This window comes from Verrucomicrobiia bacterium (genome assembly GCA_036405135.1).
Taxonomy (GTDB): domain Bacteria; phylum Verrucomicrobiota; class Verrucomicrobiia; order Limisphaerales; family JAEYXS01; genus JAEYXS01.
Window position 1 is genome coordinate 1 of sequence record DASWYF010000007.1, and the last position, 50,144, is coordinate 50,144.

The 50,144-nt window shown below is 54.2% G+C and carries 42 protein-coding genes; 26 read left to right on the forward strand and 16 right to left on the reverse strand.

All coding sequences use genetic code 11. From position 1 onward, the window contains the following. The first annotated feature begins 537 nt into the window (after window positions 1–537). From VGH19_02665 to VGH19_02685, 5 genes are all read left to right on the forward strand, one after another. Window positions 538–1,443, forward strand: a complete 906-nt coding sequence (locus tag VGH19_02665; GenBank protein HEY1170250.1) for a sugar phosphate isomerase/epimerase family protein — start codon at window positions 538–540, stop codon at window positions 1,441–1,443. A gap of 93 nt (window positions 1,444–1,536) precedes the next feature. Beyond that, window positions 1,537–1,731 carry a DUF2934 domain-containing protein gene (locus tag VGH19_02670; GenBank protein ID HEY1170251.1) on the forward strand — a complete coding sequence of 65 codons (195 nt, stop codon included), beginning with the start codon at window positions 1,537–1,539 and terminating at the stop codon, window positions 1,729–1,731. A gap of 163 nt (window positions 1,732–1,894) precedes the next feature. Beyond that, on the forward strand, window positions 1,895–2,878 hold the full coding sequence (locus VGH19_02675) for an alpha/beta hydrolase (protein ID HEY1170252.1): 984 nt from the start codon (window positions 1,895–1,897) through the stop codon (window positions 2,876–2,878). A 12-nt stretch (window positions 2,879–2,890) separates the two neighbouring features. Next, window positions 2,891–4,186, forward strand: a complete 1,296-nt coding sequence (locus tag VGH19_02680) for an NAD(P)/FAD-dependent oxidoreductase (protein HEY1170253.1) — start codon at window positions 2,891–2,893, stop codon at window positions 4,184–4,186. A gap of 495 nt (window positions 4,187–4,681) precedes the next feature. After that, on the forward strand, window positions 4,682–5,824 hold the full coding sequence (locus VGH19_02685; GenBank protein HEY1170254.1) for a mechanosensitive ion channel domain-containing protein: 1,143 nt from the start codon (window positions 4,682–4,684) through the stop codon (window positions 5,822–5,824). Here VGH19_02685 and treY read toward each other — a convergent pair. The 4 genes from treY to VGH19_02705 are packed head-to-tail and all read right to left on the reverse strand — an operon-like array spanning window position 5,821 to window position 13,949. Continuing rightward, the gene (gene treY / locus VGH19_02690; GenBank protein HEY1170255.1) at window positions 5,821–8,610 is read right to left on the reverse strand and encodes a malto-oligosyltrehalose synthase; all 2,790 of its coding nucleotides are present in this window, start codon (window positions 8,608–8,610) and stop codon (window positions 5,821–5,823) included. The two genes, VGH19_02685 and treY, sit on opposite strands and share 4 nt — an antisense overlap. Then, on the reverse strand, window positions 8,607–10,466 hold the full coding sequence (treZ, locus tag VGH19_02695) for a malto-oligosyltrehalose trehalohydrolase (protein ID HEY1170256.1): 1,860 nt from the start codon (window positions 10,464–10,466) through the stop codon (window positions 8,607–8,609). Before treZ ends, treY begins: the two co-directional genes overlap by 4 nt. Next, window positions 10,463–12,706 (reverse strand): glycogen debranching protein GlgX, encoded by a 2,244-nt coding sequence (gene glgX, locus VGH19_02700; GenBank protein HEY1170257.1) that lies wholly within the window; start codon window positions 12,704–12,706, stop codon window positions 10,463–10,465. The genes treZ and glgX overlap by 4 nt, the downstream gene beginning before the upstream one ends. After that, window positions 12,684–13,949, reverse strand: a complete 1,266-nt coding sequence (locus VGH19_02705; GenBank protein HEY1170258.1) for a trehalase family glycosidase — start codon at window positions 13,947–13,949, stop codon at window positions 12,684–12,686. Before VGH19_02705 ends, glgX begins: the two co-directional genes overlap by 23 nt. Window positions 13,950–14,133: 184 nt before the next feature. On the opposite strand from VGH19_02705, the gene VGH19_02710 reads away from it, so the two are divergent. From VGH19_02710 to VGH19_02745, 8 genes are all read left to right on the forward strand, one after another. Beyond that, complete coding sequence (locus VGH19_02710) at window positions 14,134–14,949, forward strand: peptidylprolyl isomerase (protein ID HEY1170259.1); 816 nt, start codon at window positions 14,134–14,136, stop codon at window positions 14,947–14,949. Between the two features lie 71 nt (window positions 14,950–15,020). Next, window positions 15,021–15,950 (forward strand): ACP S-malonyltransferase, encoded by a 930-nt coding sequence (gene fabD / locus VGH19_02715; GenBank protein ID HEY1170260.1) that lies wholly within the window; start codon window positions 15,021–15,023, stop codon window positions 15,948–15,950. A gap of 127 nt (window positions 15,951–16,077) precedes the next feature. Further along, a complete protein-coding gene (locus VGH19_02720) occupies window positions 16,078–16,998 on the forward strand; it encodes a hypothetical protein (protein HEY1170261.1) in 921 nt (306 codons plus the stop codon). 116 nt (window positions 16,999–17,114) lie between these two features. Beyond that, window positions 17,115–17,858, forward strand: a complete 744-nt coding sequence (gene fabG, locus VGH19_02725) for a 3-oxoacyl-[acyl-carrier-protein] reductase (protein HEY1170262.1) — start codon at window positions 17,115–17,117, stop codon at window positions 17,856–17,858. Between the two features lie 149 nt (window positions 17,859–18,007). Continuing rightward, window positions 18,008–18,253, forward strand: coding sequence for an acyl carrier protein (acpP, locus tag VGH19_02730; GenBank protein ID HEY1170263.1), 246 nt, complete (start codon window positions 18,008–18,010; stop codon window positions 18,251–18,253). Between the two features lie 63 nt (window positions 18,254–18,316). Further along, on the forward strand, window positions 18,317–19,576 hold the full coding sequence (gene fabF / locus VGH19_02735) for a beta-ketoacyl-ACP synthase II (protein ID HEY1170264.1): 1,260 nt from the start codon (window positions 18,317–18,319) through the stop codon (window positions 19,574–19,576). Between the two features lie 1,513 nt (window positions 19,577–21,089). Continuing rightward, window positions 21,090–21,836: an HNH endonuclease signature motif containing protein gene (locus VGH19_02740; protein ID HEY1170265.1), complete on the forward strand. Its 747-nt coding sequence runs from the start codon at window positions 21,090–21,092 to the stop codon at window positions 21,834–21,836. A 62-nt stretch (window positions 21,837–21,898) separates the two neighbouring features. Next, entirely contained in the window at window positions 21,899–22,579 is a 681-nt protein-coding gene (locus VGH19_02745; protein HEY1170266.1) for a hypothetical protein, read from the forward strand. A gap of 34 nt (window positions 22,580–22,613) precedes the next feature. Here VGH19_02745 and VGH19_02750 read toward each other — a convergent pair whose 3' ends face one another. After that, a complete protein-coding gene (locus tag VGH19_02750) occupies window positions 22,614–23,015 on the reverse strand; it encodes a TRCF domain-containing protein (GenBank protein HEY1170267.1) in 402 nt (133 codons plus the stop codon). 246 nt (window positions 23,016–23,261) lie between these two features. After that, on the reverse strand, window positions 23,262–25,856 hold the full coding sequence (locus VGH19_02755; protein HEY1170268.1) for a tetratricopeptide repeat protein: 2,595 nt from the start codon (window positions 25,854–25,856) through the stop codon (window positions 23,262–23,264). Between the two features lie 444 nt (window positions 25,857–26,300). On the opposite strand from VGH19_02755, the gene VGH19_02760 reads away from it, so the two are divergent. Further along, window positions 26,301–26,753 (forward strand): cell wall hydrolase, encoded by a 453-nt coding sequence (locus VGH19_02760; protein HEY1170269.1) that lies wholly within the window; start codon window positions 26,301–26,303, stop codon window positions 26,751–26,753. An 80-nt stretch (window positions 26,754–26,833) separates the two neighbouring features. Here VGH19_02760 and VGH19_02765 read toward each other — a convergent pair whose 3' ends face one another. Continuing rightward, a complete protein-coding gene (locus VGH19_02765; protein ID HEY1170270.1) occupies window positions 26,834–27,526 on the reverse strand; it encodes an iron-containing redox enzyme family protein in 693 nt (230 codons plus the stop codon). A gap of 5 nt (window positions 27,527–27,531) precedes the next feature. Here VGH19_02765 and VGH19_02770 point away from each other — a divergent pair, with 5 nt between their 5' ends. Beyond that, window positions 27,532–29,943, forward strand: coding sequence for a YfhO family protein (locus tag VGH19_02770; GenBank protein ID HEY1170271.1), 2,412 nt, complete (start codon window positions 27,532–27,534; stop codon window positions 29,941–29,943). Between the two features lie 6 nt (window positions 29,944–29,949). Here the strand turns inward: VGH19_02770 and VGH19_02775 are convergent, their stop codons facing one another. The 3 genes from VGH19_02775 to VGH19_02785 form a co-directional block, all read right to left on the reverse strand. Beyond that, window positions 29,950–31,161 (reverse strand): beta-ketoacyl-[acyl-carrier-protein] synthase family protein, encoded by a 1,212-nt coding sequence (locus VGH19_02775; protein HEY1170272.1) that lies wholly within the window; start codon window positions 31,159–31,161, stop codon window positions 29,950–29,952. A gap of 8 nt (window positions 31,162–31,169) precedes the next feature. Then, the gene (locus tag VGH19_02780; GenBank protein HEY1170273.1) at window positions 31,170–31,814 is read right to left on the reverse strand and encodes a hypothetical protein; all 645 of its coding nucleotides are present in this window, start codon (window positions 31,812–31,814) and stop codon (window positions 31,170–31,172) included. Between the two features lie 327 nt (window positions 31,815–32,141). After that, window positions 32,142–32,540 (reverse strand): hypothetical protein, encoded by a 399-nt coding sequence (locus VGH19_02785; GenBank protein HEY1170274.1) that lies wholly within the window; start codon window positions 32,538–32,540, stop codon window positions 32,142–32,144. A 133-nt stretch (window positions 32,541–32,673) separates the two neighbouring features. On the opposite strand from VGH19_02785, the gene VGH19_02790 reads away from it, so the two are divergent. Further along, window positions 32,674–33,138, forward strand: a complete 465-nt coding sequence (locus tag VGH19_02790) for a TspO/MBR family protein (protein HEY1170275.1) — start codon at window positions 32,674–32,676, stop codon at window positions 33,136–33,138. 48 nt (window positions 33,139–33,186) lie between these two features. Here VGH19_02790 and trpB read toward each other — a convergent pair whose 3' ends face one another. After that, on the reverse strand, window positions 33,187–34,389 hold the full coding sequence (gene trpB / locus VGH19_02795) for a tryptophan synthase subunit beta (protein HEY1170276.1): 1,203 nt from the start codon (window positions 34,387–34,389) through the stop codon (window positions 33,187–33,189). 104 nt (window positions 34,390–34,493) lie between these two features. Between trpB and VGH19_02800 the strand changes: the two genes are divergently transcribed. The 7 genes from VGH19_02800 (at window position 34,494) to VGH19_02830 (ending at window position 42,105) form a co-directional block, all read left to right on the forward strand. Next, entirely contained in the window at window positions 34,494–34,802 is a 309-nt protein-coding gene (locus VGH19_02800; protein HEY1170277.1) for a hypothetical protein, read from the forward strand. Window positions 34,803–34,856: 54 nt separating this feature from the next. Continuing rightward, window positions 34,857–35,114, forward strand: coding sequence for a hypothetical protein (locus VGH19_02805; protein ID HEY1170278.1), 258 nt, complete (start codon window positions 34,857–34,859; stop codon window positions 35,112–35,114). A gap of 80 nt (window positions 35,115–35,194) precedes the next feature. Then, the gene (locus tag VGH19_02810; protein ID HEY1170279.1) at window positions 35,195–35,521 is read left to right on the forward strand and encodes an FmdB family zinc ribbon protein; all 327 of its coding nucleotides are present in this window, start codon (window positions 35,195–35,197) and stop codon (window positions 35,519–35,521) included. Next, the gene (locus tag VGH19_02815) at window positions 35,518–36,984 is read left to right on the forward strand and encodes a hypothetical protein (protein ID HEY1170280.1); all 1,467 of its coding nucleotides are present in this window, start codon (window positions 35,518–35,520) and stop codon (window positions 36,982–36,984) included. Before VGH19_02810 ends, VGH19_02815 begins: the two co-directional genes overlap by 4 nt. 41 nt (window positions 36,985–37,025) lie before the next feature. Beyond that, the gene (locus VGH19_02820; protein HEY1170281.1) at window positions 37,026–38,255 is read left to right on the forward strand and encodes a KamA family radical SAM protein; all 1,230 of its coding nucleotides are present in this window, start codon (window positions 37,026–37,028) and stop codon (window positions 38,253–38,255) included. Between the two features lie 159 nt (window positions 38,256–38,414). Next, the gene (locus tag VGH19_02825; GenBank protein HEY1170282.1) at window positions 38,415–40,046 is read left to right on the forward strand and encodes a serine hydrolase; all 1,632 of its coding nucleotides are present in this window, start codon (window positions 38,415–38,417) and stop codon (window positions 40,044–40,046) included. 88 nt (window positions 40,047–40,134) lie between these two features. Next, a complete protein-coding gene (locus VGH19_02830) occupies window positions 40,135–42,105 on the forward strand; it encodes an AAA family ATPase (protein ID HEY1170283.1) in 1,971 nt (656 codons plus the stop codon). Window positions 42,106–42,487: 382 nt separating this feature from the next. Here the strand turns inward: VGH19_02830 and VGH19_02835 are convergent, their stop codons facing one another. Next, the gene (locus VGH19_02835) at window positions 42,488–42,934 is read right to left on the reverse strand and encodes a tellurite resistance TerB family protein (protein HEY1170284.1); all 447 of its coding nucleotides are present in this window, start codon (window positions 42,932–42,934) and stop codon (window positions 42,488–42,490) included. A gap of 196 nt (window positions 42,935–43,130) precedes the next feature. Here VGH19_02835 and VGH19_02840 point away from each other — a divergent pair, with 196 nt between their 5' ends. Genes VGH19_02840 through VGH19_02850 form a run of 3 tightly spaced genes read left to right on the forward strand, consistent with a single transcriptional unit; the run spans window position 43,131 to window position 46,367 of the window. Continuing rightward, on the forward strand, window positions 43,131–44,417 hold the full coding sequence (locus VGH19_02840) for a glutamate-5-semialdehyde dehydrogenase (protein ID HEY1170285.1): 1,287 nt from the start codon (window positions 43,131–43,133) through the stop codon (window positions 44,415–44,417). Window positions 44,418–44,421: 4 nt separating this feature from the next. Further along, window positions 44,422–45,747: a hypothetical protein gene (locus VGH19_02845; GenBank protein ID HEY1170286.1), complete on the forward strand. Its 1,326-nt coding sequence runs from the start codon at window positions 44,422–44,424 to the stop codon at window positions 45,745–45,747. Then, entirely contained in the window at window positions 45,744–46,367 is a 624-nt protein-coding gene (locus VGH19_02850) for a MarC family protein (protein HEY1170287.1), read from the forward strand. The genes VGH19_02845 and VGH19_02850 overlap by 4 nt, the downstream gene beginning before the upstream one ends. 4 nt (window positions 46,368–46,371) lie before the next feature. Here VGH19_02850 and VGH19_02855 read toward each other — a convergent pair whose 3' ends face one another. The 4 genes from VGH19_02855 to ilvN all read right to left on the reverse strand — a co-directional run bounded on the left by VGH19_02855 (window position 46,372) and on the right by ilvN (window position 49,387). Beyond that, entirely contained in the window at window positions 46,372–47,154 is a 783-nt protein-coding gene (locus VGH19_02855; GenBank protein ID HEY1170288.1) for a hypothetical protein, read from the reverse strand. A gap of 45 nt (window positions 47,155–47,199) precedes the next feature. Beyond that, window positions 47,200–47,754 (reverse strand): hypothetical protein, encoded by a 555-nt coding sequence (locus VGH19_02860; protein HEY1170289.1) that lies wholly within the window; start codon window positions 47,752–47,754, stop codon window positions 47,200–47,202. A 97-nt stretch (window positions 47,755–47,851) separates the two neighbouring features. Next, window positions 47,852–48,874, reverse strand: coding sequence for a ketol-acid reductoisomerase (gene ilvC, locus VGH19_02865; GenBank protein ID HEY1170290.1), 1,023 nt, complete (start codon window positions 48,872–48,874; stop codon window positions 47,852–47,854). A gap of 39 nt (window positions 48,875–48,913) precedes the next feature. Then, on the reverse strand, window positions 48,914–49,387 hold the full coding sequence (gene ilvN, locus VGH19_02870) for an acetolactate synthase small subunit (GenBank protein HEY1170291.1): 474 nt from the start codon (window positions 49,385–49,387) through the stop codon (window positions 48,914–48,916). Window positions 49,388–50,144: the final 757 nt, after the last annotated feature.

The following is a 50,144-nucleotide window of genomic DNA, read 5'->3' on the forward strand; positions in this document are numbered from 1 at the left end:
GCGGGCTAAACTCACGAACTCAAGTCGTACACTCATCAGGTCTTTCACAGGCCATGGCATAATTACGACACACTCCCATACCTCTCCCATGTGTCCACCATGTCCCCGCACACCTGTCCACCTTGTACCCAGTCCATACAGGGAGAAGGCCGGGATGAGGGGAACGAGACCACTCCCAAGCAAATGCAGCTACCATTATCAATGCTGCCACCCAAGCATTTCGCAAAACCCCATCATTCAAATTGAAATGCAAACCACCTTTTCCTAAATACACGTTCACAACACACCTTCACGAACCCCTTGATAATCAACGCCTGCACCTCAACGCCTCCACCATCACATCACTGGCACGCTTGTAGCTCATTATAAAATCAGCAAGGTAAGACGGTAGGAAGATGGATCTGAGAGAATGTTGAGTCAGGTCCGGAAACGGACGATGAGCAATGACCGAAGACCAGCCTCACACCGACTCTTACCTTGCACTTTCAATTTCCCCATGAACCGCACCGCAATAGTGCAGCACTCTATCTTCAATCCGTGAAACTTCCTTTCGGCATCAGCCAATTCACCACGTCACCGCTTACCTTCGAAGAAGATCTAGATCTTTATCAGGACTGCGGCATTGATTACATAGAAGTGTGCGAAGACAAAATGGATGAGATAGATCCGCAGCCTCAGATCATGGCACTGCTGGAATCCGGTCTCTCCGTGGAAAGCATCCAACCTCGTCTCCACTCTGTCTTCCCTTTGCAGACACAACCCGAACCCTACGACAGCCTCACCCGTGTCGAGGCCTTTCGCGAAACGATCGAGACCTTCGCACCCCATTTTCCCGGCGTCACCTTCATCACCGTCACCGGCCAGGCACCGGGTGGTAATTTCAAGGAAGCCTACGCCGAAGCAGGCCGCTTCTATCGCGAGCTCGGCATCATCGCCGAAGCCAATGGGGTGAGCATTGCACTCGAGCCTTTGAATCCAATCTCCATGAATGTGGACTCGTTCATCTGCTCGCTCGCACACGCACGACGCCTCATTGACGCCGCCGCCAGCCCTGCCTTCGGCCTATGCATTGATACATGGCATTTGTGGGAAGATGAGTCCATCGCCTACCATCTGCGCGAGATCGCCCCAAAAATATTCGCCGTTCATCTCAGTGACTGGCGCACACCGCGTTCTCCACGCGATCGCAAATTGCCCGGTGACGGCATCATCCCGCTCCAAACTTTCCTCCGCACCATTCATGACAGCGGCTACGATGGTATCTATACATTGGAACTCTTCTCCGACCTCACTTTCACAGACTCTCTCTGGAGACAACCTCGACAAACTATAGACATGGGTCGCGCAAAATTCGCACAACTCTGGTCTGAACTCACCGGTTGGACAGAATCGCAAAAATCGGATGCGGCTTCGTTGAATGGTCGCATTTCAGTGCTAGCTTGAGCGCTTGAACAACGTCAATGCGGACCCTTTTGTCCGTCATAGTGGAAATAGTTTTTCACCATGCATGACGCCAAATAAAAAACGCTACAGACCATGAGAAACCGCACGAAGAAAGCCCCGGCAGCACAACAAAGCGAGATCAGCCCTATCGGCAATGCGCAAAAGATTCAACAGCGCGCCTATGAGCTTTTCCTGCAACGTGGCCAGCAACCCGGCAATGAACTGGAAGATTGGTTGCAGGCTGAACGCGAAGTCTGCGCTCCTGAGCATCACCACGAGACTGCCTGATTCTTCGTCTGATCCATTTGCAAACTGCCCTTCGGGGTGGCCTTGCTTTGCAAGTTGCCACTCTGTATAGGGCAGTTTGGCTTTATTTCCACTACTTTTCACTGAACTTCACCCCGAACTCGCCCGCTCCTTCCCGGGCACAAATCATGTTCTTTAGGAAGGCATGCATAAGCTCGCTTTTCTATTTGTACTGATCGCCGCCATGCAAATCGGTCGTGCGGCCGATCTCCGCCTTGAGGACGTCCCTTATCCTTTCCCCGTTAAGACGTACAAGCTTTCCACCCAGCAGCAGGATCTGGAAATGAGTTACATGGACGTGGCTCCCTCCGGTCAAAGCCGCGGCACCATCCTGCTGTTGCATGGAAAGAATTTTAACGGTGCGTATTGGGAAGAAACAGCGAACGCGCTTTCCGCCCAAGGCTACCGCGTCATCATTCCAGACCAGATCGGTTTCGGTAAATCCTCCAAACCGAACCGCTACCAATACAGCTTCCATCAACTGGCGCAAAATACGCACTCGCTCCTGACGAATCTCAACGTCTCGGAAGTGCATATTCTCGGCCACTCCATGGGCGGAATGCTCGCCATCCGCATGGCGCTGCTGTATCCGGAAAGCACCAAGAGCCTAACGCTCGTAAACCCTATCGGCCTCGAAGATTGGCAAATGAAAGGTGTGCCCTATCAAACTCCTGACCAATGGTATCAGCAGGAATTCAAGCAAACCGCCGAGAAAATCCGCACGTATCAGAAAGAAAATTACTACCATGGCGAATGGAATCCTCACTACGAACGCTGGGTGGAACAAGCCGCCGCAACTCTGCGCAGCCCCAACTACTCCACTATCGCGTGGAACCAGGCTCTCGCTTACGAGATGATCTACACCCAACCGGTCTGTCACGAATTCAGCCGCATCAAAGTTCCCACTCTACTGATCATCGGCCAGAAAGACCGCACCGCCATTGGCGCAAACCTCGCTTCTGCCGATGTGCGTCAAACCTTGGGCGACTATCCTAAACTGGGACGCGCAACGGCCCTCAAGATCCCAAATTCCACGCTCGCAGAACTCGAAGGCATCGGTCACGTCCCGCACATCGAGAACTTTGGCCGGTTCATCGAACCGCTGAAAACTTTTCTCGCGAGCAAATAACCAACTACTTTTATGCGACACGGGAAATCAGTCATCGTCATCGGTGGAGGCATCTCCGGCCTTGCCGCTGCCCACGAGCTTCTTCAAGACGGCTGCCGCGTCACCGTGCTGGAAGCGAAGAACCGCTTGGGCGGCCGCATCCACACCTTGCACGACACCTCCTGCCCCATCGAACTCGGTGCCGAATTCGTTCATGGCCGTAGCGAGCCATTTTTGAGCTTTCTGAAAGAAGCTCATATCCCCATCGAACAAGGCCCTGAAGATAATCACGTCCTGACGAACGGTCAGTTGATCGATGTCGATCTCTGGGGAAAAACGGCCTCTGCATTGGAAAAGGTGAACATCTGGGACAGTGATCAATCCTGTTCCGAATTCCTTCATCAACAGAATCTCCTGATGACTGAGCGCCGACAGATCATCGAGATGCTGCAAGGCTTTCACGCCGCTCCCATTCAGGCATTAAGCGCCCATGCGATCCGTCGCTCAGATTACAGTTCCTCCCAAATGGATGGCAACCGCCAGTCCCGCTTGAGCAATGGCTATAGTGAGATAATCACTCATTTGGAGAAAAGCATGCGATCGATGCACGGCCATATCCTCTTGAACTCGCCCGTTAAGCGTATCGTCTGGCAGCCCGGCTCCGTTGAGATTTTCATGTCCCACGATGATGGGGAGGAAGTGCATCGTGCAGATTCAGCCGTGATCACGCTTCCACTCGGTGTATTAAAGCATGGCGATATCGAGTTTCATCCTGCCCTACATGAGAAACACGAAGCTATCCACGGGCTTGGCTTTGGCACCGTTACTAAAGTCATCCTGCTCTTCACCGAACGCTGGTGGAAGCCCGATGACATCGGACTAGTTCACTCCTATGAGGAACGGTTGCCTACCTGGTGGAGCGATTCACGCGGCCCGCTCCTGACCGGTTGGGCAGGTGGTCCCAAAGGCGAGGAGCTGGCTGGCATCCCCTTGCCTGTTCTGGAAACCATCGCGCTCGAATCGCTCAGCCACATCTTCGGTGAAAACAAATCGTCACTGAAAAAACTGCTGCGCCAGACCTTCTCACACGATTGGATCAATGATCGGCATGTCATGGGAGCCTACAGTTATGTTCCCATCAATGGTCTGGATTTGCCCAAGCTCCTTGCTGCTCCCCTTAAGGAAACCCTCTTCTTCGCCGGTGAAGCCGCCATCCACGACGCGCAGACCGGCATGACCTTTAACGCTTATCAGAGCGGCGTCCGTGCCGCTCATGAAGTGATGGCTGCCGAGCATCATTCCAACCTCAAGATGGCACATCATTTTTGAGTCTTATTGGCAAAGCTTATGCTGAAACGAAGACCCGTGAAAACGTGTGCCCTTTTTTTCCGTGCATGCCAGCTCAGGTGTTACAGTCTGCTGGCACTCTTTTTCTATTCGTTCACCGGCTTCTCAGCTGCCCCTGCAGCAAACCCTGAACAGCAGATCATCGAAGAAACAAATCTGGCCACTAGCAGTGCAAATCAGATCGACCGCTTGAATGATGCTTTGGCTCCACTGCTTGGTCCTTGGATAAAAAATGAGGTCATAGCAGGCCTGAGCTGGGGTCAGGTGGTGTTAAGCATCATTGTACTTATTCTAGTAGTGGCTTTGGAACGCATGCTTAACTGGGCTTTGCATCGGTTCGCCAAGCGATGTGAAAACTGTCCACCCGATCCCGAGGAAAAGAAAAAATTATCCGCCGGTTCCAGCTTTGCCCGGTCGGCACTGGAAGCGTCAATTCCGCCTGTTTCCGCATTAGTTTGGGTGTGGGGCCTTTGTGCCATGTTATGGGTTCTGTTGATCCGTGAAGATGCCGCCACAAATCCATCACTCACTTTGATGCTCATCTTTTCCCTGCGCAAAGCGGCGACCTTTCTCATCCTGTTCTGGCTGGTTTACCGGCTCATCAAAACTGCAGAGATCGTTCTACTTGCTTGGGCCAGCTCCAATGAACGCAAATGGGATGACGTCCTTGCCGCTGTGATAATCCGGGCAATGCGCCTTATCATTCCTCTGCTGGCCATCACCTTGATCGTGCCGATGCTGAACATCCCACCGGAATATCATCAGTTCTTCAAGCAAGGTGCCGCCTTGCTCCTCATCGCGGCCATCGGCTTCATCCTGTTCCAATTGGCGGACACCGCGGAAAAAGCTGTGCTGACCCAATATCGCATCGACATGAAAGACAATCTCGCGATGCGCAAGGTGCAGACTCAGGTACAAGTGTTAAAGCGCGTGGTCGTCATCCTCATCTTGGTGTTCACTATGGCGTCCATGCTCATGGTTTTCGATTCCGTCCGTCAGCTGGGCACTAGCCTGCTCGCATCGGCGGGAGTTGTCGGCATCGTGATCGGTTTTGCCGCGCAACGCAGCATCGCTTCGCTTCTCGCGGGAATCCAGATCGCCTTCACCCAGCCCATCCGTATCGATGACCAAGTGAACATCGAAAACGAAGTCGGCAAGATCGAGGAGATCACCCTTACCTACGTGGTCGTGAATCTGTGGGATTCACGCCGCCTCATCGTTCCCATCAATTACTTCATCGAAAAACCCTTCCAAAACTGGACCCGTACCGGGGCTGACATGCTGGGCACTGTCCTTCTGCAGGTGGACTACACTTTGCCCATCGCACCGGTGAGGGAGGAATTCTATCGCATCTTGGAGAACTCGCCTCATTGGGACAGGCGCGTGAAGGCACTGCAAGTGACCGACTCCAAAGAATCGAACATGGAGATCCGCTGTCTGGCCAGTGCCGGCAGCTCCGGATCCGCTTTCGACCTGCGCTGTGAAGTCCGTGAGAGACTGATCGATTTCCTTCAGAAAAATTATCCACAATGCCTGCCACGCTTACGCATCGATATGATCAACGGTGGCATTGTCGAGAAGACGGACGACGCACCTGCACCCGCTAAAAAGATGTCCTAGGCATCAGCGTATAAGACAGCAAAAGGCAGCGTGTGAAAAACCTCTGCGAGCCCAATTTTTCCGCCTTTCAACTCACTTCCCGTCAAAAGATCACGAAAGCCAGCGCTTCCCAATCCAGCGAGATCTACTGAGGTATTCTCCCATTCTTTGCCTGTGGGCGGATAACCTATCGGCATCCCCACTCGTGTGGTCAAAACCACCAGCTTCTTTTCTCCATATACGCGGGTGAAACTGAGACAGGAATCGGCAAACTTCCCCTCACACCTCATTGGCTGATAGTCCCCTTTATCAAACAATTCTTGATGTTCCCGGCGAAATCGCAAGACCGTCTTGGTCAAAAACATCTTGATGCCGCCTGTCCGCCAGTTCGCAAACAGTTCAGCCGCTCCTTGCCCGTTGATCTCCGCCATCATCCTCTGTCTCAGGTTATAGTCGATCTGCCGCCGATTGTCGGGATCCACCAGGATGAACTGCCACAATTCATTCCCTTGATAAAAATCCGGCACACCGGGAACCGTCATTTTGAGCAAAAGCTGGCTCAAAGAATTCACCGCACCCCACTCGGCAATTCTGGAGGAGAACTCCGAAAACAGCTTTGTGAATACCGGGTTCTTGCCTATCACCAATGCTTCGATGAAATCCATGGTCGCTTGCTCCCACGCTTCATTTCGCTTGTCCCACCGGGTATTCACCTTTGCCTCGTTCAATGCCTTCGTCATGTATGCATTCAACCGCTCGCAATATTCTTTCCTGCTTTCCGCCGTAAAATTCTCCAATGGCCAGGTGCCCAGCAGCATTTGATAGAAGAGGTATTCTTCATTGGCATCGGGAGCCAGGTGCCCCGCGATCTCTTGTTTACAGGAGCGATTCAACTTGGATGCTTCCGACAAGAAACGCTCCCATTCTTCAGGCAATTCTGAGATCACTGCCAGCCGGGCCCGTACGTCCTCACTGACTTTCGTATCGTGAGTGGATGTCGTCACCATGGTATACGGCCAAGAGCGCAATCTTTCTCCGTTCAACCGGTGAAACTCAGCCACCGAAAGACCAAAGTTGTCCGGCTTGCCACCCACTTCATTCAAAGCATTCAACCGGTTGAACACGTAGAAAACCGTATCTTCAAACCCCTTGGCCATCACAGCTCCGGTCGTTTGTTGAAAGCGGCGTGCAAACAACCTTTCCTGTTCCGTCGGTGAACCGCCTAAAGCCGCATCTCCCAACAATACTTGCTGCAAAAACTCCCATGCCATGGGTTCGAGTTCCGGATTGGCTGAACGTGCTGTCTTGATCGCCTCCGTGATGATTTTCCGGTCCTCATTTGTGACGGTCTGGCCAGGCACGCAATAGGTCCGATATACTTTCATCGCGGCCATGGTTTCCCGCACAGCCGCTTGCAAGTCCTCATAGAGAATATCCCTCGCGACAGGGCGCTGTTCCGCGCACTTTTGCAGCAAACGGCTTAATCCGCTGATCTCCTTGCTCATCGCCAGCCCCATCACCAGCTTCTTCGCATCACGAACACCTTCGGCAAAGGGCTGCACACGACCGGTGAATCCGCGATAAATCCGGTCGATCTGCGTCTCATTTTCTTTCTGCACCAAGACTCCCGTCACTTCACGGGCGAACTCATAACCGCTCGTCCCCGCCACGGGCCAGGTAGATCGAAGAGGTTCATCCACCATCGTAATTTTTTCCACTAGCACGTAAAAAGGCCGGCCATCACTGGCTTCGGTCACACCTTTGGCTTGGGCAATCGCCGCCTGCAACCGGCGCAGATATTCCTCGGGGCTGGCCAAGCCATCTACATGATCCAGACGCAAACCGGTCACTTGCCCTTCGCCGATAAGTTTCAGCAGCAAACGGTGTGTCGCCGCAAAAACTTCTGGCAACTCCATGCGCAAGGCAGCCAAGGAATCGACATCGAAGAATCTCCGGTAATTCGCCGTGCGCGTCCCTGAATGCCAATACACCAGCCGATATGACTGTTGTTCCAGCAATTCATGCAAACGTTCCAGACCGCCTTTATCATCATTGGCTCCGAAGCTTGCAGCATGGTGTATAAGAAAGGCGTTGTAACACTCATCTTCCGCCAATTCAGCCAGTCTACGCTTGGCCTCACTGATCCGTGCCGGCTTGATGATCTCCCCTTCCCAAGGCAGCAAATTCAATATCCCTTCCATGCGCCGACGGCATCTAGATTCCAGCACGGGCAATGTTGATTCGAGGATCAGCCGGTGGCTACTCAGGGAAACGGGTAATCGCAAATCACCGATTGCGATTTGAAAACGCCCGGCCTCATAGACCAGATTGATATCGCCCCGCTCAAGACATTTGCCGTAATGATCACCCAAGATGGGCAACAGCAGACGGTCTTTCACCGGGAGATGCGGAGCTTTCCAATCGATATCGAAATACGTGGCGTAGGGAGATTGGGCGCCATTCTCCAAAACATCCGCCCACCAATGGTTATACTGCGGAATGGCTCCCATGTGGTTCGGCACAAAATCAACGAGCAGCCCCATCCCTTTCGCCTGTGTCTTTGTGACGAAATCATTCCAGTCTTTTTCTGAGCCCAAGACTGGATTCAACACCGTGAAATCACAGACATCGTAGCCATGATTGCTATCGGGCGGAGCCGCAAACAGCGGCGAACAATAACAGTCCGTGATGCCCAGTTCATGAAGATAGTCCACCAGTACGGCGGCTTGCTGAAAGGTATAGCCCGCATTGAACTGCAACCGGTACGTAGCAGAGGGCACACGAAGAATGGAGCCAGATGATTTCATGCTTCAGAAGCGAGCAGCAACGAAATGGGACGGTCGAAGGAGAACCGACGGTTCGAAACATCAAAATGCTCTCCATTCTTTCCGCCAAAGCCCTCTTCTTCAGATGACATCATCACCGACCAGCCTTTTCCCCACGGCACGCATAGCGGCCAATCGGCATAGGTAAGAACCTCGCTCCACAAGCACGTCACGAGGAGGCGCGACCCACCTTTGTCATCAGCATATTGGAGAAACAGGATGTTATTCTCCGACCAGACACGCCAATGTTCACGGTCCCTGAGCGCGAGAATGGGATCCTCCCGACGAAGGCGAAAGCATTGTTTATAAAGCAGTAAAACGGTTTCCTGGGCGGGCCCAATCAGTTCTTCCCAATTTAATTTGCTGACCTTGAAGCTCTGTTCCATTTCAGGGTCAGGCATGTTCTCGATCACTGTCTCCGGCCATTCTGCTCCAAATTGCTTGAACTCCCGGCAACGTCCTATGCTGACACCTTCGCCAAACTTTCCGCCGTGATTTGAAAAGAAAACAAAGGGACTGCTGGCCGACCATTCCTGCCCCATGAAAAGCATCGGCGTGTAAGGGCTCAAGAGAAACAGCATGGAAGCTGCACGATAAGCCTCGGGCGATATGAGATGATTGAGACGCTCTCCCAAAGGACGATTCCCTGCTTGGTCGTGATTGGAGATGCAATACACGAATTGCGATGGATGCAGGTCATTACATTCTGTTCCACGCGTTCGCCCCCAATAGGGAAAGCTCTGACCGCGATAAAGCCAACCATGGTTCAGCGTTTTGACAAGTTCATCCACCGTGCCCTCATAACTCTTGAAATGCGCGATGTGTTCGGGCTTCAGACACATCTTCATGACGTGATGAAAATCATCCGCCCACATGGCATTCATGCCGAATCCACCGTCAACCGCCTTGCGCAAGCGGGATGCATCATTCGAGTTATCTTCCGCGATCACGATGCCGCTGCGTGCGTGAACCGCTTGCGTGATTTCCTCCAGAATGTGAACGGAAGATTTGTCATGGATCGCATGCACGGCATCCAGCCGGAATCCGTCCACGCGAAATTCTTCCATCCAATAGATGATGTTTTGCAGGAAGTATTCGCGCACCGGATCGGAATGCTCACCGTCAAAGTTCAGGCATTTCCCCCACTCATTCCCTTTTTCTTCGTGAAAATAATGTGCGCAGGATGCTTCCAACAGATTCGGTTCACCGCAGACGTGATTGTAAACAACGTCCAGAATCACCACCAAACCCTTGCCGTGTGCCGCATCGATCAAACGGCGGAAATCATCCGGTGTGCCGTAACAATCTGCCGGTGCATACGGCAAAACAGTATCGTATCCCCAATTCCGAGCGCCGGGAAATGCGTTGACCGGCATGATCTCAATGGCGTTCACACCCAACTCTTTCAAGTAATCCAACCGCTCCATTGCTGAGAGAAATGTTCCTTCTGGCGTAAAGGTGCCAAGGTGGAGTTCGTAGATGACAAGGTCTTCCATTTTAGGCGAACGCCAATGCGGATTGCGCCACTGAAATGAGCGGCTATCCACCACTTGGGAAGGTCCTCGCACCCCTTCCGGTTGATAGCGCGATGCAACATCCGGCAAGTCAGTTTTATCATCCAGCTTGAACAGGTAGAGATCACCTGCCCGCCCTTGAGCATCTTCCACGGAGAACCAACCATCGTGATCTTTATGCAATTCGAGAATGCGGCGTTCGGCGGAATCAGCCGCAGTGACCGTCACGGAGACACTGTGGACCTCGGGACTCCAGAAATGATACCGGACTCCGGTATCAGTGATCTCCGGGCCATGACGCCATAGCTGAGTGACCACATTCATTTGCCCGCCTCCTGTTTGGGCGCCTCTACATCCTTGGTTTGTTTCTCCACCTTCTCGGCATCCAACACCAAGCGTTCAGCGAAGGATTCGCGTTCCATGCCTTCGGACGGTTTCACCCGCAGCAGACAGAGCGAGCGCGCCTCCATCTTGATCTTCCCCTCTGGTTCCGTTGGTTTCTCGAGGAAACCTTCTTCCATCGAGGTATCGATCAACAGTTCCCAGCCGGTCTTGATACCAGCGGGCAGCGTGAACTCCACCGAGTCGTGATAGGCATTCAGGCAGAGCAGGAAGAAATCGTCCTGCACGGGATTGCCGTAAGCATCCAGACAATAGCCGCTCAGGAACATGCCCAGACAGTGCACCCAATCGCCGTTCCACTCATCATCCGTCATGCGACGTCCGCGCGTGCTCAGCCATTTCACATCACGCACATTGGTTCCGCGCAATGGACGGCCGCGGAAGAACGACAATCGACGGAAGACCGGATGTTCTTTGCGGAACTGGATCAATTGCTGGACGAACTTCGTGAGTTTTTCCGCATCTTCATCGCGGTTCCAGTTCATCCAGTTTATCTCATTGTCCTGGCAATAAGCGTTATTATTTCCCTGTTGGCTGCGTCCGTATTCGTCCCCCGCAGTGAGCATGGGAACTCCTTGGGAAAGAAACATCGTAGCCAGCAAATTACGACGCTGGCGACGGCGTAAACGGTTGATCTCAGGATCATCCGTTGGCCCTTCAGCACCGCAGTTCCACGCATTGTTATTCTTATCACCGTCGCGATTCTCTTCGCCGTTGGCATCATTGTGCGTCTCCTGATAACTCACGAGATCGCTCAGCGTGAAGCCATCGTGCGACGTGATGAAATTGATACTGGCCGATGGTGTCTTGCCGGTCGCTTCATAGATATCCGCACTGCCAGCGAGACGGCTGGCAAGTTCACTGATGCAACCCGGATCACTCTTCCAGTAACGTCGGATGGTATCGCGGTATTTACCATTCCATTCCGACCAAAGCACCGGGAACTTGCCCACTTGATATCCGTCATGGCCGATATCCCAAGGCTCGGCGATGAGCTTCACCTGAGAAATCGTGGGGTCTTGATGAATGACATCGAAGAACGATGCCAAGCGGTTCATGGAAGAAAGTTCACGCGCGAGTGAGGCAGCCAGATCGAAACGAAAACCATCCACATGCATCTCCGTGATCCAGTAGCGCAAGCTGTCCATCACCAGTTGCAACGCGTTCGGCAGATACACGGCGAGAGTGTTTCCCGTGCCCGTGTAATCCATGTAATAACGCGGATCCTCCGGACTCATCCGGTAATAGTAGGAGTTATCAATGCCCTTGAAGCAGAACGTCGGACCAAGATTATTTCCCTCAGGCGTGTGATTATAGACCACGTCCAGAATCACCTCGAGACCCGCAGCATGCAGATTCTTCACCATCGTCTTGAACTCCGCCACTTGCTGCCCAATGAATCCGCTGCTGGAATAGCGGGAGTCTGGAGCCAGGAATCCGATACTGTTGTAACCCCAATAATCAGTCAGTCCCTTCTCATGCAGATGCCGTCCGCCGATATGATGATGCACAGGCAGTAACTCGACCGCGGTAACTCCAAGTTTTTTGAAATACTCGACTGCTTCCGGACATCCCAACCCTGCATATGTTCCGCGCAGCCGCTCAGGAATGGCGGGCCATAGCTTCGAGAAACCTTTCACATGCGTCTCGTAGATGATGGTCGTATCCATCGGCGTGCGGAGCAGCTTGTCCCCCTCCCAATCAAAGCTTGGATCGATCACCACGCACTTGGGCATGAACGGCGCACTGTTCCGTTCATCCTTCACCAAGTCGGTATCGGGTCCGCCCACCGAATAACCAAAAAGCTCATCACTCCACATCACATCCCCAGCTATCGCTTTAGCGTAGGGATCTAACAGCAACTTGGATGGATTAAACCGATGCCCATTGGAAGGTTCGTAAGGCCCGTGGACGCGATAGCCATAGCATTGGCCTGCCGCGAGGTCGGGCACAAACACATGCCAGATCTGGTTCGTTCTTCCGGGCAATTCGATCACACGGCTCTCCGTGGGACTGTCCGGTTGATCGAACAGGCACAATTCCACTTTGGTGGCATTGGCGGAAAAGAGGGCGAAATTCACGCCTCCTTCCATCAGCGTGGCACCCAAAGGATATGGAATCCCAAGAGTGATGTTCTTCTCAATGAGTTCTCGGTGGCGCATAGGAGTTTTCCGGCCAGAGATGGCCTGTTTTCAGAAAGTGAACCAGACGGGCAAAGACGGCGTTCGTCCAGCCAAAGCCAGCCTGGTCCGGATAGCGGTCAGGGATGGCACGCGTGCCATCCACCACATTGTATTTCTCGAAGTTGACGTGATTCTCCTCGAAGACACGGTTCACCAAGTTCACCCATTTCTCGGAGATGCGCAGGGCTTCCTTGTGGTAACCGTATTTCTCCAATCCACTGATGACGATCCACTGCAATGGTGCCCAACCATTCGGCCACGCCCATTGCTTGGAGAAATCCGTAACCGGTGTTTTCACCTCTTCCGTCGTAATGATGCCATGGTCTGTTTCGAAGAATGGCAGATGCACCGAGACGATGCGTTGTGCTTGTTCAGGGGTCGCCAAGCGCGACCAGAGCGGAAAGAAACCGGCGACCGTCCGCATATTGCTGCGGCGACCACGGCGCATGTCGTAGTCGTAATAAAACCCCGCGTCTTCATCCCAAAGAATCTCGTTTACCGTAGCGCGCCGCTCCTCAGCTATGGCCGTCCACTTTTGCTCTTCGTAATCTTCCTTGAGCAGATGCGCAATGCGTACGAAATCCGTTTCGTATTGATAGAGCAGAGCGTTGAGATCAATGGGCACGAAGTCCAAGCAACGGTCTTCAAAACGCGGTGTCATGTCCCAGCCAGATTCCGCCTCAGCCGCCGTGTGCCAGATGTTCAGGTCGTAGTAACGCGAAAGGCCCCGATAGACTTCGCGGTCATCCGGAAATTTCTTTCCCCGCCACACTTCAGTGTATTCTTTCTTGGCCACCTCTTCCTGGATCTTCAACCAGCCATTCAAAGTATCTTCCGGCACACCCAAACGGCGTTTCGCCAGATAGCTCTTCCAGATCATAGAGGTGAGAAACGGCGGCTGCGAACGGCTCAGGTGGTAATAGCGGCTGGCGTTCGGAATGCGCCCAAAACGCTTCATCAGATAGAGAACATTCTCAGTGATGTCCGTGATGAGTTCATCATGTTCACTCCCTTCGAGACCAAGGATCATGAAGTAGCTGTCCCAATAGTACAGCTCCTTGAACATATCGTGATTGGTGCAGAGATACCGCCTTGGTAGTCCTATCAAGGTTCCCTCATCGGCGATCTGGTGACGGATGATGCGGGACCAATAATTCTTGATGTAGTCCAAACATGGACCGTACTTCCGCACATCAATCTTCCCATCGGCCGTGTCAGCCATAGCGAGAAGAATTTAGCTAGAAGCATACCACCGAAAGGCAGCATATCTCCTTGAATTCCGTGGTGCTGACATGCGCCAAAACCATCTTTTCTTGCAAAGTGCGAAAGAGCTTTTCCAACGCATTGCACTTTTCTGATTCAGCGTTTGACTTGTGTGTGCGTGTAGCCCTTATTTCTAGGCCTTTATGTTTTGGAAAACCGCCCTGCTTTTTCTGGCGGCCTTGCTGCCGTTCTCGCCTGCCCTGCATGCAGGTACGTTTGTACAATTTCGCACAACCGTCGGAGATATCGAATTGGAGCTCTATGACCAGGACAAGCCAGTTACTGTGACGAATTTTTTATACTACGTCACCAAAGGTTATACGAATGACATGTTCATCCATCGCTGGGTGCCCGGTTTTGTCATACAAGGAGGCTTGACCTATGTGGCTAACCGGCAGACTTCGCCGATCATCAACTTCATCAGCACAAAACCAGCGATCACCAACGAATACAGCGTGGGACGAACTTTCAGCAATACGAACGGCACCATCGCGATGGCCAGAAGTTCGCAGGTCAACTCTGCGACTTCCCAATGGTTCATCAATTTGAACAACAATTCTTTTCTAGATGCTGACAATGGCGGATTCACAGTTTTTGGCCGTGTCATCCGGGGTTACGACGTATTGGAAAAATTTTCAACTACTACAACTGTCATGTGGAGAGCATCCACAGGGTCAGACCCCTTGAAGGAGATTCCAGTAATTTCTTCTACGCCAACTCTAAACCATCTCGTCTTTGTGGACATCACCCTGCTCAATGTCCGTATCAGCGATACCGGCTCTGGCAGGCTCATCCAGTGGCGCAGCGTGAAGGACAAGGTCAATCTGGTGGAATACACCACGGTGTTCCCGCCCGTCTGGCAACCACTGGCGACTCCTTTCGGCACCGGTAGCGATATGTCGAAAATAGATACCTCAGGAGACACCAAACGCTTTTACCGAGTGCGGGTGGACTATTGAGCACTCAAAAAATCCGCGCTTCCCCTGACCGCCCCCTTGGTGTTTAGATTTCTACGATTCGATATTCGACTATGAGCAAGACTGCATTGTTGTTTGCGGGCCAAGGTGCCCAAGCCGTCGGCATGGGTAAAGACCTCGCCGAACAGTTTCCCACCGCCAAGGCTTTGTTTGAAAAGGCCAATTCGGTGCTGGGCTATGACCTCGCCACCATCTGCTTCAACGGACCTGAAGCGGAATTGACCAAGACGGAAAACGCCCAGCCCGGCATCTATCTCGTGAGCTGGGTTGCCTTGCAGTTGCTCAAAGAAAAGGTTCCCTCGCTGAAGTTTGATGCGACAGCCGGTTTGTCCCTGGGTGAATTCACCGCTCTCGCTGCTGCAGGTGTGATGAGCTTTGAGGATGGCTTGAAAGTCGTCCAGCAACGCGGCCGCTTCATGCAGGAAGCCTGCGAAGCCACCCAAGGCGGCATGGCGGCGATCATCGGCTTGGATGAAGGTCCGACCCGTGAAGCCTGTCAGGAATCGGGTGTCGTACTCGCCAATCTGAACTGCCCCGGCCAGCTCGTCATCTCCGGTCCGGCAGATAAGATCAATCAAGCCTGCGAAGCCGCGAAGGCCAAGGGTGCCAAGCGCGCCATTCCTCTAACTGTAGCCGGAGCTTATCACTCCCCACTCATGGCCAGCGCGCAGCCCAAGCTGAAGGATGCACTCGCGCAAGTTCCCATCAACCGTCCCGCTGTCCCGGTCATCGGCAATGTCCGTGCCTTGCCTCATGGCGAACCGGCGGAGATCCATCAACTGCTCGTGGATCAGGTGACTTCCTCCGTGCGTTGGGAAGAATCCATCCGTTATCTGCTCGCGCAAGGTTACACCCGCTTCATCGAACTCGGACCCGGCACCGCTCTGACCGGTTTCATGAAGCGTATCGACAAAACAGCGCAGGTGTTGAACGTGGCTGATGCTGCGAGTCTGGAAACAACGGCAAAGTCATTGAACGCGTAAGCATTCTTAAACTCATTATCTGGCTGAGGCGTGGAACGAAAGTTTCACGCCTCTTTCTTTTTGTGGCGCGTGCCCGTCACAATTGACTTGGAAAAATCCTCCCCTGCAGGAACAGTGATTCAGTTCCATGAATCCAAAGAGCCATAGTCTGTTCAGACGCCTGCTCGGCTCTTTGCTTCTTTCATTGATGGTGTTCGTCAGCAACTCCCTCTCCGCTTACGAACTCGAATACGCTCAGACTGGTTATCAAGTGACCAGCGGAATGGATTATGCGATCAATTACGAACTCAAGAAATTGATCGCCAGCCATGAAAAAGCCTTTGGACGGCCCGCTCCGCCCAGTTTCAAGATCACGTACAAGGTTTTCCCCACTTACGAGATGTATCGGGCTTACTCGGCCAAAAACGGCAAGAACGTGGTGCCGCAATTGCTCGGCTACACCCAGTCACAGAGCAGCTACAACCCGGACACCGGCATCATAGCCAAGGCAGATGTGGAAGTTGTGACATGGCGACAGGCCCAACCTGCTGTGCTCACCTCTACCATCCTGCATGAAAGCGCCCATGCAGTGATGCACGCCTTTCTCCTGCAAGTGCCGCTGTGGATGAATGAAGGCAGCGCAGACTGGTTCGGACAACCGGCTTGGGCGAATGGCACACATCAACAATTGGATCGCGCCCGCCGCTGGCAAACTCTTGGTATGATGCTGGAGGAGCATCGCCTGCCTCCTTTACGGCCTTATCTCATTTCTAAAAGCTACGATGATTGGTCCAAGATGTTCGCCGGGAATATCGGCATGGGTTATGTAGTCGGTTACTCCATCTTCGATTTCTTCATGTCGCACCCGAATGCGCAACAGATGCTCACCCAGCTCCTTCGCTCGGAAGCGGTGGAGAAAGCGGAAAATTCAGAGATCGCTTTTGCCCAAGCCATCGACAAGAGCTGGCCAGGAGGGTTGACCGGTTTTGAAAAAAGCTGGCATCAGTGGATACGTCGTAAATCCGATGCCGAACGTCTCGCCATGCAGTCAAAGATGAAGCAAAAATGAACAGAAAGTTTGCTCGGGGCTTCCTACGTAAGTCTCTGCCGTCATTAAGTTAAGCTATTAAACCATTCGCTTCCTGTTGACAAACCCACCCCTTTCCCGGCCAAACTGTCCGCCTCATGAGTCAATTGACCAATCACGTTGCTGTCGTCACGGGTGCCGGTCGCGGCATCGGACGCGCCATCGCCTTGAAGTTCGCTGCTGAAGGCGCGGACGTCGTGTGCGTTTCCCGCACGCAGGAGAATTCCGAGAAGGTCGCCGCGGAAGTCCGCGCGCTCGGTCGTAAGGCTTGGGCCATGGCACTGGACGTATCCGACTCCGCCGCTGTCGGCACGGCTGCTGAACAGATTCTCAAAGACGCTGGCAAGGTGGACATCCTCGTGAACAACGCCGGTGTCACTCGTGATGGTTTGCTCATGCGCATGAGCGAGGCGGATTGGGACACGGTCATCGATACTAATCTCAAGGGGGCCTTCACAGTCACCAAGGCCTTCACCCGCTCTTTCATCAAGCAACGCTCCGGTCGCATCATCAACGTCGCCTCCGTCATAGGCCTCATCGGCAATGCCGGTCAGAGCAACTACGCGGCGAGCAAGGCGGGCCTCATCGGCTTCACGAAATCTTGCGCGCGGGAACTTGCATCTCGCGGCATCACAGTGAATGCTCTCGCTCCGGGCTTCATCGAGACGGACATGACCGCCGTCTTGAAGGAAGAACAGAAGGCTGGAATTTTGACGCAAGTTCCGCTTGGCATGCTCGGTTCTACCGAGGATATTGCGGCGGCGGCGCTTTACCTCGCCAGCCCCGGTGCCCGTTACGTCACCGGTCAGGTGCTCGCCGTCGACGGTGGCATGGTGATGTAATTTGCGATTACAAAAAAGAACGCTGGACCAGAACGCAAAAGTGGTTGAAATAGAGGCGGCTGGACGCCGGTAGAATTTAAAGATTCGGGGCTTGACGCTCTGCAAACCAACGCTTAGACACAAACCAACAATTAACTTAAGAAGAAATCATGGCTGCCGAAAAATCGATTGAAGAAAAGATTCGCGACATCATCGTTGAACAGCTCGGTGTGAATGCAGATCAGGTCACGCCCGAAGCCAAGTTCATCGAAGACCTCGGCGCGGACTCGCTCGACACCGTCGAACTCGTCATGGCGCTGGAAGAAGAATTCGGCCAGGAAATCCCTGACGACGAAGCCGAGAAGCTCCAGAGCGTCGGCGACGTGATCAAGTACATCGAGGAAACCCGCAAGTAATTCCTCCGTAGATTTTGGGGCAGCCGGAAGCTTATCTTCGCGCGCTGCCCCTCTTTTTTTATTATGGCTGCTAACTGGCAAGAACGTCGGGTCGTCGTGACGGGCATCGGGGTAGTCACTCCGCTGGGTCACGAAATCGAAACCTTCTGGCAAAACATCATCGCCGGCCAATGCGGCATTGATAAGATCACCCAGTTCGATACGACCGGCTACGACTGCCAGATCGCCGCCGAGGTGAAGAACTTCGATCCCGTCCCCGCCTTCCCCTCGCCCAAAGAAATCCGCCGCGCGGACCGTTTTGTGCAACTCGGCGTTTACGCCGGTTGGCGCGCCTTGCAGGATTCCGGGCTGGACCTCGATAAGTGCAACCGCGATGAAGTCGGCGCCATGATCGGCTCCGGCATCGGCGGTCTCTCCACCACGGAAGAGCAGCACAAAGTTTTGCTGAACCGAGGCCCGAGTCGCATCTCGCCCTTCATGATCCCCATGCTCATCCTGAACATGGCCTCCGGCCTGTTCTCGATGTATTACAAACTGCGCGGACCGAATGTCGCCACCTGCTCCGCTTGCGCGACCTCCACGCACGCCCTCGGTGAAGCCTGGCGCACCATCAAGATGGGCGATGCCAGCGTGATCTTCGCCGGTGGTGCGGAAGCGACCGTCGTGCCCCTCGGCATCGGCGGCTTCTGCGCGATGCGCGCCCTCAGCACTCGTAACGACGATCCGAAGACCGCCTCGCGTCCCTTCGATAAAGACCGCGACGGCTTCGTCATGGGTGAAGGCGGTGCCGTCCTCGTGCTCGAAGAACTCGAACACGCCAAGGCTCGCGGTGCCCGTATCTATTGCGAGATCGTCGGCTACGGCAACACGGCGGACGCCAACCACATGACCGCCCCCTCGCCCGAAGGCGAAGGTGCCGCGCGCTGCATGAAGATGGCCCTGCGCTCCGCTGGCCTGAACACCACTGATATTTCCTACATCAACGCCCACGGCACCTCGACACCGCAAGGCGACGTCTGCGAAACCCAAGCCATCAAGAGCACCTTCGGCGAACACGCCTACAAGCTCGCCGTCAGCTCCACCAAAGGCGCGACTGGCCACATGCTCGGTGCTGCCGGTGCGACTGAAATGGCTCTCTGCGCGAAGGCCCTGCAACTGCAGATCGCTCCGCCTACGATCAACATCATCAACCAAGACCCGCAGTGCGACCTCGACTACGTCGCTGGCACCGCGCGTCCGATGAAGATCGACGCCATCCTGAACAACTCCTTCGGCTTCGGCGGCCACAACGCCACCATCGCCGCCAAGAAGTTCGTCGGATAATTTTGGTAAGGATGGCTTAGGGAAGTCGACCTTCGACCGCCGTCCCTTGCATTTCCCCAAGGCCGCGTGAAAACGCGGCCTTTTTCTTTCCCCGTAGCAGACGAGGTGACGAGGCTCTAACCAATCCGGTAAGGATGAGTTCCACCTCGTCCCTAACTAGACCTTGAAGCTCTCGCAAACCCCGAGCAGCAACATGGAAACACTTACGCTTCCAAACAGCTTCCCTTTCATAACTCATACTTCATAATTCATCATTCCCCCGAAGTCGCCTTCCCGTCTGATCCGTTTTATGTTTCCTACGCGATTGCATCCTGTCCTGCGGTACTCTAGCAACCAGTCCACCCTCACCGGACCAAACCCTCGCCAGCCACTTCCCTTAACCATCAAAACGAACCAAGACGCACATTCCCCTCTCTTCCATTTGGAATGGAGGAGAGGGTCAGGGAGAGGAGGCATTTAACACCTCTTTCCCATCTGTGTTTATCTGTGTCCATCTGTGGTTAAACAGAGAACGTATGTCAAAGAGCAATGAAACCATCCGACACTTGAGCCACAGCGGCATTCTCTTCTCCCTACGATTGAGAGTTCAAACCTTGCAGATGTCCGATCACCCGGCTGGTTCCGCAGTGAGTACGATAGTCAGACTTTAGTCCGACTTCTGGATTCCCCGGCCCCATTCTCGACCGACGTCCATTTCCTCCTCCAGCTTACGAGCTCTGATCCATCTGCCCACTACCTGCTCATATCTAATGATGACCTGCCTCGGCTCTAACTGCTGAACCGGACCGCAGGTCCCGACCTTTCACAGTCGGGGCTCCATAAGGATTACCAAAACGATTCCAACGAATCATCTAGCGTGAGGATTTGAGCCGTTCGCGTTCCCAACCCGAAACTAAAAACCAGAAACTCGAAACAGGCTTGCAGCCTCTCCTTTACCAGCAGCGAGCTGCCAGCAATTGAAATCCTATCACCAAACCCCACAACCACAATAAATTTTTAGAATAATCAAAAGCAAAACCCCTAATCCATTCCAACCCAACCAATTGCACCCAAAGATTTTTCTCACTCATTGCCGCATCCCCTTCGCTTGCCTGCCCCGGCACAAGTGTCGGGAACCCCATTAGGTTGAAACATTTCCCTCTCCCGCCCCCATCCCGGAGGGATGAAAGCATGTAGCCGGTTGGTTTCGCGAGGAACGAGCGACACCACCGGTAACAATCCCCCACCCAGCACCCCAGAGCGGGTGCCAGCCCATCAGCCCCCATACCTCTTTCGTAGCAGCCGACGTCAGGAGGCTCTGACTAGTTCACTTATCCCAAAGGGATTGCACCCATCAGCCCAGGGTTGGTTTGCGATTCAGAGAGCAAACCTACCCTGGGTAGCCACCCTTGAATCCCCTACTCCAAAGGAGTTGCGTCACCTCACGTATTACCTCTTCGCTCGATTAACATTCCCAGCTTGATTCTCATCACACCTCAAGACAGCCTTCCACACCCATGAAAAAGGAGACGACATGCCATTCGACAAGACAGAAGCAGCTCAACTATTAGCAGATTGCGGGAGACGCTGTTGCATTTGCGGGCAACTCCACCGCATTCAGGTGCATCATATAATCCCGGGTGATGATAGCATCGAAAACGGCATTCCCCTTTGCCCTCCCTGTCACGACGAAGTGCATATCAACTACTCGCAAGGTCGGACAACCAGAATCTACACACCAGTCGAATTGAAGATGCATCGCAGAAGGACGATTGATCTCACCAAAAAAGAAGGAAAATGGAAACCGGGTAGCGCAGAATGGCGCAAGGATAAGAAACTGATCATCTTTTTCGCCCAATGCATTGATCGACCTGCTTTCAGGACATATTTCCATGAAGAGTTAAGTTTCATCGCTTTCGACGAGGCGATGCAAGACACTCTAATTGCTTTAAACACTGGTTACTGGAAGACAAGAGATGGAACCGTGTTAGGACGTTCACTTGGGAAATCATGTGTGGTCAATCCGCGTTGGCGTGAAGAACTCGATAAAATTACGGCGATCATTGAAGAAATTCGTAAAAAATTTGCGACTTCGGTTGGGCTAAACCGAATGCTTCTCCATCTTGAAGGACACCGAGGCTTTGATCCACATGATGAAGTTTTGAGAAGAGATCGAAACCTTGGTCACTGGATGGATGAAAAGCGACAACAGGCCATCGACATAATGAACGGGATACTGAGAGACTTACAGATGCAACCTCTTGCAAAACTGCGGTCATAACATTTTCAACTTAAAGCAGCATATCAATCCACATTCAAAGTTAGCTTAACCACAATCGCATAATGGCTGGGATATTCATTAATTCAGGCATTCTATTCAATATTGCCAAACAAGCATACCAGCGCGCCAAGACTGCTGTATCACACGACCGTTCTCACGAATCAAACGAACCGCTAATTTCTATCGTGTTTGCTGCCGCAGCAGGTGAAGCATTCATCAACGAAATCGGTGAGTTAGCCGCACAACCTCCAAGTGGTTTTCCCGGCTTTGAGCAAGAGCCAAATCAGGTACAAACCTTGGCTAAATTACTGTCGGAAATAGAAGACTCTCGCGGCACCACAAACATGAAATTCTTAATCGGAAAACTGGCACTCTCAGGAAAGACATTCAACAAAGGAACTAATCCGTTTCAAGATTTTGCCATTCTCATGGACTTACGCAATTCGCTCATGCATCTGAAGTTCGACAGCATTGAATCGATAAAAACCAACGCTGTTCGCGTTAAATATCCCAGCGTAGTTGGCAAACTACGGTCACAAAATATTCTCGCGGAATTTGAAGACGACGAAAACGCCGTTGCAAGCTGGGTTCTTCGAGTTAGCACTCCAGCAGTAGCGCGATGGTCGTGCAACGCTACAGCTAAGATTGTTAAGGACATTATTGAATCAATCCCAAACAGCGAGTTACGCACTAAAGCGGATTTGTTTTATAATCGATTAGATAGCTTTGCGCCGGTTATGTGACCCCTCTATTGGCCCGCCGGTGCAACCGGCCCGGCTAGATCGCCGACAACAACTTCCTGATCTCATTCACCTTCGCCAGCGCCGCCTTCTTCATCAGGCGCGGGAACTTCCCGCCTAGCATGATGAAATCATTGTTCCGCGTGATCATCAGCTTGCCCTCCTTCGCCTCGATGGATGATATCTTCCGCTCCACCGCCATCACTTTTAGTTCCGACACACGCAACAGCAAATCCATCGCCTCCGGCAATTTTCCGAAGCGATCCCGCAACTCCTTCCGAACCGCCTCCAGCTCCGCATACTCAGTCACCTGCGCGATCTTCCGATACATATCCACGCGCTGTTGCGATTCCGGGATGTAACTCAGCGGAATACACGCCTGCGTCAACCCCGGCTTCACGATCTCCACTACCTTCCCCTTCGCCTTGGGCTTCTCCACTTCCTCATAAAGGGGTCAGTCCCACACATTGTAATAATCCTCTTCATTTCCGGTTCAGCAAATTGTGCACCGCGTCCCGCGACCCCATCCCCAGAGGCCCCGTCATCCTCAACGGCATCGGGCTGGCCATCCGGCAATAAGCACTAATGATGCCCGGATCGTTCCAAAATGGAGTATGACAACATAATCCTCCGGCCGCGTTATGACCGACAAAATCCCTGGAAGATGTTGCAAAATCCGGTGCATTCACTCAAACCCCGCCGCCTTCTTCTCCCCACCCACCCCATTCGTCCCCTGCAACTTCAATAACAACCCATGCGCCTCACGGAACCTTGGTGCCTCCTCCAACGCCCGCAGCACGTGCTCCTTCGCCTGCACCGGATTCTTCTCCGTCAATAATTTCGCCAGCCGGTAATGCACCTCTGCCGGATCCGCCGGGTCCAGTTGCAGCAACCGCTTATACGCATCCGCCGCCTTCTCTGGATTGCCCGTCGATTCATTAGATTTGCCTGCAAACCAATACGGTTGCGCCAACAACGGATTCACCGCCAGGAACCGGTCTGAGTTCACCTGCACCAGTTTCCAATCCTGCTGCTCCACCCCGATCTCCATGAGCCGCAGATACGCATCCACCGCCTCGCCATCAATCGCCGCCAACTTCTCCAGCGTCGCCCTTTCCTCTCCCGTCTCCTTCATATTCCGATGCGCCGTCGCCAGCATGTAATACGCGCTGTCCGATCCGATCTGCCGCGGATACGCTTCAATGAGTTTCTTCAACGGCTCCTTCGCCTCCGCCCATTTCTTCTCCCGCAACAACGCCGCGCTCTTCTGCAACAGCACATAATAATTCCGCGGATCACCGATCAATTGGTCCACAACCTCTGCTCCCGGCACATTAGATTTCGGGTCCGGCTTCCTGAACGACAACTGCGGTGCCAAGCCCTCCGCCAGCTTCTTCGCATACGCCGCGAATTCCTTCTCCACCTTCTCCATCGGCTGCGTGTTCTTCGCGATGGCCTCGTTGATACCTACGCCTTCATGCAAATCCTTGAGAATCTTCCGCAACGCCTCAATGCCATACTTCTCCACCAGGTGCTCCACCACCAGTGAGGATTGATAATACGCGAACTGCACGTGCAACCCGCTTTTCGCATTCAGGAACGCCCCGCTCAATTCGCTCACCGGCGTCAGGTCCTCGCCCAGCACCATCTCGCGATACTGCGCATTCATGTGCTGGCCCCACACCGGGTTCGCCTGCCGCTCCTCATACACCGAAATGCCCTCGCTCAACCACCGTGGCATGCGATTCCGCGTCAGCTCCAGCGTCACCACGTGACAGAACTCATGCCACAACACTGCCTCCCAATTCGCCGACCGGCTCACCTGCGCGGAAGGACTGTTCGCCGTGATGACCTTGCCAAAGCACACCCCGAGGAAGCCCGGATTATCCGGCATCCCGAACGTCCGCACACCGAAATCCTTCTGACTGCCAAAAATCTCCACCGTGATCGGCTGCTTCAATTCCAGCCCATACTTTGCGCACAGATTCGTCCGTGCGCGCTCCAGCAATTCCAGCACGCGATCGCCAAAGATCGGTCCCTCCTTCGCCGGCATGCGCACGATGAAATACTGGTTCGTGATCGTCGCGTAGCTGTCCAGCACACCCTTCAACGTCGTAAGGTTATACGCCGTCACATCGTATTCATCCGCGCGATGCACCTCATCGGCGAGTATCCATCCCTCATCCGTCTTGCCGATGCGCAAATAATCCTGCGCGAGCTGTGCTTTTGCCGGAAGATACTCCGCATCGAACTTCAATGCCTGCCGCTGGAACTCCGCCCCTTCGGCAAACCGATACTTCTGCGACAGCTTCAATCCGATGAGATGATCCACCTTCGGATTGTTCTTCCACAGCTTCAGCGCCTCCTCGCGGCACCGCTTCTCCTCCGCCGCATTGTTCTTCAGATGCGCCAGCACGGCTTGATACGCCCACACCTCAGGCAGCTTCGGATTGATCTTCAGCACTTCATCGACCGTGATCTTCGCTGCCTCGTATTGCTCCGCATCAATGAAATGATCGACGAGCAGCAGCCGCGCTTCCGCATGATTCTTGTTTGCTGCAAGCGCCTTGTTTACCAGTTCGACCATCGCCTTGCGGTCGCTCGGCGCATAAGCCTTTGCCAATCCATAAAGCAGATCGGCGTCCTTCGGATGACTCTGCAGGCCTCGCTGAAATTCTTTCGACGCCATCTCGTAATCATGTTTCTCCAGCGCCAGATCGCCCATGGCCAGATAAACGTCGCGATTCGTCGCGTCCTGCTGTTTCAACGGCACATAAAATGTATCCATTACGCGCTTCGGATCTGCTCCAAGCAACAGCGCCGTGCGTCCGAGTGTGATCATACTCTGAGCATCGCGATACGCATACGTGCGCGAACCCGCGAGGTAGTTGATCTCCGATAACATCGACTTGGCGCGATCACCCTGCCCATTCGCCCGATGAATTTCCCAAGATAGCAACCGCAACCGCACGCTGGAATAATAACGCGGCACCGACTTCGTGATCATCTCCAGGGCTTCCGGATATTTTCCCTGCGCGAGCAAGGCGCGCCCGTTCAAGGCTCGCCATTCTTCATCATACTCATTATCGTCAATGGCCGCCTTCGTCACCTTCTCGCATTCGGCATACTTGCCCTCGCGCAAAAGCTTGCGCGCATCCTCCAATTCCGCTGCCTCTGTAATCATTGGAACGGCGATCAAGGCCATCAATAGGCCGCTGAAAAATGAAATCGCTCGCGAAAATCCTCCGCTTAATCCCGGTGATGGAGTCTGGTTGCTCATCGTTTTAAGGGCTTTCTTAACACTTCAAAGGTTAGCGGTGAACCGGAGGAAATCAACGAATGTTGGTCATTTTTGACCACTTTTTCGAAGGATTACAAAATTTCCTGCTTTCAGCCAAACTACCGCTCTACCAGCAGTTTACATTTAAAACCTCAATAAATGCTAAAGTTTCTCAAGAAAATGCCGTTGACTGCATCATAAAGCACAATAGGGTGCGCACCCCGTTTGAAAACGGGATGTGTCGGGTTTATAGGACTATTTGCTGAAGCAGAATCGCCAGCTTTCGGCCCCCGGGGAACGCCGTTTCCCGCTCGCTGATGGCACTGACGAAACTTTAATGCCGGTAAACCGGCACTTTGCAGGCGGCAGTTTAGAGACTGTCCATCCGCTCCCCGCCAAGGGGCATGCCGCTGCAAGGTACGCCGCCGGTAGTAGTCCTGATTTATGAAACGCATCCTATTGCTGACGGTCCTGGTGTGGGCAGGGTTCACTTCGCCCGCCAGTGCTGCCACGTACGGACAAAAAGTAGTGGCTGCCGTACTCCTCGCAGAAGCCCGTGGTGAAGGCGAGACCGGCATGGTCGCCGTCGCCGAGGTCATCCGTCGTCGTGCAGACCAAGAAGGCGTGTCCCCACTGAGAGTGGTCAAACCTGGCGCATTCTCCAGCCTCAATGGCAAGACCCATGACGAGATCGTGAAGGAGTTCTATAAGCATCCTCAGTTCTCGCAGGCCCTGCGCATCGCCCGTACGACTTACAATGAACCGCAAAAACTGCGCAACATCACACGTGGCGCCACCCACTTCACGCACAAGAAAGAAACTCCTTACTGGGCCGTGAACCAGACTCCCGTCGCCGTCATCGGCAATCACGCATTCTATCGTTTGGATAGCTGGTAAAGAAATATTACCAGCATATCAAAAAGCAGTAATCAGAGTGTTGGATCATGACCAGGTGAATCAAAGTCACCTGTGTTCGATCACTTCTTTCCGTATTTCTCCAGCAACTCGTCCAGATGCTGCAACTGGATGTCCCATAGTCCCGTGATCACCTGTGTCACTCGTTCCTGCAGCTCTGGCGTTTTGGCCTCCTGCAAAATGATCTTCAATGCCGTCATGCTGTGTTTCACATCCGCCGATGTATGCAGTGAGAAATAGCGCACCGGTTCAGCCGCCACGCCATAACGCTTTTGGAATGTCTTCGCCAGCATCGCGTAAAATTCGGGCAGCGGCCGTTCCACCCCCAACCCCACACACGCCAGCCCTTCCAGGAACGTCCCTTCCTTCGCCATCCGGGTGACATAAGCCCACGCCGCCCGTCCGCCTTTTGAAGGTGGCTCCGGCACCAGGTCCGCCGTTGCCATTCCCAGCCCCTCTGTAAACGTCGCAAACAGATTGGCATGTGACTCCGCCACCTCACCACAACCCGTCTCCTCGTAGATTGTCTCCCCCAGATACGTCAACGCCTCGGTGGAATCCGTCTTCGCTGCCACCATCATATAAGAACGCGGAAAATCCCGGACGAACGGATGCGTATCCAGGGACCACGCCCTGAGGGCTTCAATCGGCAGCCTGCCCCGGAAGCACGCCTGCCAGAACGGGTGCGCCTTCTGGTAGAAAGGATGCTGTTGCGGCAGTTGCTTCAGATGTTTGCGAAATTCTTCGGTAGTCATAACCCTTGATAAACAACGGCTGGATACTAACCCCGGGACATCTGCATAGAAAGCATGTTGTTCATCCCCTCCGGCCGTTTTTCCGTCACGAGGAAATTGCTCGCCCCATCATGCCTTTTCGCCAAGACTTCCGGGAAATGCCCGGTGCGCCAGCCACAGATATTGCTGTCCTGAACTCATGGTTCACCGCCCGGCGCTATTCATTCGTCCTGATCGCCCTGCTGCTCCTTGCATTTCCAGATGTGCTGTTGCTTGGTAAAAGTTTTTATTTCCGGGACTACGCTTTCTTCACTTATCCGCTTTCCTTTTACCAACGCGAATGCTTCTGGAATGGTGAACTGCCATTCTGGAACGGCTACCACAATCTTGGCCAGCCGTTCCTCGCCCAGTGGAACACCATGGTCCTTTATCCAGGCTCGCTCATTTATCTCCTGTTACCGCTGCCCTGGTCCTTGAATTTCTTCTGTATCACCCATCTGTTCCTGGGTGGTTTGGGCATGTTTCTTCTTGCCCGCCATCTTTTGAATCAACCGTTTGCCGCCGCCTTCGCCGGACTTGCTTACACCTTCAACGGCTTCACGCTGAATTGCCTCATGTTTCCGCATAATGTGGCCGCGTGGGGCTGGCTGCCCTGGGTTTTGCTTAGCACCATGCTTGCCTGCCGGAATGGAGGGCGCATGCTTCCGCTGGCTGCATTGGCCGGTGCCATGCAGTTCCTCACTGGCGGGGCAGAGATCATTCTGCAGACGTGGTTTGTTGCGGGATGCTTCATGCTTTTGGATGTCTGGCAAAACGGCTGGCACTGGAAAGCACCTGCCCGCCTTGCCCTGATCGTTCTTCTCGTTACCGCGCTCTCTTCCATTCAACTGCTGCCCTTTCTCGATCTGTTGAAACATTCTCAACGCGATGCCAGCTGGTCTTCCTCCGATTGGTCCATGCCCGCTTGGGGCTGGCTCAACTTGCTTGTTCCCAAGTTCGGTTCCGCACCCGCTCCCCAAGGTATGTTCAACCAGATCGGCCAGGCATGGGTGAACTCCTATTATCCGGGCTGCATCGTCGTGCTTATGGCCACGCTGGCACTCTGGTGCAACCGCAGCAAACTGCTCCTCGCAGGCTGGATGCTGGTCTTGCTCTCAGTCGGAATAGCCCAAGGCGGTGAAGGCTTCCTCTACGATAAGATCAAAGAGTTGCTGCCGCAGCTCGGCTACATCCGTTATCCCATCAAGTTCGTTTTCATCGCACTCGTGCTGCTTCCTATATTGGCAGCAACCGGCCTGTGTGAAATCCTGTCCTCCAAAAACAAACCAGCCATCAAGCGATTCATCTGGATGGGTTCGCTCCTCGCTTTCATCGCGTTCTTTGCCGCATGGCTGGATCTCTATCTGCTGACCCCGGATGTGAATTGGGAAACAACTCTGAAAAGCGGACTTGTCCGTGTGCCTGTATTTGCTCTGTTCGCATTCTTGACCGCTCGCCTGTCAGTAGCACCTCCTGTCCAGGCATCACTCAGGCTGGCCCTCGCGCTGCTGTTTGTTCTCTGGGCGGATCACGTGATGTTCAATTCCCGGCAAAGCCCATCTGTCAAACCGTGGGTTTACCGGCCGAACATCATGCACGAACAGCTCAACCTGAAAGAACAGACCGGCCCCGGATCTCCCCGGTTTCTCCCAAATGCACAGATCCAGAATGAACTGGGACGGACCGCACTGATCGTACCCGAAGAACAAGTCGCTTATTATCGCCTGGCGTTGTTTGACAACCTCAACCTCCTCGACCATCTGCCCAAGCTGCACGGCTTCTACCCGATGGATCTCAAACATTTTCGTGAAACATTGGATTGGTTCCATGTCCAGCCGGATGAAACTGTCCGTCCGCTCCTTGAATTCGCTGGATTTGCTTATACCCAGATGCCCGGCAAAGCTGTCGAATGGCACCAAAAATGGGACCCGCAGCCGCTCGTCACCGCCGGTCAAAGGCCGGTGAAAACTGAAGCTGATGGCGTTCTCACCTTGCTCGAAGAAGGCCGGTTCAACCCAATGCAGGAAGTTTATTTCTATCCGCAAGATGCGGGCGACCTGCAAGATGTGATACCAGGGCAGGCCAAGATTGAATCAATCGAATGGCGTGAGCAAAGCATTCGCTTCAAGGTAAATGCCGCGAAGCCTTCCATGGTTGTACTGGCCCAAACCTATTACCATCCATGGGTTGCCGAGATCAGCGGCACACCAACCCTGCTGCGCCGGGCGAACCATTCATTTACCGCTTTAAAAGTTCCCGCCGGAAATCATGAAGTGAAGCTGACTTATGTGGATCGCAATTTCCGGCTGGGATTGCTGATCAGCGGCTCCGCCCTGATCGCCGTCCTGGTGATGCTCGCGCTTTCCTTCAAAAAAGCGGGACCGGTCACTGCTGGTTGAGAGGCTTTACGCCTTCGAAAAGATCAGCGACGCATTATTCCCCCAGAAACCCGAGGAGTTCGACATCACATGATTCACCGATGAGTGACGCGCCTTGCCTGAGATGATATCGATGGAGCATTCCGGATCCGGCGTCCGCCAATTAGGGGTCGGTGGCAATATGCCGCGTCTCAATGCTTCAATGCTCACGATGGCTTCCAGTGCAGCAGCAGCGCCCATGCAATGCCCCGTCACCGGTTTGATGGAGGAACACGGTGGAACATGCTCACCGAAAACACGGCGGCACGCCACTGTTTCCTGCCGGTCATTCAAGATCGTGCCCGTGCCATGTGCATTGATATAACCGATGTCCTGCGGCGTGAGCCCCGCGATGTGCAGAGCCTGTTGCATCGCGCGCACCAACGCAGCCGAGTCCTCACTGATGCCTGTGCGCTCGCCGCTCTCCGCCCCCACGGCCCATCCGCTCAATCGCGCCAGGATACTTGCACCCCGTTTCTTGGCACCAGCTTCGGTTTCAATGACCAAAAAACCCGCACCTTCACCCAGCACTGTTCCGGTGCGGCTCAAATCAAATGGGCGGCAAATCTCTTCTGCCTTCCCGGCTTCTCCCAACACCCCAGCCGCTTTAAGTTGGGCCAAAACCATCGGGTGCAATGGTGCCTCTGCCCCGCCAGCTACGGCGACATCCACCTTCTCCAGCAACACCTGTTCGGCTGCGAGCGCGATCGCCCCCGCTGCAGACGCGCAGGCGGCAGAAATCGTCAAGGTTGGTCCCCCTGCTCCCACACTCAACGCCACCAGGCCGCTCAGGCTCGCCAAGGTGCTGCTCGCTGCCGAACTCGGCAGCACACGGTCTATCCGCACCCTGCCCGCGGATTCCAGCATCTTACCCACCGGACCACGTGATGTTCCGGCCAAGACCGCCACCCGTTCCGCTGGAAAAGTCTGACAACCAGCTTGCACCCACGCCGCCTGTGCTGCCGCCACCGCCAGTTGCGCCGAACGGTCAGCCTTGCGTAACAGTGGATTCTTTGCCGGCTTCAGCATTCCGTCTGCCACGGGGCAACCGGCAAATTTCGCCTCTTCAAAATCCAACACCTTTGCCGACTTTTTTCCCCGTACCGCCGCTTCCCACAATGCTCCGACATCAGCACCTGCTGCCGACACCGCTCCCATCCCGGTTATGACCACCGGGCATTCTTGCAACCACTGTCTCATGCGCTCGTTCATCTCACCACATCGCTGCTGACAATACTGTCTGCCAGTTGTGAATGCATCTGCTCTGGTGTGGCAAGTATCTTTCCAGCCAATGAATGCAAAATTTCTTTGGCAAGCACATCCACGTCTTGAGTTTCAACCACTCCTTCACCCGCTTCCACGGTAAAATGCCAGCCGCTTGTCTCGCTGATGGAAATGGGAAAGACTGTTGCGCCAACAGAATGCGCCACTCGGAATGCCCCCGAGGCCACCTGTATCCTGGCCGGACCAAAAGGCACCACGCACATCTTGCCTCTACCATAATCCGCCGCCACCAGCAGGCAGCCGCCTGCCAGCATGAACCGCTGCATCTCCCTCAGTTCATCACGGCAAAAAACATTCGGCACACCAGATGGGGGACTTAACCGGTCTTTCCACTCCCGCACCGCCAGCCTCTCCGCCCGAGATTCCAACACCACCATGGCGCACGGTACACCGTAAGCCCTCAGGAGATAACGCAAGATATGGATCGGCCCATGGTGCAAGCACACCAAGACCACCGGTTTCCCTGCCGTCCGCAAGGCTTTTACTTTTTCCAGCCCTTGAAAATCGGATCGTTTCTGCCAGTCGGGATTTGCCAGCCGGTCCGGCCAAAACGTGACAAATCGCGTCATGTGAAACCGCACAGATTCCCGAAACCAAACCAGCCAGCCCGGTGGATTGACCTGCAACTTTCTCCAGCCCTCCCCCATTTTACGGCGCAACCTCAGGTCAAGCAGAGCCGATGGCACACCCAACGGCAACAACAAGCAGCGTAACAGGCCGGGAGGCAAAACGGCCTCACAAACCCGCATAAACCGCATCAAGATGGTTCCCGTAGATGCCCTCAACAAACATCTGCATAAGCAATTACGCGATGCTCTGACAAGAAATTAGACCATCATGAAAACAAAAATGCGCCATCGTTTTGCAACGATGGCGCGTTCTTGAAATAGATCAGCTTACTTCTTCTCGCCCTTGTGCACGCTATGGCAGGCCTTGCAATTGGACGTTTCCTTGAGCGCAGCGATAGCCGCCTTGTCACCTGCCGCCACCTTTTCCGCAGCAGCCAGCAAAGCAGCGGTTTTTGCCTTCCAGCTCGCGGCATCACCCTTGGCCGGTTCCAACTGGGTCAAAGCCTTGCAATATTCCACGAGCTGCTTCTTTTCGGCATCCGTGGCCACGCCATCCAGAACTTTCTTCAGAGTGGATGTATCACCCTTCATGCCCGTCTTCATGATCTCTTCCATGGAGTAAGCGGCCTTTTTATCGGCGGCTTGCACATCGAAAAGAGACGTGGCGGTGAGAGCTGCGACGCAGAAGGTCGCCAAGGCAGAGACGATGATCCGTGTGTTGCGCATATTGTGTCTTTAAGGCTGAATTTCGCGGTGATTAAGAGCACTGATTCTGCCCAAGTCAAGCAGGCATCAAACTTTGATCATTTTCATTCCTCACCTTGCTTTGAACTCCTCCGTTAGTACCTTATCTTGTTTTATGCAGAAGGCTGCTTCACTGCTCGGTTTTATCGTGTTGGTTTTTGCCTGTGCGGCCTTGGGTGGCTGGCTTACCTCGTTGAGTGTCAATGACTGGTACCAAACTCTCCAAAAACCCTCATGGAATCCGCCAGCCTCCGTTTTCGGTCCAGTGTGGACAGTCCTCTATCTCACTATGGCCATCGCCGCATGGATGGTTTGGGAACTTCAAGTGCCTGCCCGTAAAGCAGCCTTGGTAGCGTGGTCAATTCAACTTGCCTTGAACGTCTTCTGGGCAGCCTGCTTTTTCGCCCTGAAAAATCCCGGCCTCGCCCTCTTCGATATCATCGCTCTGTGGTTCAGCATCCTTGTCACCATTCTGCTCTTCAAGTCGCTGAACACGACGGCTGCATGGTTGCTTGTTCCCTATCTGTGCTGGGTTTCCTTCGCCGCAGCCTTGAACATGGCCATCTGGCGATTGAATTGAAATGCGGCTGGAGAAGCATCAATGCTCCATCCTGCCGCTTTCAAATCTTCACATCTTCAAGAACTGCGCCGCCTGCGCCACATCCTTGTCCCCCCGACCGGACAGATTCACGATCATGAGGGAATCCTTCGGCATCTTCGGCGCCCGCTTGATGGCTTCCGCCACCGCATGAGAAGACTCCAGTGCCGGGATGATCCCCTCCAGCCGAGCCAGTTTTTGGAATGCCGCCAAGGTCTCATCATCCGTCGCGTAGGTGTATTCCACGCGATTCTGATCATGCAGCCAAGCATGCTCTGGTCCCACCGCAGCGTAATCCAATCCTGCGGAAACACTGTGCGTCAATTGGATCTGGCCGTTCTCGTCTTGCAGGATGTAAGAACGCGTGCCTTGCAACACACCCAGGGAACCGCCTTGGAAGCGTGCCGCGTGCTTCTCTGGCGTGATACCTTCACCACCAGCCTCCACACCCACCATCTTCACCGACTCATCACCGAGGAATGGATAGAAAAGTCCGATGGCATTCGAGCCGCCACCGACACACGCGATCAGCGTATCCGGCAAGCGCTCTTCCTTCTCCAAGATTTGCCGCCGCGCCTCATCACCGATGATGCGATGAAAATTCCGCACCATCACCGGATACGGATGAGCACCATACGCCGTACCGAGAATATAATGCGTACTCCGCACATTCGTTACCCAATCCCGCATCGCTTCACTCACCGCTTCCTTCAAAGTCTTCTGGCCTGCCGTCACGGACACCACTTCCGCACCCAGCATCCGCATGCGATACACATTCAGCGCCTGGCGATTGCAATCCACCTCGCCCATGTAGATACGGCATTTCAAGCCGAACATCGCCGCCACCGTCGCCGTCGCCACACCATGCTGACCGGCTCCCGTCTCCGCGATGATGCGTGTCTTGCCCATGCGTTTGGCGAGGAGCACCTGCCCCATCGCGTTATTGATTTTGTGCGCACCCGTATGCAGCAAGTCTTCGCGCTTGAGGTAAATCTTCGCCCCTCCCAATTCGCGTGTCAGACGCTCCGCATGATACAGAGGTGTGGGACGCCCGACGAACTCGCGCAGGTAATAGCTCAACTCCTGCTGAAACTCGGGATCGACCTGCGCACGAAAATACTCTGCCTCCAGCTCCTGCAAGGGATGCATCAGCGTCTCGGGAACATAACGCCCGCCGTAGGGACCAAAGTGTCCCTGCGCATCGGGCAAAATCGGCGTAGCCACAGTACTCATAGAATCAAAACGTTCCGCAACTTCCCCCGAAACCCTCGGAATGGCAAGCCCAGTTCCTGTGCTGGAAAAACGTGACTTCTTTTACGCCTTATGACATATTGACAATGAATCACAAGGACAACTCCATGCGTCGCCACGTCATAATGTTTGCACCGGCCTTCCTCTTGTTGATGACCGGCTGCTCCTCCCTTTCCCTGCCGCGCGACCCGGTGACCAACCGCGTTTATCAGAAACAGCATTACGACTACTATGATAACGACTACGAAAGAGAACGGGCACTTGCCAGCGGTACAAACGACTATGACAACTCAGCCAGCATAGATGATACCTTTGACAGATTGCGTAACGAGAAACCCAAGCACGATTCCTATGGTTGGAAATACCAACCACCTGCCGGGCGGCAGAAACCCTAATCATTTCTCTGCCAACCTCATATGCATTATTGGAAGCAAATCAAGAATACCGCCATGCGTAGACGTGCTCTTGCCTGCTTACCAGTCGTCGTTTTGTTGATAACCGGCTGCAGTGCCCTCTCTCTGCCGCGCGACCCGGTGACCAACCGCATCAATCAAGGAGGTTACTACGATCACTATGAACGCGTGACAGTGACTGACGAAGAGGCGGAAGCAGCCAACAGGCGGGCGAATGCACCGAGTGATGCTGACCGGATACTCAATCAAAAGCCCCCTAAAGGTATGAGATATCACAAGTCCGGCCCCCAGTGAACCGCCCCTCTCCCTTCCTTGACTCCCGCGCTCGCCCCGTGCTTACTACTGCCCGATTACTTTTTGCCAGTAGTAGTACTATGCCGACATACGAATACGCCTGTGAAAAATGCGGGCACCAGTTTGAAAAGTTCCAGTCCATGAAGGACGACGCCCTGACCGTCTGCCCGAAAGACCTTTGCTGCAAAAAAACATGGGGCAAAGGCAAAGTGAAGCGCCAGATGGGCGCGGGTGCCGGCCTCATCTTCAAAGGCACCGGTTTTTACATCACGGACTATCGCAGTGAAGGTTACAAACAAGCCGCCAAGTCAGATACCGGTAGCAGTTCTTCCTCCAGCAGCAAGCCGGCGGAGAGCAAGTCATCCAGCAGTGACAAGCCTGCCAAGTCGAAAGCTAAGAAGGCATGAAGTTCTTCTTTTCAGCGTATCGTATCTTGGCATCGCTTGTTTTGGCGATGCTGGGATGCCAGTCGCTGGAAGCTGCAGCAAACGACCCCTCCAACCCTGTCATCACCACTTGGAGCCGGTCGCAACAATTTGTCATCTCCAGCCATTATAAGCCTTCCGCGCCATTGGCCCCCAGGGATGATCCGCGCAACAATCCGAACCTGACTGATGTCATCCGGGTAAGTGCCGCCGAACTCGCCATCACCAGTGAGAAGGTGAAGCAGGCATTGCTATTGCAACTGGATGCCTCGGACAAGTGGAAACACCGGGTACGCCTGAACATCAGGCCGGAAATCCCGACGCAAGCGGGCGTATACCTCTATGTTCACACCGTTCAGGTGAATGAGAACATGCCAAAAAACTGGCTGTATGAGTTGCAGATCCCTGAATATGTGGAAAGGCGCAAACTTCTGCGTGCCCTGGCTCAGGTCTGCCTGTTGGAAATAGGCAACCGTAACAATGCCAGTTCTGTGTCAGTAAACATCCCCATGTGGTTCCAGGAGGGCTTGATCGAACTCGTCCTCGCCCGGGAAGGCGTGACCATTGTGGCCGAAGCCACTCCGATCCAGAGCCGCGTGAATCCACAGTTCTCCATGCTGGACTACGCACCACGGGATAAGGTGTGGAAAGATCCTTTAAGCCGGGTGCGTGAAAAACTCAAAACCACCCCCCCCATCTCTTTCTCCGATCTCAGCGTGCCGGTGGATGAACAGATCGCAAGTGTCGGCCTGGAACACTTTCAGAGCTGCTCCCATCTCTTCGTGCATGAATTGACTTCCTTGCCCGATGGCAGCGGCAAATTGCGCGATTTCCTCCAGCAGCTTGTGCATTTCTCACATCCGCAATTCGCCTTCCTCAACGCCTTTCACGACCACTTCAAATCCCCTCTGGATGTCGAGAAGTGGTGGTCGCTCGCTCAAGTTCATTTTCTCAGCCGCAATGATAACTCACGCTGGCCGGAAAAGAATGCCTTGGCCAAGCTTAACGAGATTCTCCAGCCGCAAGTGCAAATCCGCATCGGTGCCGATGCCCTGCCGGTCCATGAGACCTACACCGTCAAACGTCTGATCGAGGAAGTGGATTTCTCCCAGCAGCAACCCATCATACGCCAGATGATCGCCCAGTTGCAGCAGCTCGAATGGAGTCTCCCGCCGGATATGTTCAAACTGGTATATGACTACCATATCCTGCTGGCCAATTATCTGCACAAGCGGGAACAGCTCTCTTCCACCGCCAAAGACCCCAAGGTGGCTTCCTCCACAGCCAAACCCGTGGTCAAAGAAACGTTAAAGCAACTCAACTTTCTGGAAGTATTGAGAGAAGATTTCGGCAGCATCGGCATTTCCACACCAGTTTCAACGCCTTCCACGAATTCCGCCGACTCCCCAGCCCGGGTCAAGGATTTCCTAAAGTCCACCCCTTGACATAGGGTTCGCCATACATATAGTGCGGAACAATGTCGAATATGACCTCGGATGCTTCGAAGGGAGACCCGGACCCTTCGGCGGAACCTGCACAGCTTAAACAGTTTCGCCCGTCAGGACGCAGTGCTTGGGCGCACGTCTCGGATAAAGACTGGAACGACTGGCGCTGGCAGCTCAAGAACCGTGTCACCACCGTAGAACAGCTTCAAAAGCTCATCCCCAACCTCACGGCAGAGGAATATGCGGGTGCCAAACTGGCCAATACCAAGCTGGCCATGGCTATCACTCCGCACTTCTTCAGCCTGATCGATGTGGAGGATGTGAACTGCCCCATCCGCCGCCAAATCATCCCGCGCGAGGAAGAGACACAGACCGCGTCATGGGAGATGTCCGACCCTTGTGGTGAAGATTCGCATTCGCCCGTTTCCGGCCTAGTGCATCGTTACCCAGATCGCGTGCTTTTCCTCGTGACCGACCGCTGCGCGGCCTATTGCAGGTATTGCACCCGTGCGCGCTTGGTGAGCAATGCCACGGGCTATGACTTTCATGCGGAGTTTGACAAACAGCTCGATTACATCCGCAAGACCACGACCATCCGCGACGTGCTCTTGAGCGGTGGCGATCCCCTGCTCTTCAGCGATGAAAAGCTCGAGTATCTGCTGAGCCAGCTCCGCGCCATCCCGCATGTGGAGTTCATCCGCATAGGCACTCGCATCCCCATCTTCCTGCCGCAACGCATCACTGCGGAACTCTGCGCGATGCTGAAGCAGTATCACCCGCTCTTCATGAGCGTGCACTCGAATCATCCGCGCGAGCTGACCACAGAAGTGCGTGAGGCTTTGGGCCGCCTAGCCGATGCTGGCATCCCGCTCGGCAACCAATCCGTGCTGCTCAAGCACGTGAACGACACGCCGGAGATCATGAAAGCGCATGTGCAGAAGCTGCTCATGTGCCGCGTGCGTCCTTACTACATTTACCAGTGCGACCTCATCGCCGGTTCCGCGCATCTACGCACCAGCGTGCGTCGCGGTCTCGAGATCATGGAGCAATTGCGCGGTCACACGACCGGTTACGGCGTGCCACAATACGTAATCGACGCCCCCGGCGGCGGTGGCAAGGTGCCCATCAATCCAAGCTACGTGCTCAGCCACAATGCCGATCGCGTGGTCATCCGCAATTTCGAAGGCAAAGTGTTCGAATACCCCGAAGCCATCGACGGCACCCCGTTGCATCAAGCGCCGAAAGAGATCATCGAGCCGGAATTCGCCTAGCCTTCGGCTAAATGACAAATGACCAAGCCCTAATGACGAAGGAATGACTAATGCCGAATGCCCAATTAAGAATTGGTCATTCCTTCGTCATTCGGATTTCGTCATTGGTCATTTCTTCAAAGGCTTGCTTTCACAGCACGCACCAGAAATCCTCCGTGCATGTCCCTGAATCGCCGCACGTTCCTCCAGCAGACCGGATATGCCGGTTTGGGCCTTGGCCTGATTTCTCTTACTCCCGGCTGCCAAACAGCGAAACCGTCCGCCCCAGCAAGTGGTTCACTCCCTCGTAGCACACCCGAAGCTCAAGGCGTTTCCTCCACTGGCATCCAATCGTTCCTCGACGCCATAGCGAAGAGCAATCATGAACTGCACAGCTTCATGATGCTGCGGCACGGACACGTCATCGCTGAAGGCTGGTGGGCTCCTTACGGGCCGGAATACGTACATACGATGTATTCCATGAGTAAGAGCTTTACATCTACGGCAGTCGGATTCGCCGTTGCTGAAGGTCGCCTCACCGTGGAAGACAAGGTTATCTCCTTCTTCCCCAACGATCTCCCGGACAAGATCAGTGACAATCTCGCCGCCCTACGCGTGAAAGACCTGCTCACCATGTCCGTGGGCAATGAGAAAGAACCTACTGGCGTGACTGTCGCGAGTGAGAACTGGGTGAAGACATTTCTCGCGCAGCCCATCACGAACAAGCCGGGCACCGTGTTCCTCTACAACAGCGCAGCCACTTACATGTGCTCCGCCATTGTGCAGAAGCTGACGGGGCAGAAGATCGTAGACTATTTACAACCACGTCTCTTTGCACCCCTCGGCATCACCAAAGCCACTTGGGAAGAATGTCCTCGTGGCATCAACACTGGCGGCTGGGGCTTGAGCGTGCAGACGGAAACCCTCGCCAAATTCGGCCAGCTCTTTTTGCAGAAAGGCAAATGGAATGGTCGCCAGATCATTCCTGCCGCTTGGGTGGAGGAAGCGACCAGTCGTCACATCTTGCAGACACCTCCCGCCAAACCTGCACGTCCCAATGATAAGAACGATTGGTTGCAAGGTTACGGCTACCAGTTCTGGCGCAGCCAGAATGGCGCGTATCGCGGCGATGGTGCCTTTGGCCAATATACCATCGTCATGCCAGAACAGGATGCGGTGATTGTGATGACAGGTGAGAGTCCGAACATGCAGGGTGAGTTGGACCTGGTTTGGGAACACCTGCTGCCATCGATCAAAAAAATGGGCGAAGTGAAGGTGATGACGGATCATCTCAAAAAGGAACCCATACAAACGTTCACCAACCTACGTCAGACTCTTTCACAATTGAGGCTGCCTCATCCAAAAGGTGAAATCGGCATCGACCTGTCAAAACTGATCGGAAACGGTAAATTCATCCTGAAATCCAATAGTCTTGGCTTCCAAAATGCGTCATTCTCCATAATCCCACTCTCAGGACGACCTCTGATCGAATGGTATCAGCTTACTCTGACTGGTTCAGCCAATGATTTCAGTATTTTGACTGGACTAAGCAAAACAACTTTACCAGCCCCACGCATCATCCGCGGTGGCGCTCCCAAACCAGGCACGGAACACAGAGTATTAGTTGGCTGTGTCTGGAAAGACGATAAAACCCTCGAGTTTATCGTTCGTTACTACGAGACGCCACATCACGAGACCATCACCTGCAAATTCGACGGCAAAAAAATCTCCATCAGCTTCCTGAGCAGCATTAACAAGATACGCAATGCGAAAGACCCGCGACCGGTTCTGGAGGGCGAGTTAATCGCATAGCGTTCCATATCTGGCAGTTCTTTGGAATTGCTCCAAGAGTCCCAAACAGATTTGCTGTGAGACGTAAACAGGAGTTCAAGGGATAGACATGTTATTACGCCAGGTCGCCACTGATTATTCAAAGCACCCGCTGCTGCCCGGGGCCGTTGTCGTGTCCATCTCGGGCGACGTTCAGGCACGCCGTCTCAGCCAGTTCAGTGCGGATGATCTGGCGGATTACAACCAGCTTTCCGTCAAAGACATCGTCGTCAAACTTCAGCAATCGGGTGTGATCGGCGAGGAACAGGGCAACGATCTGCTCCAACTCGATGCGGATTATCGCCAATGGCACAAGTATGTGCGCGAGCACATCCCCGAGATATGCAAGATCACTGACTGCCATGAAGATTCTGTGAGGCGACTGGAACGTGCCCTCTTTAGCGCGAAGCTGCTTTCTGAATTTCTTGAGATCCTTACACCGCCACAAGTCTCTTTCGAGAAGACCTCCCAAGGCACGACTGATCTGCTGGCGAGCCTGAACGAATCCTTCCGAAAGATCGTCGGCGGCATTTGGTCTGTGATGATTGCGGAGGATGACCACTCCCTGCTCGCTGATGCGTCCGCTCAATTCTGGGTGGCTTGTCTCTACAGCAATGGGCCTCAGAAGATGGCTGGCGGCTTCATTGGACTTTTTCAACGCTCCAATCGCGAGCGCTTTCAGGCGCTAACGGGTAAAATCGCCGGTTCCGGTCCTTTGCGTGTGAAGGATGAGACGGGTGATTTCATGGCGCAATCGCAAGAGCGGCTGCAATCATTACGCGATGCCGTGAAAGAAACGGTGAAGGCGGGTCTGGACCAGCCGTTTCACGAGATCGCCCGAGTGATCACGAAACTGGAACTGCCACCGATCGTCATTCTTTTCTACGATTCCCTCATCCGCGAAATATGCGATGCCTTGGCCGGAATCGATGGAGATTTCTCAGCAAAAGAAAACCGTTTCGTGCAATACCTGCTGGAACAAACCTCTACCATCTGCCACGAGGCACAACGTCAAGCTGCCGAAGCCGCACAGACAGTTGGTCACGATCGCTTGGATGAAATCCTGAAGGAACTGGATGAACTGGTGGGTCTTGAAGCGGTAAAGCAAAAGGTGCGTGAAGTGGCGAACTTTGCACGCTTGCAGCAGATGCGCATTTCCCAAGGGATGCCCGCGATTCCTGCGACCTATCACACCGTCTACACCGGCAATCCCGGCACGGGCAAAACCACTATGGCGCGCCTGATGGGCCGCATCTTCCGCGTGCTGGGTGTGTTGAAGAAAGGTCACGTCGTGGAGTGCGATCGCGCAGCGCTCGTCGCGGAGTATGTCGGTCAGACCGCACCCCGCACGAATGCCATGGTGGACACCGCGTTGGATGGCATTCTGTTCATCGACGAAGCCTACACCCTCGCGAAAGAAGGTGAAGATTTCGGACGTGAGGCGATCGATACGCTGCTCAAGCGTATGGAGGACAATCGCGATCGCCTGATCGTGATAGTAGCCGGTTATCCCGAGAACATGCGGACGTTCATTGATTCCAATCCGGGCCTGAGTTCGCGCTTCGCGCGTTACATCGAATTCCCGGATTACTCTGTGGCCGAACTGTGTCGTATCTTTGCCAGCATCTGCCGGAAGAACGCGCTGCATCTCACGCCGGGCTTGCGCGAGAAACTGGTCCATCACTTTACCTACCTGAAGGAGCGTGCTGATGAACAGTTCGGCAATGCGCGTTTGGTGCGGAATTGTTTCGAAGCGGCCATCAACGCACAGGCGATGCGGCTGGCGGCTACTGGTGACTTCAGTCCGGCAGCACTGAGTCATCTGACTGAAGAGGATTTGAACTCACCCGCTCAAGCCCAGTTGCTGGCTTATCGCACGGCGCACAAGCATTACGAGGTGAAGTGTCCGAGTTGCGGAACGGTCTATACGTGGTCACCCGATCTGAAACTCCGGGACGCAGAGTGCATGACATGCGGAAAGCACTATAATTGCGAATTTGGGGCCATTATACAAAGCGTGAACATTTCGAGCCTGCCATGAGCCGATTAGGAGAAAACTGTAAAAATTTCTGATGGATAGCGGGCAATGGAAATGCCCAGGGCGTTTAGAGCGTTTTTAGAAAATATGTAGCGGTGAGGAGCGAGGATTTTTGGGTTCTGGCGAGGCTTTGGCGAAGGAGCAGGTTCCCAAGACCCTGTGACTGAGCCGAAACGAAGCCAGAACCCAAAAAGACCGCTTTCCTTTTTCTCGCCACCACATCGCTACATAATTTCTAAAACCGCTCCAAGTTCTCCTCATCTTTAAGTCGCAATGCCCGAATGCTCTTACGCCCCAGGAATACGAAAAACATCTCCCCATCCACTCTTACATTTGTCATGAGCAGATGGGGAGTAATTCGCTCTGCAACCTGCCAGGCCAGGACTCAGCCTTTGCTCTTGATCTGCAAGACCTCGATGATCTTGACCGCCAGATCGGGCGGAACTTGCAATGTCTGCTGCATGGCTTCCAAGGCTTTCATCTCATTACCCTGTACTCCGCCATCGCCCAGCATCAGATCCGCGGCAACGGCAAAGGCCGTGGGGCGCAATTCTGCGGGCAAAGCTTCCGCCGCCTGCGTCAACAGTTTGGGTGCGCCGTTCGTTTTGGCCAAATTCACCAGTTTGCGGACGGTGGAGCCAAGTTGCTCATTGCTCATCTGCTTGAGCGATTGCATCCGCTTGGAACGCACTCCGATCTCGCCGATTTCCTCTTCGGAAATGCTGCCGTCTGCGGCGATCGCGATAAGCATGACCGCCAAGAAGGCTTCTTGCTTGCTGAGGCCAGAATTTTGAGCGCTTTGCCCACCAAGTAATGAATCGAACAATCCCATGTTTTTTCCTTGTGATTGAGGTTGAGCGGGAAAATTAGCAATCTGCACAGGCATCTGACAACCTTCAAAATCCTCCCGGCTCAAAAATTTCCGTGCCCGAGAAATCAGAGCCGGAGGAATTTATAACGACATCGCGAGAGCAATAACTTTCACCCCTCGCTTTTCCGCCAGCGTGTGCTTATTGTAGCGTCCTGATATGAGTCTGACGGAGCAAATGACAAAACTGGCGCAGCAAGCCAAGACCGCCTCACGCGAGTTGGCCAAGCTGACCACGGCGGAGAAGAATCGCTGCCTGCTGGCGATGGCGGATGCCCTTGAACAGCAAGAAGAAGCGCTGAAAGAGGCGAACGCCAAAGACATGGTCGTAGGCCAGCAACTCGGCCTCTCAGGCGCGATGCTGGAACGCCTGAAGCTGGACGACAAACGCATCAAGTCCATGGCCCAAGGCTTGCGTGAAGTCGCCGCCCTGCCCGACCCCGTTGGCCGTTTGCTCGATGAACGCACTCGCCCGAACGGACTCAAGCTGAAGAAAGTCGCCACGCCCATCGGTGTCGTCGTGATCATTTATGAGTCCCGTCCGAACGTCACGGCGGATGCCGCAAGCCTGTGCTTCAAGACAGGTAACGCGACGATTCTCCGTGGAGGCAAGGAAGCATTGAACTCGAATCGCCTCATCAGCGATGTGATGGTGCAAGCAGCGCGCAAAACCATTTCGCATTTCCCTGAGCACGCCATCCAAGTGGTGCCTACGCCGGATCGTGAAGCGATTCCCGTCCTGCTCTCGCTCACGCAGTATGTGGACCTCTGCATGCCTCGCGGTGGTGAGGGCCTCATCCGCGCCGTGACGGAATGCTCCAAGGTGCCGGTGATCAAACACTACAAGGGCGTCTGCCATGTGTATGTAGATCGTGAAGCCGACTTGAACATGGCCGAGGAGATTTCCATCAACGCCAAAGTGCAGCGTCCCTCCGTCTGCAATGCAATGGAGACGTTGCTGGTGGATAAAGCAATCGCCGCCACGTTCCTGCCTGCGATGGCGAAGAAGCTTTGGGATAAGAATGTGGAATTGCGCGTAGACACCACGACGCGTAGTGCCTTGAACGGTTCTGCTTCAGCTCCGGCGGCTAAGCTCAAGGACGTCACTGAAGCAGATTATTACACCGAGTATAACGACTACGTACTGAACGTGCGCGTCGTAGATGGCGTGGCTGAAGCCATTAAGCATATCAATCATTACGGCTCCGCGCATTCAGACAGCATCGTGACGCGCAACGAAGCCACGGCCAACCGCTTCCTCGATGAAGTGGATTCTGCTGCCGTCTATTGGAACGCGTCCACGCGCTTCACGGATGGTGGGGAGTTCGGCATGGGCGCGGAGATCGGCATCAGCACAGACAAGATCGGCGCCCGTGGACCCATGGGCCTGGATGAATTGACCACCTACAAGTGGATAGGCATCGGGAACGGGCAGATACGTTCTTGAGCATATGAGTGATACCACTTCCGTTCCATCACCGGAAACGGTAGCCCAATCCGTCCGCGCCGCCCTGCCCTCTGAAGGACTGTTCGCGGGCGAAACTTGGCGTTGCGCCACGCAACCTTTTGCACTCGGTGAAGAAACGGTCACTCGCATCGACAAGCTAGGGCGCGTCTTCCTGCAATTCTATCGTGCGCTGAATCTGCTCTATCGTCAGAGCGTGGATGGCAAGCAACCCGCGTGGGTTGCTGACTGGCTCGAACGCGGCAAACCTGCGGACATCATCGAACTGCAACGCTCTTCCGCACTGAAAGGCGAATTGCCTCGCGTCATCCGCCCCGATCTGCTTATCACGGAAACGGGTTTTGCGGCAAGCGAACTGGACAGCGTGCCCGGTGGCGTGGGCCTGACGGGATGGTTGAATCAATCTTATGCACAAGCGGGCTTTAACGTGCTCGGTGGCGCGAAGGGAATGATCGAGGGCTTTCGCGGCATCTTCGGTGACGTGACCAAAGTCCACCTCATGGTGTCCGAGGAGTCCGCCACGTATCGACCGGAGATGCGCTGGCTGGCGGCGCAATTGGGCGAACGCTTTCAGGTGGTGGATGCGTCGTTCACCGATGTTAAACCCGGTGAAGCGGTGTATCGCTTCTTCGAGATGTTCGACATCGCGAATATCCCTGCCGCGAAGAATCTCTTTACGCTCGCACAGGAAAAGCAGATCCGTCTCACACCACCGCCCAAGACGTTCCTCGAAGAAAAGCTCACGCTCGCGCTTTTGTGGAATCGCAATCTGCGTCCATTCTGGTTGCAGCAAATGGGCGAGAGCTTTTTCAAGCAATTGCTCCAAATCGTGCCTTACACGTGGATCATTGATCCCACGCCCTTACCGCCGAATGGTGCCTTTCCGGAATTGAATCTCACCGACTGGACACAGCTCAAAACGCTTTCGCAGAAGGAACGTGATTTGATTCTCAAAGTCTCAGGCTTTTCGGAGAATGCTTGGGGAGCACGCGGTGTTTCACTTGGTAGTGATATGTCCGTAGCGGATTGGAGTGTGGCGGTGGATGAAGCGATTACTTCAGCGGAAAAGAATCCCTTCATCTTGCAGCGCTATCACAAGCCCAAGGCGGTCGAGGCCAAGTGGTTTGATTTCAAGGCCAACGCAGTGCATGTTATGAATGGCCGGGTGCGCTTGTGCCCCTATTACTTTGTCCATGGCGATGGTGATGCCGCCCGAACGCATCTGGGCGGTACGCTGGCGACGATTTGTCCGGCGGATAAGAAGATCATCCACGGCATGGACGACGCTATCCTCGCGCCCTGCATGGCATGAGTACGTCCGAATATCTCCTGCTTGCTCTTAGTTCCCTCTTCGTCATCATGGACCCGATCGGCCTCGTGCCGCTCTTCCTCGCGATGACGCCCGGCGACACCGTCGCCCAACGCGTCCGAATGGCTCGGATGGCCGCCATAATCGCAGCTGCAGTGTTGATGGTTTTCGCGCTCGGCGGACAATGGGTGTTCAAGCTGCTGGGCATCAGCCTGCCTGCATTTCAGATGGCCGGGTGTGTCGTGCTACTGATCATCGCACTGGATATGTTAAAGGCCCAGCGATCACAAGTCAGCCCGGAAGAAGCGCAGGCCGGAATGGCCAAGGATGATATCGCCATCACGCCACTCGCGATCCCCATGCTCGCGGGTCCGGGAAGCATCACTACCACCATGCTGATGCAGAGTCGCGCAGAGAGCTGGCCGCAACACATAGGGCTGTATGTGGTGATTGGCGTGGTGTGTTTCTCCGCTTATCTCATCCTGCGCTGGGCAGCGCATGGCGCTAAACGGCTAAGTCCGCTGGTGATGAAAATCGTCCAGCGTCTGATGGGGTTGCTGCTGGCCGCGATCGCGTTTCAATTCCTCATCAACGCGATCAACGAACTGAGACAAGGAAGCTGACCGATCACTTCGGCAACGGCGGGAAATCAGCAGGTTGGATCTGGCTGTTGATCTCCATTTGCACGGCTTGGGCGGTAGGATTGATGTTCGGAGCCGCAGCAGGAGCTTGATGGCTGGCGCCATTGCCGCTGGAATTGATGCGTAACGGCCGTGAAGGAATGGTCCTGGGCGTAGCGGTATTCCCGCCCGCCCCTGTGCTCATCGAGTTGATGGCGGAATTGTTCGGTGCCGCAGGCAGAGCAGAACTCACCGGAGCTGCCGTAGTGCTTACTGCAGGTGCTGTCACCGGCACCGGCGGAACACCTCCAAGAGTGCCCGGCAAAACCGGACGCCCTGGCAGAGGAACAGGAACAGAAGCAGCCGCTGATACTGACTGGATACCATGCGTATCAAAAGAAATAATGGAGGGCACCCCTCGGTTCTTGATCCGTGCCTTGCCAGTCTTGGGAATGATCTCAGTCACCTCGATACCGGCCATGCGCTCATTCTCTGCCAGAGTCAGATATTTCACCGGATCTTTCTCTCCGGGAGTTGTCACCTTTAGATAAAGCAGTTTCCGGCCGTTGATGCTGGTGATGCCAGTCATCGCGATATTGGAAGGCGCCGCCTCTTCTTTAGGCGGTTCGACCGGCTTAGGCGCTTCAGGCGGCTTCAGGCCAAACGCATTGCGCGTCACGATATCTGCATACGGATTAGCTGGTGCCTCCAATGCAAATACTCCTGCACCGCTCAGCATTAATGTGCTGAGAGTGACCGCCGTAAGTGCCTGACTGATAAATGGTCGCATACTTAAAATCGCGCTATGGATAACACCATGAGCGGGCTTTAGTTGCTAAATATACACCTCCGCCTTGCAAAAGGGAAGCCGTCCTTTTGAGAAACCCGCCACCTCGGCATCCTCAATCGCTAATTCCCCTGTCTGCGGTATGGGCTTGGATATAAGCGGCTTTTGCAATTGCAAATTGGATGTTGCAGTCACCGGCATAGATTGACCTTCCGACTTCAACCCGTGCGTCGCAAACGTCAGCACCATCGGTTGGCCGTTATGCGTTATCCTCACCCGCTCCTGCTTTAGGTCAATCTCCTGCACCTCAATGCCATTCGTTCTTTCCTGCTCGCCCAATTGGAGATACTTCGCTTCCTTCTCTCCCTGCTTCGTCACACTCAGAAACACCTGCTTCCGCCCCTCCACCTTCACCATCCCGCTCAACACGATACTGGACCTCTCCACCGGCGCGAGTGGCAATTCCACCTTCGTTTCCACCACCAGCTCCTTCAGCTTAAACGCATTCTTGGCCACGATCTCCTGATACGGATTATCCGCATTCACCACAGACATCCCCATCACCAAGACCAAACCGATCTTAACAGCACTATGCTTCATCATTCCTTCAAACACCGCTCCGCCCTTTCCGTTTCGCAATACAAAAAAAGCCGCCCGCGATGAAGCGGACGGCCTTTCGCAGTTTCCTCCTGCTTAAACCTTAGTAAGACGCCTGCGCGCCCTTGATCGTGCGCTTCTGCATCCACGGCATCAGGGAGCGCAGCTTGGCACCAGTCTTCTCGATCGGATGCTTCTCGCCCGCCTTCAGCAACGCGTTATAGCGCTTGTAGCCGCCCTTGTATTCGGCGACCCAGTCCTTCGCGAACTTCCCGTTCTGGATCTCTTTCAACGCCTGCTTCATGCGTTTCTTCACGCTCGCGTCGATGATCTTCGGACCGACCGACACATCACCCCACTTCGCCGTCTCCGAGATCGAGAAGCGCATGCCGCTAATGCCGGACTCGTTCATCAAGTCCACGATCAGCTTCAGCTCATGCAAGCACTCGAAATAAGCCATCTCCGGGGAGTAACCCGCTTCCACGAGCACTTCGAAGCCAGCTTGCACCAGCGCGCTGCAACCACCGCACAGCACCGTCTGTTCGCCGAACAGATCCGTTTCCGTCTCTTCCTTAAAGCTCGTCTCGATGACGCCCGCGCGGGTGCCGCCGATGCCCTTCGCCCAGGCCAGCGCGATCTTCTTCGCATCCTTGCCCGGGTTCTGATAGATCGCGATCAACGACGGCACGCCTTTGCCTTCCGTGTACTGCCGGCGCACGATGTGACCGGGGCCCTTCGGCGCCACCAAGATGATGTTCACATCCTTCGGCGGAACGATCGTCTTGTAATGGATCGAGAAACCATGGCTGAACAGGAGCGTTTTGCCCTTCGTCAGATTCGGCGCGATGTCCTTCTCGTAGGCTGTCGGCTGCTTCGTGTCCGGGATCGCCACCATGATGACGTCCGCGCGCTTCACCGCTTCACCCGTCGTGAAGACCTCGAAACCCTTTTCCTTCGCCACCGCGATGGATTTGCTGCCCTCGTACAGGCCGATGATGACCTTGCAGCCGCTCTCTTTGAGATTCAACGCGTGCGCGTGGCCTTGGGAACCGAAGCCCAGCACCGCGAGCGTTTTGCCTTTGAACACGCCTAAATCAGCGTCCTTATCCGTATAGACTTTTGCCATATTGTTTCTAACTGTTAAAAGAGTTGAGTAAGTGATTGGTTAATTGCGCTTCAACGCGATCTTGCCCGTCCGCGCCAGCTCCTTGATGCCGAAGTTGCCCATCAATTCGATGAACTTCTCCACCTTGGATTCATTGCCCGTGATCTCGATTGTCAGCGTCGCGGCCTGCACGTCCACGATCTTCGCGCGGAAGATATCCGTGATCTGCATCACCTCGGCGCGCGCCTTGGAGTCCACTCCGACTTTGACGAGAACCAGTTCGCGATCGATATATTCGTCGTCCTTGAAGTCATAGACGGCCAATACATTCACCAGCTTGTTAAGCTGTTTGACGATCTGCTCCACCGTGGCTTCGTCACCACGCGTCACGATTGTCATCTGGGACTTGGCCGGGTCCTGGGTCGGGCCGACGTTCAACGTATCGATGTTGTAACCGCGGCCGCTGAAAAGGCCCGTCACACGCGTCAACACGCCGAACTTGTTCTCCACCAACACGGAAATGATATGTCGCATATCTACAGATACCTGTCGCTTACCACTGCTGCTCAAACGCCGTCGTCAGAACTTCTTCTGCCCGATGAACGCCTCTGGTCACTTCGATGCTTTGCCTGCCAAAACTAAAAACCCGCATCCCGTGGGGGAATTGCGGGCGGCCTGCGAGCATTTGGGACCAAAAGCCTCGGGCCGCGTTAGTCGGCTACGACTACGCTGACCGGCAAAGCTACATTGGTCCGCAAAAGCATCGGGCGCGAACACTAGCAACCTCCCCAACCTCCGGTCAACAGACAATTTCAACACAGACAATCGTCATTCATTCTCGTCCTCGATTTCCCCCATACTGCATAACCTAATAGACCATTAGTCCTATTAGACCTATCAGTCCCATTCCCTATCTCTGAACGTTAAACATTGGAAGTTGGACGTTGAACGTTTCCCCGTCCCTCTTTCATAACTCATACCTCATAATTCATACATTCCCCCGAAGCAGCCTTCCCATCTCGTCCAGTCAACGTGACACTCCACGATGGCATCCTGTCCTGCGGCACTCTAGCTACCAGTCCACACCCACCAGATCGAAACCCTCGCCAGCCACTCCAATAGCCTAATCGTCGTCATTCTCGTCCTTCGTCAGACTTGGACAAAAGCAGAGTCATCGGTCTTCGCGCGCCCCAGTTCGCCTCCCGGTGCAACCGGGCTGAAAACTGAACACTGAAAACTTTCCAACTCCATCGTCCGACGATGGCTCAAGGAACTATGTCAAAGAGCAATG

Coding starts and splice junctions, on each gene's coding strand:
- VGH19_02670 (HEY1170251.1), top strand. CDS start 1,537: ATGAGAAACCGCACGAAGAAAGCCCCGGCAGCACAACAAAGCGAGATC.
- VGH19_02675 (HEY1170252.1), top strand. CDS start 1,895: ATGCATAAGCTCGCTTTTCTATTTGTACTGATCGCCGCCATGCAAATC.
- VGH19_02680 (HEY1170253.1), top strand. CDS start 2,891: ATGCGACACGGGAAATCAGTCATCGTCATCGGTGGAGGCATCTCCGGC.
- VGH19_02685 (HEY1170254.1), top strand. CDS start 4,682: ATGTTATGGGTTCTGTTGATCCGTGAAGATGCCGCCACAAATCCATCA.
- treY (HEY1170255.1), bottom strand. CDS start 8,610: ATGAAATCATCTGGCTCCATTCTTCGTGTGCCCTCTGCTACGTACCGG.
- treZ (HEY1170256.1), bottom strand. CDS start 10,466: ATGAATGTGGTCACTCAGCTATGGCGTCATGGCCCGGAGATCACTGAT.
- glgX (HEY1170257.1), bottom strand. CDS start 12,706: ATGCGCCACCGAGAACTCATTGAGAAGAACATCACTCTTGGGATTCCA.
- VGH19_02705 (HEY1170258.1), bottom strand. CDS start 13,949: ATGGCTGACACGGCCGATGGGAAGATTGATGTGCGGAAGTACGGTCCA.
- VGH19_02710 (HEY1170259.1), top strand. CDS start 14,134: ATGTTTTGGAAAACCGCCCTGCTTTTTCTGGCGGCCTTGCTGCCGTTC.
- fabD (HEY1170260.1), top strand. CDS start 15,021: ATGAGCAAGACTGCATTGTTGTTTGCGGGCCAAGGTGCCCAAGCCGTC.
- VGH19_02720 (HEY1170261.1), top strand. CDS start 16,078: ATGAATCCAAAGAGCCATAGTCTGTTCAGACGCCTGCTCGGCTCTTTG.
- fabG (HEY1170262.1), top strand. CDS start 17,115: ATGAGTCAATTGACCAATCACGTTGCTGTCGTCACGGGTGCCGGTCGC.
- acpP (HEY1170263.1), top strand. CDS start 18,008: ATGGCTGCCGAAAAATCGATTGAAGAAAAGATTCGCGACATCATCGTT.
- fabF (HEY1170264.1), top strand. CDS start 18,317: ATGGCTGCTAACTGGCAAGAACGTCGGGTCGTCGTGACGGGCATCGGG.
- VGH19_02740 (HEY1170265.1), top strand. CDS start 21,090: ATGCCATTCGACAAGACAGAAGCAGCTCAACTATTAGCAGATTGCGGG.
- VGH19_02745 (HEY1170266.1), top strand. CDS start 21,899: ATGGCTGGGATATTCATTAATTCAGGCATTCTATTCAATATTGCCAAA.
- VGH19_02755 (HEY1170268.1), bottom strand. CDS start 25,856: ATGAGCAACCAGACTCCATCACCGGGATTAAGCGGAGGATTTTCGCGA.
- VGH19_02760 (HEY1170269.1), top strand. CDS start 26,301: ATGAAACGCATCCTATTGCTGACGGTCCTGGTGTGGGCAGGGTTCACT.
- VGH19_02765 (HEY1170270.1), bottom strand. CDS start 27,526: ATGACTACCGAAGAATTTCGCAAACATCTGAAGCAACTGCCGCAACAG.
- VGH19_02775 (HEY1170272.1), bottom strand. CDS start 31,161: ATGAGACAGTGGTTGCAAGAATGCCCGGTGGTCATAACCGGGATGGGA.
- VGH19_02780 (HEY1170273.1), bottom strand. CDS start 31,814: ATGACGCGATTTGTCACGTTTTGGCCGGACCGGCTGGCAAATCCCGAC.
- VGH19_02785 (HEY1170274.1), bottom strand. CDS start 32,540: ATGCGCAACACACGGATCATCGTCTCTGCCTTGGCGACCTTCTGCGTC.
- VGH19_02790 (HEY1170275.1), top strand. CDS start 32,674: ATGCAGAAGGCTGCTTCACTGCTCGGTTTTATCGTGTTGGTTTTTGCC.
- trpB (HEY1170276.1), bottom strand. CDS start 34,389: ATGAGTACTGTGGCTACGCCGATTTTGCCCGATGCGCAGGGACACTTT.
- VGH19_02800 (HEY1170277.1), top strand. CDS start 34,494: ATGAATCACAAGGACAACTCCATGCGTCGCCACGTCATAATGTTTGCA.
- VGH19_02805 (HEY1170278.1), top strand. CDS start 34,857: ATGCGTAGACGTGCTCTTGCCTGCTTACCAGTCGTCGTTTTGTTGATA.
- VGH19_02810 (HEY1170279.1), top strand. CDS start 35,195: ATGCCGACATACGAATACGCCTGTGAAAAATGCGGGCACCAGTTTGAA.
- VGH19_02815 (HEY1170280.1), top strand. CDS start 35,518: ATGAAGTTCTTCTTTTCAGCGTATCGTATCTTGGCATCGCTTGTTTTG.
- VGH19_02820 (HEY1170281.1), top strand. CDS start 37,026: ATGACCTCGGATGCTTCGAAGGGAGACCCGGACCCTTCGGCGGAACCT.
- VGH19_02825 (HEY1170282.1), top strand. CDS start 38,415: ATGTCCCTGAATCGCCGCACGTTCCTCCAGCAGACCGGATATGCCGGT.
- VGH19_02830 (HEY1170283.1), top strand. CDS start 40,135: ATGTTATTACGCCAGGTCGCCACTGATTATTCAAAGCACCCGCTGCTG.
- VGH19_02835 (HEY1170284.1), bottom strand. CDS start 42,934: ATGGGATTGTTCGATTCATTACTTGGTGGGCAAAGCGCTCAAAATTCT.
- VGH19_02840 (HEY1170285.1), top strand. CDS start 43,131: ATGAGTCTGACGGAGCAAATGACAAAACTGGCGCAGCAAGCCAAGACC.
- VGH19_02845 (HEY1170286.1), top strand. CDS start 44,422: ATGAGTGATACCACTTCCGTTCCATCACCGGAAACGGTAGCCCAATCC.
- VGH19_02850 (HEY1170287.1), top strand. CDS start 45,744: ATGAGTACGTCCGAATATCTCCTGCTTGCTCTTAGTTCCCTCTTCGTC.
- VGH19_02855 (HEY1170288.1), bottom strand. CDS start 47,154: ATGCGACCATTTATCAGTCAGGCACTTACGGCGGTCACTCTCAGCACA.
- VGH19_02860 (HEY1170289.1), bottom strand. CDS start 47,754: ATGATGAAGCATAGTGCTGTTAAGATCGGTTTGGTCTTGGTGATGGGG.
- ilvC (HEY1170290.1), bottom strand. CDS start 48,874: ATGGCAAAAGTCTATACGGATAAGGACGCTGATTTAGGCGTGTTCAAA.
- ilvN (HEY1170291.1), bottom strand. CDS start 49,387: ATGCGACATATCATTTCCGTGTTGGTGGAGAACAAGTTCGGCGTGTTG.